This is a genomic window from Streptomyces sp. KMM 9044, assembly GCF_024701375.2.
Taxonomy (GTDB): Bacteria; Actinomycetota; Actinomycetes; order Streptomycetales; family Streptomycetaceae; genus Streptomyces.
Window position 1 is genome coordinate 6,775,331 of sequence record NZ_CP113910.1, and the last position, 54,944, is coordinate 6,830,274.

Consider the following 54,944-nt stretch of genomic DNA (forward strand, 5'->3'; position numbering starts at 1 on the left):
CCGGTCCACGTCCCACAGTCGCTGATCGCCGAGCGAGGGCACCCCGTACAGGTCGACGACCAGCGCGCCGTGCCGCCGGGCCAGCTCGTCGACACAGGTGAACAGCGCCTCCATGCGCGGCCGGAACCGCTCCTGCACGGGGCCCTGGCGGGCCGGGCTGCGCATCAGCACCAACTGCTTGCAGTGCGGGGCCAGCCGCTCCACCGCCTCGGTCAGCAGATCCCGCACCATGACCATGTCGCACTTGGGCCGCAGTGTGTCGTTCAGTCCGCCGACCAGGGTGACCACGTCGGCCCGCATGGCTGCCGCCGCGTCCACCTGCTCACCGACGATCTGCCGGATCAGCTTGCCGCGCACCGCGAGATTGGCGTACCGGAAGCCGGGCGCGACGGCCGCCATCCGCGCGGCGAGGAGGTCGGCCCACCCCCGGTACGTGCCGTCGGGCAGCAGGTCCGACATGCCCTCGGTGAAGGAGTCGCCGACCGCGACCAGGCTGGTGTGCGTGGGGTTCGTCTGCATGGCGCCAGAGATGATATCCCGTGCACATACCCGCCGGTCGGTCGGCTCCCTCCCTGCTCGGAGCCGTCCGGGCCCCGCTCAGGCACGCTGGCCGAACAACTCCTGCAGCACGTCCTCCATCGTCACCAGGCCCGCCAGCCGTCCGTCCGACCCGAGCACGGCCGCCAGATGCGTACGGCTGCCGCGCATCGCGGTGAGGACGTCGTCCATCGGCGTGCTCTCCCGCACCCGCGCGATGGAGCGCATGTCCCGCAGCAGGAACGGCATGTCGCGCGGTGAGGCGTCGAGGGCGTCCTTCACGTGCAGGTAGCCGACGATCCGCCGACCCTCGTCCACCACCGGGAAGCGGGAGTACCCGGACTCGGCCGAGAGCGCCTCCAACCCCTCGGGGGTGACGCCCACGCGTGCGTAGACCACGCTCTCCAGCGGCAGCACCACATCCCGTACCGGCCGGCGGCCGAGCTCCAGCACGTCGTTCAGACGCTCCTGCGCGCGGTCGTCGATCAGACCCGCCTCGCCGGAGTCCTTCACCATCTGCGCCAGTTCCGCGTCGGAGAAGGTCGCCACGACCTCGTCGCGCACCTCGACCCGCAGCAGCCGCAGCAGCGCGTTGGCGAAAGCGTTGATCGTGAAGATCACCGGGCGCAGCGCCCGGGACAGTGCCACCAGCGGCGGACCGAGCATCAGCGCGCTGCGCACGGGCTCCGCCAGTGCGATGTTCTTCGGCACCATCTCGCCCAGCAGCATGTGCAGATATGTCGCGAGCGACAGGGCGACCACGAAGGACACCGCGTGCCCCGCGCCGTCCGGCACGCCCATCGAGTGGAACGCCGGTTCCAGCAGATGCGCGATGGCGGGCTCCGCGACCACACCGAGGACCAGGGTGCACAGCGTGATGCCGAGTTGCGCGGCCGCCATCAGGGCGGATACGTGCTCGAGGCCCCACAGCACGTTCTTGGCGCGCCGGTCTCCCTGGTCGGCGTACGGCTCGATCTGGCTGCGGCGCACCGAGATCAGCGCGAACTCGGCACCCACGAAGAAGGCGTTGACGACCAGCGTAGCCAGACCGATCAGCAGCTGTACGGCGATCATCGCCGGACCCCCTTCTCACGCGTCGCGCCGTGTCGCTTGCCGTCCGTCCGGCCGTCCGGCCCGGTACCGGGCCGGACGGCCCCGCCTCCTGCGGGTGCGGGTCGGGGAGCGGGGCGTGCAGCAGTACGCGTGCCGCGCGACGGCCGGTCGCGTCCAGCACCTCCATCCGCCAGCCGACGACCTCCAGGGTGTCGCCGACGGCGGGGATCCGGCCCAGCTCGGTGGCCACGAGCCCGGCCAGGGTCTCGTACGGCCCGTCCGGCGCGCGCAGGCCGACCCGCGCGAGCTGGTCCACGCGCGCGGAGCCGTCGGCCGAGAACAGGTCGTGCCCGCCCTCGTCCGAACCCGTCCGGGCCAGGTCGGGGGTCTCGTGCGGATCATGTTCGTCGCGGACCTCGCCGACAACCTCCTCGACGATGTCCTCCAGCGTGGCCACGCCCGCCGTACCGCCGTACTCGTCGATCACCACGGCCATGGTGCGCCGGCCGGAGAGCCGGTCCAGCAGCCGGTCCACGGTGAGTGATTCCGGGACCAGGAGCGGTTCGCGCATCATTTCCGACACGGGAACCCGGGCCCGGCGCTCGGCGGGCACCGCCAGTACGTCCTTGACGTGCGCGGTGCCGACCACCGAGTCGAAGGTGCCGCGGTACACCGGGAACCGGGACAGCCCCGTCGCCCGGGTCGCGTTCGCCACGTCCTCGCAGGTCGCCTGGACCTCCAGCGCGACGACCTGGACACGTGGGGTCATCACGTTCTCCGCGGTGAGATCGGCGAGGTTCAGGGTGCGGACGAACAGCTCCGCGGTGTCGGCCTCCAGGGCGCCTTCCTTGGCGGAGTGCCGGGCCAGGGCCGCCAGTTCCTGGGGGCCGCGGGCGGAGGCCAGTTCCTCGGCGGGCTCCACACCGAAGCGGCGCACGATGCGGTTCGCCGTGTTGTTCAGGTGCGTGATGAAGGGGCGGAAAGCGGCACTGAACCAGCGCTGCGTGTTGCCCACGTTCTTCGCGACGGCCAGCGGCGACGAGATCGCCCAGTTCTTGGGCACGAGTTCGCCGACCACCATCAGGAAGACGGTCGACAGGGCCGTGCCGAGCACCAGCGCCAGGGAACTCGCCACCGACGCGGAGACGCCGACGGCCTCCAGGGGACCGGAGATCAGCACGGCGATCGACGGCTCGGCGAGCATGCCGACCACCAGATTGGTGACCGTGATGCCGAGTTGCGCCCCGGAGAGCTGGAAGGTCAGGTTCCGTACGGCCTTGAGGGCACCGGCGGCGCCCCGGTCACCGCGCTCCACGGCCCGCTCGAGGTCGGACCGCTCGACCGTGGTGAGGGAGAACTCGGCCGCGACGAACGCGCCGCACGCGAGGGAGAGCAGGATCGCCACCAGAAGAAGGAGCAGCTCGGTCATCGGGTCACCTCCGTCCCGCGGCCGGACGGGAAGCGAACGAGTGCACGGTGCGATGTGCGGCGACGTCGGGTACTGCGATGCCGCGTTCTACTGGGAGGCTCGCCCATGGACGGACGCACACAACCTTTCATGGAGGACCGAGTGACCCACCCAGAGTAAAGGACCGCCGAAGGTCACCGGCGAGGTCGTCCACCGCCCGCAGGCACGCTCAGAACCTGCCGTCCGGGGCGTTGCCCGGGAGCGGCTTGACCCAGCGACGCCAGTGTTCCCCGGGCACGTACCCGGCGGCGCCCCACGCGCGGTGCGCGGTCTCGTTGCGCCGCAGCACCATGGTGTCCGCGCGGCGGCCCCCGAGGCCGGCGAACCGCTCCTCGGCGGCGGCCAGCAGCGCGGAGGCGATGCCCTGTCTGCGGTGGTCCGGGTGCACCGCGAGCCGGTACAGATGGCAGCGCCAGCCGTCGAAGCCGGCGATCACGGTTGCGACCGGCTCCGCCCCCTTCTCGGCGAGGATCAGGGACTCGGGGTCGCAGGCGACCAGCCGCTCCATGCCCTCCCGGTCGTCGCTGATGCTCGTGCCCTCGGCCGCGGCCTTCCAGAAGGCCAGCACGGTGTCGAGATCCTCGGATGTCGCGGCCCGTATGCGCAGCTCGGTCATGCGCCGATCCCAGCACGCGGCCCGGCCCGCGACACGGAATTCCACGACCCGGACGCGCCGCACGTCCGCATGCCGGCCCCGCAGTCCACCAGCCCTGCACGCCACCGTCCACGCACGCCTCCGTCCCCACCCGCCCGGCGCGCCCGCACGCGCGGGTCACTCGTGCGCGATCGCCTCCAGGACGTTCATCCGCGACGCGCGCAGGGCCGGCAGCAGTGCCGCCGCGACGCCGGCCACCGCAGCACCGATGACGACGGCCACGATGGTGCTCCAGGGAATCGCGAGCGCGGTCATGCCCTGCAGCGCCAGCACCTGCTGTGCGCAGACGCCCCACACCAGCCCCAGTGCGAGACCCAGCACCGCGCCGAACACGGCGATCACCACCGACTCCAGCCGGATCATCCGCCGCAGTTGCCGGCGGCCCAGTCCGATGGCCCGCAGCAGCCCGATCTCCCGGGTGCGCTCCACCACCGACAGCGCCAGGGTATTGACCACGCCGAGCACGGCGATGACGATCGCCAGCCCCAGGAGGGCGTAGACGAGGTACAGCAGGACCGCGATCTGGTCGTGAACGAGGTCCTTGTAGTCGGCCTGGTCACGTGCCTGGACCTGTGGATACGGGCCGAGCGTCGTCGCCAGCCGGTCGCGGAGCTCATCCGCGCCCGTGTCGTCGGCGGCGTTCACGTACAGCGCTGAGTCCTGCCCGCCGGGCACGTACTTCTCGACCGTCGCGATGCCGAAGAACAGCCCGCCCTGGATGCCGAGGCCCTCGCCGCCCTCCATGTCGGTCAAGGCGCCCACGGTCAGCTCGGTGCGCCGCCCGCCAGGGAACTCGACCGGGATCACACTGCCCGTCCAGACGCCGTGGTCCGCGGCGAAGCCGGCGTCCATGGCGATGCCGCCGTCGGCCAGGGCAGCCGACGTGTCGCCGCTCGTGTACGTGACCCGGGCGACGTCGTCGACCCGCTCGTCGTACCCGGCGGCGGTCGTCTCGATCCGCTCCCCGTCCGGCAGCCGCACCGCCACCGGCGCGAACCGCTGCCGCACGACGACGCCCACCCCGTCCGTGTCCCGCACCCGGTCGGTGACCTCCTGGGGAAAGGGCAGGAAGTTGTCGTTCTGGATGACGAAGTCGGCGCCCAGCGTCCTGTCGATCTGCTCGTCGAAGGAGCGGGACATGGAGGCGCCGGCCACCGACATGCCGCCGACCAGGGCGAGCCCCACCATCAGCGCGGCGGCGGTGGCACCCGTACGGCGGGGATTGCGCAGGGCGTTGCGCTGGCTCATCCGGCCCACCGGCCCGTACAGGGCGGGGAAGGCCCCGCCCAGCACCCGGATCACCGGCCGCACCAGCAACGGACCGGCGACGACCATCGCGATCAGGGTGAGGACGACCCCGAGCCCCAGCAGGGACGCCGCCGGCACTGTTTCGGTGGAGACGGCACAGCCCACGAGGGCGGCTGCGCCGAGCACCCCGACCACGGAGCCCACCACCGCGCGGGTCCGCAGCGGCCTGCCCACCCCGGCGATCTCGGCATCGGCGAGGGCGGCCATGGGAGACACGCCCGCCGCGCGGCGGGCCGGCAGATACGCGGCCACGAAGGTGACCCCGACCCCGACCACGTACGCCGTGACGGGTGTGGCCCATCCGACGACCATCTCCGTGGTCTTCAGGTTCATGCCGAAGGCGCTCATCAGCCGGATCAGTCCGTAGGCGAGTGCGACGCCGGCCGCGAGGCCCAACGTCGAGCCGATCAGGCCGAGCAGCACCGCCTCGGTGAGCACCGAGCGGCGCACCTGACGCCGGTCGGCGCCGAGCGCCCGCAGCAGCCCGAGTTCGCGGGTGCGCTGCGCGATCAGCATCGAGAAGGTGTTGACGATCAGGAATATGCCGACGAGCACCGCGATCCCGGCGAAGCCGACCATCACGTACTTGATCACGTCGAGGAACCCGCCCAGCTCCTCGGCGGCCGTCGCGGCCTGTTCGTCGGCCGTCTCCACCTGGTAGGTGCCGGCGCCGAGCACCTCGGTGACCCGGCGCCCGAGTTCCTCGTCACTCACGCCCGGCGCTGCCTCGACCGCGATGCTCGTGGCCCGGTCCGCGGAGCCCAGCAACGCGGCGGCGGCGACCTCGGGATCGAGGAAGACGAGGGCCGTGCCGGGGTTCGTGGTGGTGAAGGTGGCGATTCCGACGATCTCGACGCGGAAGGTGCCCGGCTGCGCCTGCACCGACAGGGTGTCGCCGATCACCACGTCCTTGGCGTCGGCGGTGTCCGCGTCCAGTACGGCCTCCCCGGCACCGCGCGGGGCGCGGCCCGAGGCCAGCTCCACGACGCTGCGCTCGTGGGCGTACCAGTCCACCGCGAGGGTGGGCGCGCCGGTCGTCGGGCCCACCGGCTCGTTGTCGCTGTCGACGACCGTGATGTTCCCGGCCTCGACGTCCGGGCGGGCGGACTCGACCTCGTCGGTCCCGGCCAGCCGTTCGGCGAGGGAGGCGGGCACGGTCCGGACCTCGCCGGTGGGTACGGCCGCGTCCAGGTCGTCCGGGGGTGAGACCGTCACATCGGCGGAGGCGGAGGCGAAGAGCCGGTCGAAGGTACGGGAGACGGTGTCCGAGAAGATCAGGCTGCCCGCGACGAACGCCACGGACAGGACGACAGCCAGTGCGGACAGCAGCAGCCGTCCCCTGTGTGCGAGGAAGCTCCTGAGCGTCGCCTTCAGCACGGTCTCAGTCCTTGCCGTCCTTGCCGGGGGCCGGCTCGTCGGGTACGGCACCCTCGGTGGTGGAGGGGGCATCGGGCGCGGTGCCGGGGGCGCCGCCCGGTGCCGGTCCGCCGTCGCCGCCGGCCTGGGCGCGGACCACGTCGAACCGCTTCATCCGGTCGAGCACCGCCTGTGCCGTGGGCCGCTCCATCTCGTCGACGATCCGCCCGTCGGCCAGGAACAGCACCAGGTCGGAGTGGATGGCGGCACCCGGGTCGTGGGTGACCATCACGACGGTCTGGTTCAGCCGGTCCACGGCCTCGCGCAGGAACCCGAGCACCTCCAGTCCGGCACGCGAATCGAGATTGCCGGTCGGCTCGTCCGCGAAGATCAGCTCGGGCCGGGAGGCCAGCGCCCGCGCACAGGCCACGCGCTGCTGCTGGCCACCGGACAGCTGCGCCGGCCGGTGCCGCAGCCGGTCCCGCAGGCCCAGCGTGTCGATGACCTGGTCCAGCCACTTCTCGTCGGGCTTCCGGCCCGCGATGTCCATGGGGAGGGTGATGTTCTCCAACGCGTTCAGCGTCGGGATGAGGTTGAACGACTGGAACATGAACCCGATCCGGTCCCGGCGCAGACGTGTCAGCTCACGGTCCCTCAGCCCCGTGATCTCGGTGTCGCCGAGCCACACCTGTCCGGCCGAGACGGTGTCGAGCCCGGCCAGGCAGTGCATCAGCGTCGACTTCCCCGACCCCGACGGACCCATCACCGCCGTGAACCGGCCGCGCGCGACATCCACGTCCACCGCGTCCAGGGCGAGCACGGTCGTCTCGCCGGATCCGTACGCCTTCGTCAGGCCGCGGGCGCGGGCCGCGACCGAGCCGGCCGACGCGAGGCCGGGGGCATGTTCCGCAGCGGATGTGGACAAGACCGCCTCCTCCGTATGGACACCGGCCCGTGCCGGTCATGGTGGTCGTGCCCGAGGTTAGTGTGATGGAGCCCATGCCGGATATCCACCGTAGGTGCAGAACCGTGCCATTCCGATGTAAGGGGCATCTTTGCTGCCTCCGTCGCCCCCTGCCGGTGCTAGCGCCGGCGCGCTAGCTCCGTCCTCCGCGGGTCACTCTTTTGCACAGCCTCCGGGCTGGATCACGGTCCTGAAGCGATCGTGCTTCGGCGGGTTCTGCACCGCGGACCGCTGCGCTGATCGGTAGCTGACCAGCTGTGATCAGTTGATCTTCCCGAACGGGTGACCTGCGGAGGACGGGGCTAGCTTCAAGGTATGGCGAAGACCCAGCTGAACGTACGCGTGGAGGAGGGCACCGCCCGAGCGGCGCGGGAACGCGCCCCGGCCCGCGGGATGAGCGCCCACCGCTACATCGAGGAACCGGTCCGGCAGGACGCCGGTGAGGCCGGCCGCGCCTTCGTGGAGGCCGCCGCCGACTTCATGAAGCAGTACGAGACCGTCTTCGCCGAGCAGTCCGACGGAGGTGCGCCCGCCCGCGCCACGCCGCGGGCGGGGGAGGGCGGCGAAGGCCCGCGCGAAGGTCGCCGCTGATCCCTTGGACGACCTGCGCATCGACCTCGCCTGGCTGCTGATGCTTGCCGAGCGGCAGACTCCGGGGGGTCCCCAGGTCACCGACTGGGGAGCTCCCGTCGCCGCCGTCGCGCGTCATGAGGCCGAGATATTCGACGTCCCCGTCTACGGCAGCCCGCATGCCCGCGCCGCCGCCCTGCTCCAACTTCTGCTCCGCGTGCCCGCGCTGGAACGCTCCAACGCCCTGTTCGCCTCCGCCGTCGGGTTCGCCTCCCTCGTCGCCAGCGGGCTGAAGGTCGTCACCTCGCCGGAACAGGTCCGCGAGCTGGCCCGGCTGGTCAAGAGCGGCGAGGCCTCCGTGGACGACATCGCCGCCGAGCTGCACAGCTGGAGCGAGTGAGCGGCCGGAGCCCCGGAGCCGGTGATCAGCTCCTGCCCGTCGCCGCGTCGCCCGCCGGCCGCCAGGCGGTGCCCAGCACGCAGTACGACGTCGGCAGGGCGGGCCCGTCCTCCGGCATCAGCGTCCGCCGGTACGGGCCGAGCTCGAAGCCCGCCTCTCGCAGCGCGCCGACCGGCTCCCGCGCCACGTGGCAGCCGCCCGTCAGGGGCGGCCACACCGTCCGGTCCAGGGCGTGCTGGGTGAAGCGCATGACCCGGCCGCCGCCCCGTCCATGCTCGAAGAACCGCACCTCGCCGCCCGGCCGCAGCACTCTCCGGAGCTCCGCGAGCGCCCGCGGCACGTCCCGCACACTGCACAGCACCAGGGAGAGCACCGCCGCGTCGAACGCCCCGCTCCCGACCGGCAGTGCCTCCGCCGCACCCGGCGCGACATCCACCGGGACGGCGGCACGCAGGGCGGCCTCCACAGCGAGCCTGCGCAGCACCCGCTCCGGTTCGATGGCGACGACCTCCGAGACGGTGTCCGGATAGTGCGCGAAGGCGAGGCCGTTGCCCGCGCCGACCTCGATCACCCGCCCGGACAGCCCGCCGAGCAGCCGGCGACGGACCGAGGCCATGCCCGCGCGGGTTTCGGCGGCCTCACTGACCCGGGCGTAGCAACGGGCGAACAGCGGGTGGTGCACGGGATCCCGCGCCACTTTCGCGGAGCCGGCGGACATGGGCGCCTCCCTGTCTGGACGAACCCGGGAGCCGAGACGGGTCACGCGGGCCCCGCTTCCCGCAGGACGAGCCCCGGGCCGGCCGGGGCCCTACGGTGATTGTCCCCCGTGAATACCCCGCGCATCCCTCGCACCGTCGCCCGGAACACAGGGCCCGCGCGGGAGATCAGCCGGCCTCCCGCCCCCGGAACGCCGCCGTGTCCCACGTGCCGTCCAGCCGCGCCGCCAACCACTCGGGCGCCGACGTCCGGAAGCCGGCCGGGGCGAGGACCGCCGCGCCGGCCGGTACCGCTCCCAGCAACGGCACCCCTGTCACCTCCGGCAGGTCCCGCAGGTTGCAGTGCTCGGCCAGACCGGGCTCCGCGGGCCAGCTGCCGATCACCACGCCCGCGGGGGTGAGCCCGCGCGAGCGCAGTTCACGAGTCGTCAGCTCCGTGGCGTTCAGGGTGCCGAGACCCGCCGCCGCCACCACCAGCACCGGCGCCGACAGCAGCGCCGCCGCGTCCGCCAGAGTTCCGCCGTCCTCGTCGAACCGCACGAGCAGCCCGCCCGCGCCCTCCACCAGCACCAGATCGTGCTCGGTGGCCAGCTTGGCGGCGGTCTCGGCCACGTCGTGCGGGCGCACCGGCGCCCGGCCCGCCCGGCGGGCGGCGGTGGCGGGTGCCAGTGGGTCGGGATACCGGGCGAGTTCGGCGGCCGTGACGGCCCCGGCGAGCCGCGCGACCTCCTCGGCGTCCCCGGGTTCGTCCGGCCGCACCCCGGTCTGGGCCGCCTTCAGTACGGCCACCGACCGGCCGGCCCCGAGCGCAGCCGCAGCGACCGCGGCCGTCACCACCGTCTTCCCGACCTCGGTGCCCGTGCCCGTGATCACCAGTACCGGCATGTCATCCCTCCTCGGCCGCCGCGCACACCGCGTCCGCGATCCGGGCCACATCGGTGTCGCCGGTGACGTACGGAGGCATGGCGTAGATCAGATCCCGGAACGGCCGCAGCCACACGCCCCGGCGCACCGCCGCGCGCGTGGCTGCCTCCATGTCCACGGCGCGATCGAGCTGGACGACACCGATGGCGCCGAGGACCCGCACGTCCCGGACGCCCGGCAGACCGGTCGCCGGTGCCAGCCCGTTCCGCAGGCCCGACTCGATGCGCTTGACCTCAGCGAGCCAGTCCTGCCCGAGCAGCAGCTCGATCGAGGCGCAGGCCACGGCCGCCGCCAGCGGGTTGCCCATGAACGTCGGACCGTGCGCCAGCACCGGCACGTCGCCGCGCGAGATGCCGTCGGCCACCCGCGCGGTGCACAGCGTCGCTGCCATGGTCAGATAGCCGCCGGTCAGCGCCTTGCCCACGCACATCACGTCCGGCGTCACCGTCGCGTGCCCGGCCGCGAACAGCGCGCCCGTACGCCCGAACCCGGTCGCGATCTCGTCGAACACCAGCAGCACGTCGTGCGCGTCGCACGCCTCGCGCAGCACCCGCAGATACGCGGGGGAGTGGAAGCGCATGCCGCCCGCTCCCTGCACCACCGGCTCGACGATCACGGCCGCCAGTTCGCCGGCGTGCCGCCCGATCAGCTCCCACAGGTGCTCGGCGTACGACTCCTCGTACTCGGCGGGCGGGGCCTTCGCGAACACCTGTTCCGGGAGCACTCCGGTCCACAGCTCGTGCATCCCGCCCTCGGGATCGCAGACCGACATCGGCTGCCAGGTGTCGCCGTGGTAGCCGCCCCGCCAGGTCAGCAGCCGCCGCTTCTCGGGCCGCCCGAGCGAACGCCAGTACTGCAGGCACATCTTGACGGCCACCTCGACCGACACCGAGCCCGAGTCGGCGAGGAAGACATGCTCGAGTCCGTCGGGTGACATGTCGACAAGCAGCTTCGCCAGCCGGACGGCGGGCTCGTGCGTGAGTCCGCCGAACATCACGTGACTCATCCGCCCGAGCTGGTCGTGCACGGCCTCGTTCAGCACCGGGTGGCTGTAGCCGTGGATCGCCGACCACCAGGACGACATCCCGTCGACCAGTTCGCCCGAGCCGTCGGCGAGCCGCAGCCGCACCCCGCTCGCCGACTCCACGACGAGTGGTTCCCCGCTGCCGGGCATGGGCCCGTACGGATGCCAGACATGCCGCCGGTCCAGCTCGAGAAGCTCGGGTACGGACCGCTCAGGCATTGGGTGCCAGATCCGTTCCGGCACCTCGCCGACGGACGGCGACGAGATCGGTACGCGGCCCGCCGGACCGGCCCGTCCTCTCGCTCACCGCCCCCGGACCCGCGTCCGCCTCCGTATCCACGCACGCCCCGGTGCCGGAGGACGCGGACCCGCACCCGCCACCGCCCTCGTGCGGCCCGCACCCGCCACCCTCACCGGGTGACCCGCACCCGCTCGCACCCGCGCCCGCCCGGTGCTCGGGCAGTGTCACGCGGTCGGTGCCCTCCACCTCGAACCCGGCGTCCGCGATCATCTCCAGGTCGGCCCGGCCCGCCTGGCCCTCGCTGGTGAGGTAGTCACCGAGGAAGACCGAGTTGGCCAGGTGCAGCGCGAGCGGCTGCATCGTGCGCAGATGCACCTCCCGCCCGCCCGCGATCCGCACCTCGGCGTCCGGGCATACGAACCGCACCATCGCCAGGATCCTGAGGCACCGCTGCGGGGTGAGGTTCCACTCCTTCGCGAGTGGTGTCCCCTCGAACGGGATCAGGAAGTTCACCGGCACCGAGTCCGGGTCCAGTTCGCGCAGTGCGAAGACCACGTCGACCAGGTCCGCGTCGCTCTCGCCCATGCCGGCGATCAGCCCGGAGCAGGCGGACAGACCGGCGGCATGCGCCTTCTGTACGGTGTCCACGCGGTCGGCGTACGTGTGCGTGGTGGTGATGTCCCCGTAGGCGGACTCGGAGGTGTTGAGGTTGTGGTTGTAGGCGTCCGCGCCCGCCTCGCGCAGCCGCTCCGCCTGGCCCTCGGAAAGCAGTCCTAGGCAGGCGCACACCTCGACGCCCTCGTTGCCTTCCTTGATCGCCTTGATGGTGTCGGAGACACGGTCCACGTCGCGGTCGGTCGGACCACGGCCGCTGGCGACCAGGCACACCCGCTTGGCGCCGCCCGCCAGCCCAGCCGCGGCCGCGTCCGAGGCCTGCTCGGGTTTGAGCCAGGTGTACTTCAGGATGCCGGCCTTCGAGCCGAGCCGCTGGGAACAGTAGGAGCAGTCCTCCGGGCACAGGCCGGACTTGAGGTTGACCAGATAGTTGAGTTTCACCCGCCGCCCGAACCAGTGCCGCCGCACCTTCCCGGCCGCGGCCACCACGTCGAGCAGATCGTCGTCGGACGTCCCGAGGACGGCCAGCGCTTCCTCACGGGTCGGCGTCTCGCGCCGAAGCCCCTTGTCCACCAGCGTGTTCAGCAGGTCCATGGGAGCCGATCCTGTCCTATTCGGCCGCCCCGGCCAAGGAGGGTTCGCACAACAGAGGCGCTGACGGCTGTGGGCATGGCCACACAGTGGTCCGCCGGCCGTCCCGCTAATGTCTGTCCACTGACTCTGCTGCTCAATTCGAGGGATGGTCACGCACCGCATCCGGGAGGGGTCGGCCGGGGCGCCGGACCGCCTCCCCGCGAGGCCCGTTCCCTGCACCCCGTCGACAGGCCGGCGTCACTCTCCGCAATTGAGCAACAGAGTCTCCACTGCCCACAAAACCACCGGAGGAGCCATGGCGTTCGGCTGGATCGACGAGCAGGCAAAGCTGCGCCGCCGGGCCGGGCTCGTGCGGACCCTGCGCCCGCGCGCCGCAGACGCACCGCTCCTCGACCTGGCGAGCAACGACTACCTGGGTCTGGCCCGGCATCCGGAAGTGGCCGAGGGCGCGGCGCGGGCGGCGCGGATCTGGGGCGGCGGGGCCACCGGGTCCCGGCTCGTCACCGGTACCACCGAGTTGCACACCGAGTTGGAAGGCGAACTGGCCGACTTCTGCGGCTTCGAGGCGGCCCTCGTCCTCTCCTCCGGCTACGCGGCCAACCTCGCCGCCGTCACCGCGTTGGCCCCGAACGGCTCGCTGATCGTGTCCGACGCGGGCAACCACGCCTCGCTGATCGACGGCTGCCGACTGGCCCGGGGCAGGACGCAGGTCGTGGCGCACGCCGACCCCGACGCCGTGCGCAAGGCGCTGAGCGGACACGCCGGGGCCGCCGTCGCCGTGTCCGACACGGTCTTCTCGGTCGACGGGGACGCCGCCCCGCTCGCCGCGCTGGCCGGAGCGTGCCGTGAACACGGCGCGGGACTGGTGCTCGACGACGCCCACGGCCTCGGGGTACTCGGCGACGGCGGACGCGGCGCCCCGTACGCGGCGGGGCTCGCCGGCGCCGAGGACGTCGTGGTGACGCTCACGCTCTCCAAGTCGCTCGGCAGCCAGGGCGGAGCCGTGCTCGGCCCGGCACGGGTGGTCGAGCATCTGGTCAACACGGCTCGCACGTTCATCTTCGACACGGGTCTCGCCCCGGCGGCAGCGGGCGCCGCGCTCTCGGCCCTGCGGCTGTTGCGCCGTGAACCCGGGTGCGCGGCGCGGGCGAGCGCGGTGGCGCGCGATCTGCACCACCGGCTGACGGCCGCGGGCCTCGAAGCCGTACGCCCCGACGCCGCGGTCGTGTCCGTGCATGCCCCGTCCCCGGAGCAGGCCGTGCGATGGGCAGCCGACTGCCGGGCGGCCGGCCTGTCCGTGGGCTGCTTCCGTCCTCCTTCCGTGCCCGACGGCATCTCGCGGCTCAGACTGACCGCCCGCGCGGACCTGTCCGGGGCCGAGATCGAACGCGCTGTACAGGTGATCGGCGAGACGCGGCCATGAGTCGGCGAGGCACGGCCGCGAGTCGCCCGATGACGGGCGGTCGAGTACGAGCGGGTGCCGGAGGACCGGCAGGTCAGTGAACCGCGGCCACGAACTTCGCCCAGCTCCGGAGTGAGATGAGCAGCGCGGGTCCGTCCGGGGTCTTGGAGTCGCGCACGGCGAGCAGTCCGGCACCGGGGCCGGTGGCGGGCCGGGCCGTCTCGACACAGTTGTTCGCGCCCGTGCTGTAGCTGCTGCGCAGCCATCGCGCACCGCGCAGGTCGGTGCTGGAGGGAAGGGTCCGAGGCGGTGCGGGCATCGTGCCTCCTTACACGCCGGCAGCTGTCCCGGCGATGAAATCCAACGAGTCCTCGGGTGAAAGGGCGTGGATCGAAAGGGCGTCGAATGCCTCCGAGTACACCCGGAGGTCTTCTTTCCGCTCCAGATAGAGGCTACTCGTCAAGTGGTCGAGAACTACAACATCCAGATCAGAAGTGCGCGAAAATGAGAAGATTACGAAAGGGCCGGTGACGCCGATGTGCGCCCCGGCAGTGAACGGCAGTACCTGAAGCCGCACTCGGGGAAGGCGCGCCGCCTCCACGAGCCGTTCCAACTGGCAGGTCATGACGCCGGGGCCGCCGACCTGCCGGCGCAGCACCGCCTCGTCCAGGACCGCGCTGAACTCCAGCGGCGGGTCCGCCCGCAGGACGTCCTGCCGGGCCAGCCGCACCTCCACCAGCGTGTCCAGCCGCTCCTCCGGAGCGCCCTCCAGCGCCGCCGCCGTCACGGCCCGCGCGTACTCGGGCGTCTGCAGCAGCCCGGGAACCACGGTGGTCTCCAGCGTGCGCATCGCGTCGGCCTGGGACTCCAGACTGATGAAGTCCCGGTAGGCGGGCGGCAGTACGCCCCGGTACGCATGCCACCAGTGGTGCCGTCCACTGCTGTCGTCCGACCCCGCCAACACCAGTAGTATCTCCCGTAACTGAAGGTCGGTCAGGCCGTAGACATCGAGCAGTAACCGCACATCGGCCGGTCTCACCCCGCTCGTCCCCGTCTCGATCCGGCTCACCTTCGACTGGTGCCAGCCCACCAGCCGCGCTGCCTCACCACTGGTGAACCCCGCCGATGTGCGCAGTGAGCGCAGTTCGGCGCCCAGTTTCCGGCGGCGCACCGCGGGACCGTGCTGCATGGCTTCCCCCTTACTCCCTCCGGGCCACCCGCATACGGTCTCCCGTCGAAGAGTTCACCGCTTTGAGCGACAGATATATGCATATCTTGGCCGTATCGCCGCCGACGGTCCGTGGTGATGGCAGTCTGACGACGAAGCACCAGTGCGGGACCGTACTCGAATCAGCCGCTCCGTGTCGGACTGCGGTCCCGTGGAAAGGGACGACATCGCCATGGCAGGCCATCTGGAAGCATCTGTCACTCTGCCGAGCGATCCTGCCTCGGTCTCCGCGGCCCGCGCCCATGCGGTGGGCACGCTGGCGGAGTGGGGCGTGCCGGAGGACACGGAAGTGTCCGGCACCATCCGGCTGATCGTGTCCGAACTCGCGACCAACGCCGTGCAGCACACCCTGGGACGGTCACCCACGTTCACCGTGGACATCGGCCTCGACCGCGACGGCCAGCTGCGCATCGGGGTCACCGACAGCCATCCGGGGTTCCCCAAACGGCTCCCCGCCGCGGTCCAGCAGGACAACGGCCGGGGGCTGGTCATCATCCGCTGGCTGACCGTGGAGTGTGGGGGCAGGATGAGGGTCCGCCCCACCGGAGAGGGTGGAAAGACCGTCTCCGTCGTCCTTCCGTGGACCGTCCCCGCCGAGCCGGTCATGGTGGTCGAGGCGGCAGGACAGCAGGAACCGTAGGGGCCGCACGGCCGCACCGGTGTGCTGTCCGGGTGCCGTCCGGTGTGTCCGGCGGGGCGGCGGCAGGGAGGTACCGCCGCCCTCGCGGATCACTTCACCCGGCCGTACCAGACGCTGTGGGTCCAGATCTTCTGCAGGCGCACCACATCCCCGGTCTTCGGGGCGTGCCAGACCTTGCCCTGGCCCGCGTAGATGCCCACGTGGTAGACGTTCTGGCCCGAATGGAAGAAGACCAGATCCCCCGCCTTGCGGCTCGAGGCGGAGACGTGGCGGGTCTTGTTGTACTGCTGGGCTGCAGTACGGGGCAGTGTCGTGCCCGCCTTCTTGAACGAGTAGAGGGTCAGTCCGGAGCAGTCGAAGCGGCTCGGTCCGGTGGCGCCCCAGCGGTAGGGCGCGCCCTTCTTGGACGCCGCGACCTGGAGGGCCTTGGTGGCCGTCGTCGCGGCCGCCGCCTCCGGAGCGGTACCCGGGAGGACGATCGAGCCGCCCACGGCGGCGAGGGTGAGGGCCGAGGCCGTGCCGGCCCTGGCCATGAGAGACGGGACACGATTGAGCGCGGTCATGCGCAACCCTTCGTCAGCCGCCTGTGAAAGATGACCTGTCGGATTCGGGCTGGCGAAGTTGCCCGGCCGCACGAGTGCGGCTTCACCCCAAGGGCTGACCGGTACGGGATTCGAACTCCCCTTCCGGCGACCCGTCATGCTCGGGTCCTCCACTCCTGCCGATCCACTCCTGTCGACCGGTCATCCGGGCGGCGGCAGGACTCGGCGTCCGCCCGGATCGCCCCGCCGCGGTGGCGGGGTCTTGTCGTCAGTGAGCGATCTTGGCAACCGCCGGTCCGAAATCCCAACTGAACCGGGGGCTTGTGTTGTTACTCACCACTCATCCGTTCGGGTGGACAGCCCTGCATCCGGGCTGTCGTCCGGAGTGCCGAGGAGGCCCGGACCAGCGCCGGAGTGACCTGTTCCGGTATGTGGCCACGCGTGATGCGCAACCGTGACGGCCCGAAAAGAAGTGGTTCGTCTACGCCGGTTGGTGGTACCCCCTTTGGTCCGTTTCGGCTCAGGTGCGGACGTGTTGCCGACAACGGCCGCGGTTGAACCGGTACGTGCGTCAACTGCCCGAGCCCGGAGACAGCGTGACCCGGGCCGTGCGCCGGTCGCCGTCCAGTACCCGCAGGGCCCGGGCCGGCGTGGCGGCGTGCAGTTCGGTCTCGCCGTGCCGGTGCATGACGGTCAGCGCGTCGCGCAGCGCGACGGCCTTGCCGACCAGTGCCCGTGCTGCGCGCAGTCCACGGTAGGTGTCGCCGTCACGGGCGGGGTTGATCCGGCCCAGCAGGCCGACGGCCTCGAGGTACCGGTCGATCAGTCCGGCCTCGGCGCGGGTCAGTGCGGGCAGTGGTGGCAGTTCGGGTGGCAGCATCGGCGGCTCACCTCGCGCCGGATGGGGGGGGGAGGCGGCCCTCGCGTCCGGTCGGGATCCGGTCCGCGAGGCCGTACTCCACCGCCGCCCGCGCGTCGAGGACGGTGTCCCGCTCGATGTCCGACCGTGCCTGCTCCGGGGTGCGCCGGGTGTGCCGGACCAGAATCTCCTCGATCCGGCCACGGACCCGCGACAGTTCCTCCGCCTGGACGGCGAGATCGCCCGCGTCTCCCTCCGACGGCTCCGGCTGACGGAGCGCCAGTCGTGCCCACGGCAGGACGTACCGCTTCCCCGGTGTCCCAGCGGCCGGCAGCACGCGGCCGTCCCGTCGGCCCGGCCCAGGCAGACCGTCTCCACCTCGCAGGTGATGAAGGCCAGGGTGTCGTAGACCACCGACACGGCGTGGAAGGAGCCGCCGGGGGAGTTGACGTGGGGGGAGATGCCCCGGTCGGGGGCCCGGTGTTCCAGGTGCACGAACTGGGCGATCAGGTCGTTCGCGGAGGTCTCGTCGATCGGCGTCCCCAGGAGGACGATCCGCTCCTCCAACAGCTTCGCGTACGGATCCGTGGGCCGGTGCCAGGACGCCGTGTGGTCGGTGAACCCGGGCAGGACGTGGCGGGCGAGCGGCCGGGGCATGGGCCCCTCCTCATGGCGGCTCTCTGTAAAAAATGTACAGGACGTACGTGACGTTATGATGGGGGCATGGCCTACGAGATTCCGGTGACGCAAGCGAGGGCTGAGCTTGCCGGCCTGATCAACCGCGTGGTGTACGGCGGTGAGCGCGTCGTCGTGACCCGGCACGGAAAGCCCCTCGTCGCCCTCGTGCCCGCCGATGACCTGCGACGAATCGACCGGCTCCGGGAACTCGACGAGGGCCGGGAGTCCGCCGACGAGCAGGTGGTCAGCACGGTGGCCGGTGTCCACGGAGAGGCCGCGTCCGCTCCCCGCGAACAGCAGCACTTCGGCATCGCCGCGGAACACCGAGGCACAGCCACGTCGTAGGAGACCCCGAGATCTGGGGCCCGGCGGACGAACGGTGAGGGGCGGCCGGATGGCTCCGGCCGCCCCTCACCGTTCGTCCGCCGGGCGGTTCAGCTCCGCGGTAGCCGCGGGAGCCGGCGCTTCTCCTGTGCCTTGCGCTCCGCCTCCTCCGCCTTGGCGACGGCCGCGTACTGGTCGACGTATTCCTGCCCGGAGAGCGTCAGAATGGCGTACATGATCTCGTCGGTGATGGCACGCAGGACCGCCCGCTCGTCCTCCATGCCTTCGTAGCGGGAGAAGTCGAGGGGCTTGCCGAAGCGGATCACCACGGGATGGATATGGGGGACGACCTTGCCGGGCGGCTGGGCCTCGAAGGTGCCGATCATCGCGCAGGGAACCACCGGTACACCGGCCGTGAGGGCCATCTTCGCGACCCCGACCTTGCCCTTGTACAGGCGTCCGTCGTGCGACCGAGTGCCCTCTGGGTAGATGCCGAGCAACTCCCCCTTGCCCAGCACTCCGAGGCCCTCCCGGATCGCGGCCTGGCCTGCGTCCTTGCCGGAGCGGTCGACCGGGATCTGGCCCGCGCTGTGGAAGAAGAACGCCGTCAGCCGGCCCTTGATGCCCGGGCCGGTGAAGTACTCGGCCTTGGCGAGGAACGTGATGCGCCGTTTGAGGATCGCGGGCATCAGGAAGTGGTCCGAGAACGACAGATGGTTGCCGGCGACGATGCCGGCACCGGACGACGGCACATGTTCCAGGCCCTCTATTCGAGGCCGGAAGACCAGTCTCAGCAGCGGGCCCAGCAGTACATATTTCAGCAGGTAGTAGAACAAGGGGCGCGCTCCTCGACTCCGTCGGACGGGCCCAGCGGCGTGTTGCAGCAGGTCAACCGGCACGTCGTGGGGTTGCCAGTGTAGGTCGGGGCGGGTCCGTCCGGCACCACGTGCGACGGGTCCGGGGAAGCGGGCCGGGGAGCGGGCCGGACGGAGCCCGCAGGGCGGCTGAACGCCCTTCGGCGCACGGGCCGGTGGTCGTCGCCCCGGGCCTCGGTGCCGGTCCGGGGAGCGCGCCCACTGCGGGCCGGTGACGCACGGCGGCCCGATGGTGGCCCGTCTGCCGGGGACGGGCGGCATCGACTCCTGAAGCACGGTGCCACCTGCCGCTCCCGGGCGTGCGCCTGGCGCAGGCGGTGGTTGAGCTCCTGCAGTGCGCGGGCACGTGTGTACGGCTCGGCCCCCCAGGACCCGGCCCTGGTCGGTGCCGGCACGGTCGCGGACCCGCGTCAGCTTGGTGACCTCCTCGGTCCGGTGCACGACCAGGGCCACACCACCGCTGCCCAGCACCGGCGTGTCCACCGGGCTCCAGTAGCGCTCCTCCCACTCGCCGGAGCGCTCTCCCGGCCCTCGGCGTCGTAGCGCTGAAGGGCCGAGGCGTCGCGTTCGCCGGTGGCCACGACGCGCGGCAGCGAGGCGTGCAGGTTGCGCACGCCGGAGGGGCCGGGGCTGTCCGGGAAGACGTCGAACATGCAGCGGCCCAGCAGCTCCTCACGGGACCTCCCGGGACCTCCCGGTCCTTTCGGCGAAGGCCTCGTTGAACGTCCGCGTACACGAGACCCGGGGTGAGGATCGCCACCGTTCCGGGCAGAGCGGGGCGGTTGCTCGGGAGACGTGGGATGCCGGCGGGGTCAGTCGACGGGGAGGTCGTCCGGGCCGGTCAGCGACATCTCGGCCCAGATGACCTTCCCCTCGGGAACGAAACGGGTACCCCATCGCTGGGCGAGCTGCGAGACCAGCAGCAGCCCGCGCCCGCCCTCGTCCATGGCGCGGGGGTGACGCAGGTGGGGCGTGGTCGCCCCGCCGTCGAACACCTCGCAGACCAGCGCACGCTCCCGGATCAACCGCAGCCGGACGGGGCCGGCGGCGTGCCGGATGGCGTTGGTGACCAGTTCGCTGACCACCAGCTCCGCGGTGAAGACCAGCTCATCCAGGCCCCAGTGGCCCAGCTGCCGGGTGGCCGTTTTGCGGGCCTCGGCCACCACGGCTGGATCCGTCGGCAGGTCCCAGACCGCCACCTGGCCGGCGCCCAGGAGCCGGGTACGGGCCAGCAGCATGGCCACGTCGTCGTACGGGCGGGTGGGTACCAAAGCGTCCACCACCGCCCGGCACCACTGGTCCAGGGAATCCGGAGCCGCTTGCAGTGCCTGCCGCAGCCGCTCCCGGCCGGGGCCGGCGTCCCCGGTCCCGTCGGGGAGACCGGCCAGCAGACCGTCGGTGTGCAGGACGACCGTGCTGCCCTCGGTCAGGGTCAGCTCCACCGCCTCGAACGGTGGACCGCCCACACCGAGCGCAGGCCCCGCCGGCAGTTCGACGAAGTCCACCGAGCCGTCGGGCGCCACCAGGACGGGCGCGGGATGGCCCGCGGCGGCCATCGCGCACCGCCCGTCGATCGGGTCGTAGACGATGTACAGGCAACCGGACCCCACGGACCGGCCGTAGGCCGACGCAGGATCCCCCTCGCACGCCGACTGCGACACCAGGTCGTCCAGATGCCCCAGCACCTCCTCGGGGGGCAGATCCAGCGCGGCCAGGGTCCGCACGGCGGTCCGCAGCCGGCCCATCGCGGCTGCGGCGTCGATGCCGTGCCCGGGGACCTCGCCGACAACGAGGGCGACACGGGCACCCGACAGCGGGATCAGGTCGTACCAGTCGCCGCCCAGACCGGTCAGTTCATCGGCCGGGCGGTAGCACGCGGCCACCTCGACGGCGTCCTGCTCCGGGAGCCGGTGGGGCAACAGGCTGCGCTGCAGCACAAGCGCCGCGTTCCGCTCCCTGGTGTAGCGCCGGGCGTTGTCCACACAGACGGCGGCGCGCGAGACGAGGTCCTCGGCGAGGTTCGTGTCGTCCTCGCCGAAGGGGTCCCGGCGGCGCCGGAAGAACACGGTGACGCCCAGGGTGACACCCCGGGCGCGGATCGGCACGATCATCACACTCTGCAGCCCCAGCTCCAGGAACGTGGGTGCCCGGAGGCCGGGCCTGCTCTCGACCCACCCCGCGGCGAGCGGGTCGAGCTGCTCCTGACGCCAGGTCCTGCCCGAGGCCAGGCAGCGGAGCGGCGGTGTACCGGGCAGATAGGAGACCGACGTGCCGATGTCCCGGACCGTGCGCGGCAGATCCTCGTGCACGGACCGGTGGCCCGCGCGGAGCAGCGACACCCTGTCCGTCTCCGTGAGCGGCCCCGGCGGGAGCTCGGCGCCCCGCAGCACCGTCTCCAGAAGGTCCACGGTCACGAAGTCCGCGAGGTCCGGAACGGCGACGTCGGCCAGTTCCTGCGCGGTGTGCATGACGTCCAGGGTGCGGCCGATGTGCCGGCCGGCCCGGTCGAGCAGCGCGAGGCGCTGGCGCGCGCGGTGCCGGTCGGTGATGTCGACGACGCTGTAGTAGACGCCCATCGGGTGGCCCCGGTCGTCGTCGAGCCGGGTGAACGACAGCATGTGCGCGGTTTCCCGCAGCGGCGCCGAACGGGCCTGGCCGACGTGTTCGAAGTCGACCACCGACTCGCCGGTTTCCAGGACGTGGCGCATCCGCGCCTCGACGGGCCCGGCGTCCAGTCCGGGCTGGACATCGGCGAACCGCAGCCCCAGCCGCCGCTGCGCGGGACCGCCGCCGAACTGTTCGAGCGCGGTGTTCGACCACACGTACCGCAGGTCCGTATCCACGATCGCGAGCCCGATCGCCGATCCGGAGACCATCTGTTCCAGCATCGTGCGGCTCATGTCCCAGCCGGGGGCGCCGGCCAGCTCCGACAACAGCACCAGCAGGGACGAGCGGCCACGCGGTTCCACGGTCCGCAGCACCCTGACCATGACGGGGACCGCGTGTCCGTCCCGGTGCCGGGCCGTCATCAGGCCGGCCCAGCCGTCGTCGGCCCGGCGGCGCCAGACCAGGTCCGGCACCCGCTCGGCCTCCTCGGCGGTCAGCAGATCGGACAGCTTCCCGCCCACCGCCTCGGCCGCCGTGTACCCCAGCAGCCGCTCGGCCGGACCGGTCCAGTTCGTCACCACGACCTGCGGATCGAGCAGCAGGGGGGCGGCGTCGGCCACGTCGAACCCCTGCCGGGCAACGTCCTGCTCCCCGTGTCCACTCGCGTGTCCGCCCACGGCCGACCTCTCTGTCGCTGACAGTGGTCTACCACCTCTTGTCCCCATCTTCACCCGGGAACCGGCCAGCGGGCTTCCCGGGTGAGGCGGGGACCGGCGAAAACGGCCGGACGGCCGGACGGACGGGAACGGGCCGGCCGGGTCAGCCGCCCTGGCCCAGCACCTTCCCCAGCGTCCCCAGGGCATCCTGGAGTTCCTCGCCACGGACGGTGAGCGGCGGGGCCAGCCGGATGGTGGACCCGTGGGTGTCCTTGACCAGGATTCCCTCCCGCATCAGCCGCTCACTGACCTCACGGCCGGTGCCGAGCGCCGGGTCGACGTCGACACCCGCCCACAGCCCGCGCGAGCGGAAACCGACGACGCCCCGGCCGACCAGCGACTCCAGCCCGCCACGCAGTACCACGCCCAGTTCCGCCGCCCGGCGCTGGAACTCACCCGTCTCCAGCAGCTCCACCACCGCCGTGCCGACGGCCGCGGCCAGTGGACTGCCGCCGAACGTCGAGCCGTGCTCCCCGGGGTGCAGCACCCCGAGCACCTCACGCCGGGCCACCACCGCCGACACCGGGACGATGCCGCCGCCCAGCGCCTTGCCGAGCAGCACCATGTCCGGGACGACCGACTCGTGTTCCACGGCCAGGGTGTGCCCCGTACGGCCGAGTCCCGACTGGATCTCGTCCGCGACGAACAGGCACCCCGCGCGGCGCGTCAGCTCCCGTACACCCGTCAGATAGCCGTCGTCGGGGATGTTCACCCCCGCCTCGCCCTGGATCGGCTCGATCAGCACCGCGGCCGTCGTCTCGTCGACTGCCGCCTCCAGCGCCGCGAGATCGTTGTAGGGGACGACCCGGAAACCCGGGGTGAAGGGTCCGAAGCCGGCGCGGGCGGTCTCATCGGTCGAGAAGCTGACGATGGTCGTCGTCCGGCCGTGGAAGTTGTCCGCCGCGACCACGATCGTCGCCTCGCCGGCCGGGACGCCCTTCACGTCGTAGGCCCACTTGCGGGCCACCTTCACCGCGCTCTCCACCGCCTCTGCGCCGGTGTTCATGGGGAGCACCATGTCCAGCCCGGTCAGCGCGGCCAGCCGTTCGGCGAACGCGGCGAGTCGGTCGTTGTGGAAGGCGCGCGAGGTCAGCGTGAGCCGGTCCAGCTGGCGGTGCGCCGCCTCGGTCAGCGCGGGATGCCGGTGGCCGAAGTTGAGCGCCGAGTAGCCGGCCAGCATGTCGAGGTAGCGGCGGCCCTCCACGTCCTCCACCCACGCGCCCTGAGCGCGGGCGACGACCACGGGCAACGGATGGTAGTTGTGCGCGAGCACCGGCTCCTCCGCACCGATCAGCTCGGTGGACGAACGGGTACGGGCGACAGAGGTCATGAGCGGATCTCCTGAGTGCAGCACTTGATCCCGCCGCCTGCCTTGTGGAACTCGGACAGGTCGACGGGAACGGGAACGTAGCCGCGGTCGGCGAGCCGCGCGGCGAGGGCCGTCGCCCCCGGTGAGACGAACACATGGCGCCCGTCGGAGACGGAGTTCAGGCCGAAGGCCATCGCGTCCTCGCGGGTCGCGGTCACCGCGTTCGGATACAGCCGGGCCAGCACCTCGCGGCTCCCCGGCGAGAACGCCTCCGGGTAGTACGCGATGTTCTCCTCGTCCAGTGCGAACAGTGCCGTGTCCAGATGGTAGAAGTACGGATCGACCAGCGTCAGGCCGATCACGGGCACACCGAAGAACTCCTGCGCCTCGTGATGCGCCTGGCGGGTGGTGCGGAAACCGGTGCCGGCGAGGATCCAGCGCCCGGTGGGTACCAGGTCGCCCTCGCCCTCGCACACCGACTCGGGACGGTGGACGTCGAAGCCCTCCGCCTTGAACCAGGTCCCGTACGGCTCGGACTCGGGACGCCGCTCGGGTGACAGGAACAGGGAGCCGAGGACACGACCCCCGACGACGACCGCCGCGTTCGCGGCGAACACCATGTCGGGCAGTCCGGGTACCGGTTGCATGCTCTCCACGGTATGACCGTGGGCGCGGTAGACGTCGACCAGCGCGCGCCACTGCCGCCGGGCCAGGGCGAGGTCGACGGGACGGTCGGGACGCATCCAGGGGTTGATCGCGTACCGCACGGCGAAGTGTCCGGGGTCGCAGACGAGGTAGCGCCGTCGGGACGGCACACGGGTGTCGGTCACAGAGGGGTGCCTCCGCTTCCACGCGGTGTCCTTGGGGGTGTGTCCACGGTAGAAAGCGACCGGGCCGGGCGACAAGGAACATGAGGTGCGCGCTCACGCAGTAATGCTGCGTGTTTTCCCTGTTTTGCGCACGCCTGCTGCGCCTCGCGCGGGACCCGTGGGCGCTACGGAGCCGGCTGGCTCGCGCCCGCCTCCGGACTCTCCGGGATCAGATGGGACAGCACCATCACGCTGACCGTCTTGCGGATGAACGGCTCCGCACGGATCCGCTCCAGCACCTCCTCGAAGTGCTCCACGTCCCGTGCCCGCAGGTGCAGCAGCGCGTCGGCGCCCCCGGTCACCGTCATCGCCGCGGCGATCTCCGGATGGTTGCGCACCACCTCCGCCAGCCGCCGGGGCGGCGCCGCCCCCTCGCAGTACACCTCGACGTACGCCTCCGTGCGCCAGCCCAGCGCCGACGGTCGCACCGTCGCCGTGAACCCGGTGATCACCCCCGTCTCGCGCAGGCGGTCCACCCGGCGCTTGACCGCCGTCGACGACAGACCGACCGCCGCGCCGATCTCGGCGAAGGACGTCCGGGCATTCGCCATCAGCGCGGTGACGATCTGTCGGTCCAGCTCGTCGAACGGCGCCGGTCTGCTGCTCATACCCGCACTGTAACCAGCACCGGCAGGCCCCCGCCGTCCGCCGGGAAAGCCCACGTCCGAGCCATGTCCAGACGTGAAAATCCCCCCTAGACTCCACCTTCATGCTACGCGCCCTCGCCGTCGACGACGAACGCCCCTCGCTGGAGGAACTGCTCTACCTGCTGCACGCGGACCCCCGCATCGACAGTGCCGAGGGCGCCGGTGACGCGACCGAGGCGCTGCGTCGCATCAACCGCGCGCTGGAGTCGGGGCCCGACGGACCCGAGGCCATCGACGTCGTCTTCCTCGACATCCAGATGCCCGGCCTCGACGGACTCGACCTCGCCCGGCTGCTCGGCGGCTTCGCCCGGCCGCCCCTGGTCGTGTTCGTCACCGCGCACGAGGACTTCGCCGTGCAGGCGTTCGACCTCAAGGCCGTCGACTACGTCCTCAAGCCCGTCCGCACGGAGCGGCTGGCCGAAGCGGTCCGTCGCGTCGTCGAACTGCGCGCCGCCGAACAGCGCGACAGCACCCCGCGCATTCCCGTGCACGAACCCGACCCGGACCACATAGCCGTCGAGCTCGGCGGTGTGACCCGCTTCGTCGTGGTCGACGACATCACGCACGTGGAGGCCCGGGGCGACTACGCCCGCCTGCACACCGACCGCGGCAGCCATCTCGTCCGCATACCGCTGTCCACCCTGGAGGAGCGCTGGCGCCCACGCGGTTTCGTCCGCATCCACCGCCGCCATCTCGTCGCCCTGCGCCACATCGGGGAACTCCGCCTCGGCACGGGCACCGTGAGTGTCCTGATCGGCTCCGAGGAACTCCAGGTCAGCCGGCGGCACTCCCGTGAACTGCGGGACCTGCTGATGCGCCGGACCACGGGCTGAGGGGAGAGGGCATGCCCCAGGACCCGGCCGAACGACGGGTGGTCGTCACCGGCCCGCCCCGCCGCACCCGCCGCTCCTCCGGTTACTACCGCCCGCGCACCGAGATCGACGAGCAGACCACCCTCGGCCACACCTACGTCCGTTCCCTGATGCGCATCCAACTGCGCACCGGACTGACCGTGTTCGCGGTCCTCGTCCTGCTCGTCGGCCCGCTCCCGCTGGTCTTCGCGGCCGCCCCGGACGCCCGCCGGCTGGAGTGGGCGGTACTCGGCTTCGGGCTCTACCCGCCGCTGGTCCTGCTCGCCCGCTGGTACGTACACCGCGCCGAACGCAACGAACGAGACCTCGTGCGGCTCGTCGAGGACCGCTGAGGAAACGCAGGCGCCGTGAACTCCAGTTATGCCGTACCCGCCGTGGCCCTCGTCGTCCTGGCGACCATCCTCGTCGGCGCCTTCGGCCTGCGCATCTCCCGTACCACCTCCGATTTCTACGTCGCCTCCCGCACGGTCGGCCCCCGTCTGAACGCGGCCGCCATCAGCGGCGAGTACCTCTCCGCCGCGTCCTTCCTCGGTATCGCGGGCCTGGTCCTGGTCCAAGGCCCCGACATGCTCTGGTATCCGGTCGGCTACACCGCCGGTTATCTGGTCCTGCTGTTGTTCGTCGCCGCACCGCTGCGGCGCTCCGGCGCCTACACACTGCCCGACTTCGCCGAGGCCCGCCTCGCCTCGCACGCCGTGCGGCGGCTCGCGGGCGCCTTCGTCGTCGGCGTCGGCTGGCTGTACCTGCTGCCCCAGCTCCAGGGTGCGGGGCTCACCCTGACCGTGCTGACCGGCGCCCCCGACTGGCTCGGCGGAGTGATCGTCGCCGTCGTGGTCACCGTCATCGTCGCCGCCGGCGGCATGCGCAGCATCACCTTCGTGCAGGCCTTCCAGTACTGGCTCAAGCTCACCGCCCTGCTCGTGCCTGCCCTGTTTCTGGTCCTCGCCTGGCAGAGCGACGGGGCGCCCAGCCACGCCTTCGACGAACCCGCCACCTTTCGCGAACAGCATGCTGTCCGCGTGGACGACACCGTCGACCTGAGGATCGTCGACCCGCTGGCCGTCACCGTGGACGGCACCGTCGACGGCCGCGAACACGAGGGCACCGAGGTCCGCCTGAGCGCCGGCACTCATCGCATCGACGGCGGTACCCGGCTGACCTTTTCCGAAGGGGCCGAGGTCCCGGCCGCGGGGCGCGGCGCCGACGACGCGCTCTCGCCCTCACGTGCCGAGTCCCGCGAGGAACGCCCGCTGTACGCCACGTACGGGCTGATCCTCGCCACCTTCTTCGGCACGATGGGCCTGCCGCATGTGGTGGTCCGCTACTACACCAGCCCGCACGGCGTCGCCGCCCGTCGTACCACCGTCGCCGTTCTCGGCCTGATCGGCGCCTTCTACCTGCTGCCTCCGGTCTACGGAGCCCTCGGCCGCCTGTACGCACCCGAACTGACCCTCACCGGCGACGCGGACGCCGTCGTGCTCCTGCTGCCCGGCCGCATGTTCGGGGGAGTGGGCGGTGATCTGCTCGGCGCGCTGGTCGCCGGGGGAGCCTTCGCCGCGTTCCTGTCCACGGCCTCCGGGCTGACCATGGCCGTGGCCGGCGTGATCACCCAGGACGTCCTGCCCTCGCGCGGTGTACGGCACTTCAGGCTCGGCACGGTCCTCGCCATGGCCGTCCCGCTCCTGGCCAGCGTCCTGGTCGGCGGGCTGCCGGTGGCCGACGCCGTGGGGCTCGCCTTCGCCGTGTCGGCCTCCTCGTTCTGCCCGCTGCTCGTCCTCGGTATCTGGTGGCGCCGGCTCACGCCGCCCGGCGCGGCGGCCGGCATGCTGGTCGGCGGCGGCTCCGCCTTCCTCGCCGTCGCCGCGACCATGGCCGGCTATCCGGGCCGGGGTGCGTGGCACGCGCTGCTCGCCTGGCCCGCGCTGTGGTCGGTACCGGTGGGCTTCCTCACCATGATCCTGGTCTCCCTGGCCACGCCCGGCCGGGTACCGCCCGGCACGGCGGCGGTGCTCGCCCGGTTCCATCTGCCGGAAGAACTACGGACGGAGGTGTCCAAGTGAGCGGATTCCTGGCAGGCCTGTGCGTCGCCGTCCTGCCCCTGCTGGCCGCCGGCTTCTGGCTCGGCCGGCGCACCGCACGGGCACCCGGCCTCGCCGGCCTCGGAACCCCCGTCGAGCACGCCACCTTCGAGACCCTGCACACCGCATCCCTGGCCACGCCCCCGCTCCGCGCCGGACTGACCGAGGAGACCGCCGGCCGGTCCGCCCGCAAACTGCGCTCCCTGCTCGGCACCGACGCCCTGTGCCTCACCGACCGCGAACAGGTCCTCGTCTGGGACGGTGCCGGCGCCCATCACCGCACCGAGATCATGGAACGCCTGGCCGGCCCCCTCGAGTCCGGTCGCGGCGAGGCCTTCCCGCTCACCTGCGGCACCCCCGACTGCGCGGTGCGCTGGGCCGTCGTCGCCCCGCTCACCGTCGACGACCGGGTCCACGGCGCACTCGTCGCCTGCGCGCCCCGCGAGTCCGCGGTCCTGGTCCGGGCCGCCGCGGAGGTCGCCCGCTGGGTCTCCGTCCAGCTCGAACTCGCCGATCTCGACCAGTCCCGCACCCGCCTCATCGAGGCCGAGATCAGAGCGCTGCGGGCGCAGATATCCCCGCACTTCATTTTCAACTCACTCGCCGTGATTGCCTCGTTCGTGCGCACCGACCCCGAGCGGGCCCGCGAGCTGCTGCTGGAGTTCGCCGACTTCACCCGCTACTCGTTCCGCCGGCACGGCGACTTCACCACCCTCGCCGACGAACTCCACGCCATCGACCACTACCTGGCGCTGGTGCGGGCCCGCTTCGGTGACCGCCTCTCCGTCACCCTGCAGATCGCCCCCGAGGTGCTCCCGGTCGCCCTGCCCTTCCTCTGCCTGCAACCCCTGGTCGAGAACGCCGTCAAGCACGGCCTCGAGGGCAAGGCCGACAAGTGCCACATCCAGATCACCGCACAGGACACCGGCGCCGAAGCCCTCGTCATGATCGAGGACGACGGTGCAGGAATGGACCCCGGCCTGCTGCGCCGCATCCTCGCCCGCGAGGTAGACCACACGGGCGGTATCGGCCTGTCCAACGTCGACGACCGGCTCCGCCAGGTGTACGGCGACGACTACGGCCTCGTCATCGAGACCGCGGTCGGCGCGGGCATGAGAGTCACCGTCCGGCTGCCGAAGTACCAGCCGGGCGTGCACCTGGCGGGCCGGCTCACACCGAAGTGAGCCGGCCCGCCGGGCAGGGTCCTTCGTCCGGATCGGGCCGGATCAGGCACCGGGGCCCGCGAGCCCGGCCCGATCCGGACGAGAGGCCCTGGGTCCGGGGGAGGCTCGGCCAGTGCCTGTCCGGTAGCTCAGGCGCTGCGCGTGGCGACCATGGCGAGGGTGATCAGCCCCAGGACGACCCAGCCGAACCACAGCCATCCGTTGCTGCCGAGCGCCACCGTGTAGGCCGTCACGACGACGAGCCCGCCGACGGTGAGCACTCCCATGGTCTTCGTCGAGGTGGAACCGTTGCTGGAACCGGGCATCGCGACACCCTCCTCATGGTTCGGTTCTCTCCATGGTGCCCCCGTTCCGCCGCTTTACCGTGCATACGACGACATGCAGGCCCGTGTCCCAGGACAGCTCACCGGTCCACGCCCCGGCTTCGTGGACGGACGGGTCGAAGCCGTAGTCGCGCGGCGGCACGTCACGGGCGCAGGCCGTGTCCGACAGGGTACGCGCCTCGGTGAGCGTGACGTCCTCGCCCAGTCGGGTGAACCCGAGGACCTGTTCCTCGTACCGGCCACCGCACGGCACCAGCAGGGCCGGCGTCCCGGACGCGTGTCCAGACAGTCCCTGCGCTGCATCGGCACGGTGTCCGCGAACGCCGTGCCCCGAACGGGCGACGGTCGCCGAGCGGCCCGTACACGGGTCCCCGCGCCTCCAGGACCAGACAGGCGGTGTGCCGCCCGGTCTCCTCGAAACCCTCCGGGACGGGTACGACGGCGAGAGTGCGTACCGAGGCCATACGCACGCGGAACTCCCGCGTCGCCTCCGCGCACCGGGCCGGACCCAGCTCCCGCACTCCCTCGGCGGAGGCGGCCCCGACGCCCCCACGACCTCCCGGCCCGCCGCGCCCGCACAGGCCGGTTCGGCGCTGAGCCGCGGCACGCCGGCGAACCGGCGAACCGGCGAACCGGCGAACCGGCGAACCGGCGACCGCCGGGCCGGACGGCACGCACGCAGTCGCCCCGCTCGAGCGGCTCGGCGAGCCCCACGGCCTCCCCGTACGGCGCCGTCGCCAATCGCCGTCCCGCCGTTCGTCCGGTCGGCCAGCGCGTACCAGGCACCGCCCAGGGCCAGCACCGCGCCGAGCCCGACGGCGACAGCCGCCCGCAGGACGGGGTGGCACGGACGCTGGTGGGCGGGTGCGGGTGCCGGGCGTCCCGTTGGTCCAGCAGGTGCGGTACGTCCCGCAGGATCCACCCCCTCAGCGGCTTCCGTGGGGGCTGTGATGCCCGCGAGCAGGGCCGGTGCGGCCCAGGGCGGCTGGGAACCCAGGCCGGTGGGCGGCCGGGCGCACGACTCCGACTCGGGCGTGACGAGCCGCGACAGCTCCGCCTCCAGCACCCGTGCGGACGTCCGCCGCCGGGGGTCCTTCTCGAGCAGGCCCCGCAGCACCGGCTCCAGGGCACCCGCCCGCACCGGCCGGCGCGGCTCCTCCGTGACGACCGCATCGACCGACGCGAGCGGTGACTCCCGCTCGAAGGGGCCGCGCCCCTCGACGCCGTGGTACAGCGTGCAGCCCGGGGAGAACAGGTCGGCGGCCGGCGTCACCGGCCCCCGGTGGCGTGCTCAGGCGCCAGCCGGCCCGCGGTGCCGACCGTCCCGGACGCCGTGGTGTACCGCGTCCCACCGGTGTCCGGCCGCACGGAGATGCCGTAGTCGGTGAGCAGGACCCGTCCGTACGGCGCGCCGGTGCGGTCCGGGGCGAGCGGTGTTCGCCGGGTTCACGTCACGGTGCAGCACGCCCCGCTCGTGACCGGTGGCCAGCGCGTCCAGGACGGCCAGCCCGGTCCGGGCGCACTCGGCGGGAGCGAGCGCGCCCGGATCGGGCGACCAGCTCCCGCAGGTCGACGGCGCCCGCCACGTACTCCATGACGATCCACGGCAGGCCCTCGTGCTCCATGACGTCGTGCACGGTCACCACATGCGGGTGATCACGCAGACCGGCCGCGTGCCGGGCCTCCGCGCGGGCACGGGCGACCCTGGTCTCCCGCTCCCGGCCGGACTCGGCCGGATCGTGGAACACGATCCCCTTGAGGGCGACCCCACAGGTGAGTCTCTGGTCGTGGGCCAGCCGGTGCAGCAGCACACAACGGACGGCGACGCCCCGGCCTGCTCCCGACGACGACGCGCGCGGTGCCGTGACCGCTTCCCCCCGGCGGATCGCCCCTGGTGGCTCATGCTACTGAACGGTGGCACCTCTCCGGCGCATCAGGGAGAAAGCGAGCGGCAAGGAAGAAGAGGAGAGAAAGTGACTGAAAGGGGTTCATTTCCCGGTGGTGTGCAAGGAGGCCAGATAGGCGTTGTACGCCTCGAGTTCCTTGTCCCCGTCGCGGTCCGCAGCCCGGTCGGTGCGCTTGGCCTGCCGCTGGTCCGAGGCGTACCACTGGAACAGCAGCGCGATCAGCACCAGCACGGACGGGACCTCACTGAACGCCCAGGCGATACCGCCGGCCGCGTTCTGGTCGGACAGCGCGTCGATGCCCAGGGAGCCCGGAGGGTTCTGGAAGCTCGTCACCATCGGCGCGGACGCCATCATCAGCGCGATGCCGAAGAACGCGTGGAACGGCATGCCCGCGAACAGCTCCAGCATCCGCATCAGATGGCCCGGCCGGTGCGGGCCCGGGTCCACGCCCATGATCGGCCAGAAGAACACCAGGCCGACCGCGAGGAAGTGCACCATCATCGCGATGTGCCCCACCCGGGAGCCCATCAGGAAGTCGAACAGCGGGGTGAAGTACAGCCCGTACAGGCTCGCGATGAACATCGGGATGGTGAACACCGGGTGGGTGACGACCCGCATGTAGCGGCTGTGCAGCAGCATCAGCAGCAGTTCGCGCGGCCCCTTGCTGCCGCGGGCGGCGGGCGGCAGGGCACGCAGCGCCAGGGTGATCGGGGCGCCGAGCAGGAGCAGGATGGGCGACACCATGCTGATGACCATGTGCTGCACCATGTGCACGCTGAACATGACCATGCCGTAGTCGTTCAGTCCGGTGCACATCATGAGGCCGATGCTCAGCACGCCGAGGACGAACGACACGGTCCGCCCCACCGGCCACTTGTCGCCACGCCGCGTCAGGCGCACGACCGCCCAGCCGTACAGCGCCAGTCCCAGCAGGCAGGCGACGAGGAAGAAGGGGTCCGCCGACCAGGCGAGCCCTCGCCCCAGCGTGAACGGCGGCAGATCCATGGTCATGCCGTGCCCGCTGTGATCCATCCGCCGGCTCCGTTTCGTGGGGGTTGTGCGCCGTCTGTCCGCACCAGACTAGAACCGCCCCCGGCCGCGGCTGCGACCGGGGGCGGCTTCGCTCGACGGCTTCCGGTACGCCGACGGGCGGCAGGTGCTACAGGACACACTCCGACTCGGCGTAGCGGTCCTCGGGCACCGTCTTCAGCGTCTCGACGGCCTCGGCCAGCGGCACTGTCACGATGTCCGTCCCGCGCAGCGCGGTCATTTGTCCGAACTCCCCGCGGTGCACGGCCTGAACGGCGTGCCAGCCGAACCGGGTGGCCAGCACCCTGTCGTACGCGGTCGGGGTCCCGCCGCGCTGGGTGTGTCCGAGGATCACCGGACGTGCCTCCTTGCCGAGCCGTGCCTCCAGTTCGACGGAGAGCTGCCGCGCGATCCCGGCGAACCGCTCATGGCCGTAGACGTCCTTGCCGCCCTCGTCGAAGTCCATGCCTCCGGCCCGCGGCTTGGCGCCCTCCGCGGCGACCACGATGGCGAACCGCTTGCCCGCCGAGAACCGCGCGCCGACCTTCGCGGTCAGCTCCTCGATGTCGAAGGGCCGCTCCGGTACGACGATCGCGTGCGCGCCGGCCGCCATGCCGGAGTGCAGGGCGATCCAGCCGGTGTGACGGCCCATGACCTCCACGATGAGCACCCGCTGGTGCGACTCGGCGGTCGTCTTCAGCCGGTCCAGCGCCTCGGTCGCCACGCCGACGGCCGTGTCGAAACCGAAGGTGACGTCGGTGACGGCGATGTCGTTGTCGATGGTCTTCGGCACGCCCACTATCGGCAGGCTGTTGTCCGACAGCAGCCGGGCCGCCTTCAGGGTGCCCTCACCACCGATCGGGATGATCGCGTCGAGGCCGAGCTCCTGGACGTGGCCCTTGGCCCGTGCCACCCCGTCCCTCAGATGCTCGGGACGTACCCGCGAGGAGCCGAGGATGGTGCCGCCGAGGGAGAGGATGCCGCCCACCGCGTCGAGGTCGAGCTTGAGGTAGTCGCCCTCCAGGAGGCCCTTCCAGCCGTCCCGGAAGCCGATGACCTCGTCGCCGTGGTCGACGACGGCACGGTGCACGACGGAGCGGATGACGGCGTTCAGACCGGGGCAGTCGCCGCCGGATGTGAGGACACCAATACGCATAGCCCGAAACAACCTTCTAGCCGTGGGCCGGGACCGGACCGCGTCGTCCGGCTCGATCCCCGCCACCCTAGCGGCACCGGAGGCCGGGACCGAAGAACGCGTCCGCCTGCTGGACGACTGCGCTCACCTGTGCGGACCAGCCGTCAGACGGGCCGGGGCGCCGGCCCGTCCGACGGGGGCACAGGGGGCCGCAGGGCCTACGCGGGCTGCTGCGAGGCCGAGATGCGCTCGCCCCGCAGTGCCTCGTACCAGTGGTCGTCGGTCGGCGGCAGCGCGTTGACGTCGAGCGCCAGCTTCAGCATCAGGTCCGCGATCTGCGGGTTGCGGGCCAGCACCGGGCCGTGCATGTACGTGCCGAACACGGTGTCGTTGTAGGCACCCTCGGTGCCGTCCCCCGTGCCGTTGCCGTTGCCGAGATGCACCCGGGCGAGCGGGCGGGCCGTCGGACCGAGGTGGGTGACACCCTGGTGGTTCTCGAAACCGGTCAGCGGCGGCAGTCCCAGCGGCGGGTCGATGTCGCCCAGCACGTCACCGACGCACCGTGCGCCCTCGCCGCGCACCGAGACGACGTCGAGCAGGCCGAGGCCGGGCTCCCGCTGGCCGAGGTCGTTGATGAACTCGTGGCCGAGGATCTGGTAGCCGGCGCACACGGAGAACACGATCGCGCCGTTCCCCACCGCCCGGTGCAGGCCGCCGTCCCGGCGCAGCCGCTCGGCCGCGAGCCGCTGCGGACGGTCCTCACCGCCGCCGATCAGGTAGATGTCGCCGGACGTCGGGATCGGCTGGTCGCTGCGCACGTCGAGCCGGGACACGTCGAGGCCGCGCTGCCGGGCCCGGCGTTCCACGACGAGCACATTGCCCTGGTCACCGTAGGTGCTCAGCAGGTCGGGGTAGATCCATACGATCCGCAGACCGTTGTCGCTCATGAGGTCACTGTCCTTGTGAGTACGTCGCGATGCGTCGCCGGCGTCAGTTGCCGACGCGGCGGCGCAGGTCCTGGAACGCGGTGTAGTTGGCGATGACCTCGATCCGGCCGGGCGGGCACTGCTGGAGCGCCTGGTCGAGGTCCTCGCAGACCTGGAACTGCTGGTTCGCCACCTCGAGCCGCACCGCGAGGTCCAGCTTCCGGTCGCCGAGGACGACGATCGGGTGGCCGGTCAGCCGGGTGTAGTCGACGTCCCACAGCCAGGAGGTATCGGTGCCGTCGGCGGAACGCGCGTTCACCGACAGGATCACCGGGGTGGGCGGCGGGTCGATGAGAGAGAAGGTCTCCAGCCAGCCCGCGGGGTTCTTGGCGAGCAGCAGCCGCAGGTCACGGCCCTGGTGCTGGACGACGTCGTACCGGCCGGCGACGGCCTGCACCTGGTACATGCGCTCCAGGGCGACTTGCGGGGGCACCCCGAACACCGCGGCGACGGCCGCGGAACTCGCGGCATTCGCCTTGTTGGCGCGGCCCGGCAGCTGGAGGTGGATCGGCCAGGCGGAGCCGTGCGGGTCGAGGACGTGGTCGCCGGAGAGCGCCCAGCTCGGGGTGGGCCGGCGGAAGCCGCACTCGCCGCAGAACCAGTCGTCGCCGGGTCGCTGCATCACGCCGCCACAGGACGGGCAGGACCAGGCGTCGTCCTTCCACATCTGGCCCGCGGCGACCCAGATCACGTTGGGGGAGGAGGACGCGGCCCACACGACCAGCGGGTCGTCGCAGTTGGCGACGACGACCGCCTTGGAGCCGGCCAGGCCCTCGCGCCAGTTCTCCGCGAGCATCCGGGTCTCGCCGGCCCGGTCGAGCTGGTCGCGGGAGAGGTTGAGCAGGGCGATGCACTTGGGGTCGGTGTCGCGGGCGACTCCGGCGAGGTACTTCTCGTCGACCTCGATGACGCCGAACTTCGACTCCGAGCCGCCCGCGAGCGCCGAGGTGATGCCCGCGGGCATGTTGGCGCCGAGGGCGTTGGACACGACCGGCCCGGCGGCCCGCAGGGCCTCCGCGATGAGCCGGGTGGTGGTGGTCTTGCCGTTGGTCGCCGACACCAGGATGCAGTCCAGGTTCTGGGCGAGCCGGACCAGGAGATCGGGGTCGAGTTTGAGCGCGACCCGGCCGCCGATCACCGAACCGCTGCCGCGTCCCGCGGCGCGTGATGCCGCTGCGACCGCCTTGCCGGCGGTCACGGCCAGCTTGGCCCGCGGCGTGAGCGGGTCCGAGTTGCCTGCCATCAAGTCTCGATCCTCCTTGCGTACGCGCCGCGCCTGTGGCTGACGGCCACGTGGTGTGAACCTCAGCCTATCGAGATCCATTCGCACTCCAGAACCACGTCACCACCCATGAGACGGGAGTTGCTGTCAGGACCGTACTCTGACCGCCATGCGAGACGGTTCCATCCCCGGTGTCCACGGTCGTGTCCGGCCCCTCACGCTGCTCGGCGACCCGGTGTTGCACGCGTCCTGCGAGGAGGTGACCGAGTTCGGCCCGGAACTGGCCCGCCTCGTGGAGGACTTGTTCGCGACGATGTACGCCGCGCAGGGCGTGGGCCTGGCCGCCAACCAGGTGGGTGTGCCGCTGCGGGTGTTCGTGTACGACTGCCCGGACGACGAGGACGTCCGCCATCTGGGACATGTGGTCAATCCACGGCTGGTCGAGACGGACGGCGTGGTGGTGCGCGGCCCGGAGGGCTGTCTGTCGCTGCCGGGCCTGGAAGCCGGGACGGAACGTCACGACCACGCGGTCGTCGAGGGCCGCACGGTGACCGGGGAGCCGGTCACCGTGCACGGCACGGGTTTCTTCGCCCGGTGCCTGCAGCACGAGTGCGACCACCTGGAGGGCCGCGTTTACGCCGATCGCCTCACCGGCTGGCGCCGGCGCAGACTCACCTGCCAGGTGCGGCGGGCCTCCTGGAGCGGGCGGGAGCAAGGGAAACGAGCAGAGCAAGCGGAGCAGGCGGAAAGAGAGGGGTGAGGGGGCGGACCCTCCGGAGCGGGCGGCAGGGCCGGGGCTCAGAACCCGGGCCCGTCGACCCGGTCGCCCGCCGCCGCCAGCCGGCCCCACAGCAGGTCGGCCAGGCTGCGCACCAACTCGGCCCGGGAGCAAGGACGTTCGCCGAGCCACCAGTCGCCGGCCGCGTGCATCATGCCGACGATCCCGTGCCCCCACACGCGGGCCAGTTGCTGGCTGTCGGGACCGAGGTCCAGTCGCTCCTCGACGACCTGGGCCAGCTCCTCGCCCATGCGCCGCAGCAGCGGCGCCGAGTGCCTGCCGACGTCGAAGCCCTGGTCGCCGGGCGAACCCTCCGCCGGGTGCATCAGGAACCGGTACACCTGGGGGCGCAGCTCGATCGCCGCGAGATAGGTGTCCAGGGTGTTCTCGACCCGTTCCCGCCGGTCCGCCGGGGCGTCCAGGGCTGCCCGCAGCGAGGCCAGCAGGGCGTCGGTGTGCCGCTGGGCGAGGGCGGCGTACAGTCCTCCCTTGTCGCCGAAGTGCCGGTAGAGGATCGGTTTGGTGATGCCCGCCTCGGCGGCGATCGCGTTCATCGAGGCGTGCGGGCCGTCGCGCAGCACCACCCGGTCGGCGGCCTCCAGCAGCTCGCGCCGGCGGCGGTCGGCGGACCTCTGCTGATCGGTCCGCTGTGTGGTGTCCATGGTCTCTCCCCACCCCTGCTGATTCGGTGACGCCTGCGCAAACTAACACTGACGGTGTGACCTGCGGCGGACGGGATGTCGGGAGGGTCGGAGGAGTTGACTTTTCCTACTTGCCGGTAACAGACTCTTGTTACCGTAAGTAACATGCACGCGCGTCGCCGCTGGAGGGGACATGGCCGAGTTCACCATGGAGCTCAACGATGAACAGAAGGAAGTCCGGGACTGGCTCCACGGCTTCGCTGCCGATGTGATCCGCCCCGCGGCCGCCGAGTGGGACGAGCGCGAGGAGACTCCCTGGCCGGTCATCCAGGAGGCGGCCAAGGTCGGCATCTACTCGCTCGACTTCTACGCCCAGCAGTACTTCGACGCCACCGGCCTCGGCATCCCCACGGCGATGGAGGAACTGTTCTGGGGTGACGCGGGCATCGCCCTGTCCATCGTCGGCACCGGCCTCGCGGCTGTGGGCGTCCTCGCCAACGGCACCGAGGAACAGATCGGCACCTGGATTCCCCAGATGTACGGTGACGCCAATGACGTCAAGGTCGCCGCCTTCTGCTCCTCCGAGCCCGACGCCGGCTCCGACGTCGCCTCCCTGCGTACACGTGCCGTGTACGACGAGGCCGGCGACGAATGGGTGATCAACGGCACCAAGACCTGGGCGACCAACGGCGGCATCGCCAACGTCCACGTCGTCGTCGCGGTCGTCGACCCGGAGCTCGGCTCCAAGGGCCACGCCTCGTTCATCATTCCGCCGAACACCCCCGGCTGCTCCCAGGGCCAGAAGTTCAAGAAGCACGGCATCCGCGCCTCGCACACCGCCGAGGTGATCCTGGACAACGTCCGCGTGCCCGGCTCCTGCCTGCTCGGCGGCAAGGAGAAGCTCGACGAGCGGCTCGCCCGCGTCCGGGAGCGCGTCAGGCAGGGGGGCGAGCGGGTGAAGAACGCCGCGATGGCCACCTTCGAGGCGTCCCGCCCGGCGGTCGGCGCCATGGCGGTCGGCACCGCCCGCGCCGCCTACGAGGTCGCCCTGGAGTACGCGCAGACCCGTGAGCAGTTCGGCCGTCCGATCATCGACAACCAGGGCGTCGCCTTCCAACTGGCCGACATGCGCACCCAGATCGACGCCGCCCGCCTCCTGGTGTGGCGTGCCTCCTGGATGGCCGTGAACGGCAAGCCGTTCACGGCGGCCGAGGGCTCGATGTCCAAGCTGTACGCCAGCGAGACCGCCAAGACGGTCACCGCCCAGGCGATACAGATCCTCGGCGGCAACGGCTACACGCGTGAGTACCCGGTGGAGCGCATGCACCGCGACGCCGCGATCTACACGATCTTCGAAGGCACGAGCGAGATCCAGCGCCTGGTCATCGCCCGCACCCTGTCGGGCATGCCCATCCGTTAGGTACGGACGCGAGCGGCCGGGGGCGGGGGAGCGAGGCCGGCCCGGCGGCCTGGCTTCACGTCCAGGGTCGCCGGGGCCCGGACCGTCGAGCGCCGTGTCGTTTCGGGTGACGTCCGCCCGGTTCCCGGGGGACCATGGTGGGGGAGCCGGCCGCCCCACGGGCCGGCCGACCGACGCGACGGAGACCGCGATGACGCGCACGGCCAGGGAACTGATGGAGACGATCACGCGGGAACTGGCCCCGGACCCCCGGTCCAACCCGCTCGTACCGCTGATCGCCCGCGGTGAGGCCGGCCGGGACACCCTGGCCGTGCTCGCCCTGGAGCAGAGCCGGGTGATCCCCGCCGACCGCCGTGCCTTCCAGTACCTGGCGGACCGGTCCACGGACCAGTCGGGGGCCGCCGCGTACTTCACGGCCCTCGCCGGGGGCGAGGACCTGGCGGCGGCCCGGCTGGACGCCTTCGCCGCCGCCTGCGGCGTGGACCGGGAGCGTGCGGCGGCGTACGATCCCCTGCCCGGCTGCCAGGCCTATCCCGCCTACGTCGCCTGGCTGGCCCTCAACGCGGCACCGGCCGACGCCGTCCTCTCCGTGACCGCCAACTTCTCGGCCTGGGGAGGCTACTGCGCCACCATCGCCCGGGCGCTGCGTACGCACTACGGCTTCACCGACGAAGCCTGCGCGTTCTTCGACCTCTTCGCCGAACCGGCCCCCGACCTGGACCGGACGGCGGCGGAAGCGGTCCAGGACGGCCTGGACACGGGCCGCCTCGACGAGAGCCTGGCGCGGCGGTACGGCCACCTGCTGCAGAGCTACGAGTCGCTGTTCTGGAGGACGCTGCTCCGGCCGGTCTGAACACATGACCGGCGACCGTCGGCCGCACCCTAGGCCCTGCCCCCGCTGCTGTGCGCGATGCACGCCACGTCGATCCGGTCGGCCAGCTTCGCCAGTTCGATGGTGAGCGCGGCGACCGTGTCCTCGTCGAGCCGGTCGTCGCCCGACTCCACGAGGTGCAGCCACCGGCCGCCCACCGTGCGCAGCAATTTGCTCACGTCCGCCGCGGAGACCTGCAAGGTACCGCGGTGGTCGACGATCAGAGGCAGAGTCACTTCGCGGTTCACAGACCGGATCGTAGCCGCGTGAGCGTCACGCACCGTGCCAAACCGTGGTGATGTTGCAGAACTCGCGGATTCCGTGCCCGGACAGCTCACGCCCGTACCCGGACCGCTTGACCCCGCCGAACGGGAACGCCGGATGGGACGCCGTCATCCCGTTCACGAAGACGCCGCCCGCCTCCAGATCGCGGACGAAACGGTCGACCTCGGTCTCGTCACGCGTCCAGACGTTGGAACTCAGTCCGAACGGGGAGTCGTTGGCGATCAGCACCGCCTCGTCCAGGTCCGCCGCCCGGTACAGCGTGGCGACCGGACCGAAGGCCTCTTCCCGGTGGACGCGCATGTCGCGGGTGATCCCGGCCAGGACGGTCGGCGGGTAGTACCAGCCGGGCCCGTCCGGGAGTTCACCGCCGCACAGCACACGGGCCCCGGACCGTACGGCGTCCTCGACCAGCTCCGCCAGATCCTTTCGGCCCTGCTCGCTGGAGAGGGGGCCGACGTCCGTCGCCTCGTCCATGGGATCGCCGGTCTTCAGCGCCCGCATGCCCCGGGTGAAGCGCTCGGCGAAGGCGTCGTAGACGTCGGTGTGCACGATGAAGCGTTTGGCGGCGATGCAGGACTGCCCGTTGTTCTGCACCCGCGCGGTGACCGCGACCTCGGCGGCCCGGTCCAGGTCGGCGGACGGCATCACGACGAACGGGTCGCTGCCGCCCAGTTCCAGCACCGTCTTCTTGATCATCTCCCCGGCGGTGGCGGCCACCGCGCGTCCGGCGGGCTCACTGCCGGTGAGGGTGGCCGCCCTGACGCGTTCGTCCCGCAGGATCGCGTCGACGGCGGCGGAGCCGATGAGCAGGGTCTGGAAGCAGCCCTCGGGGAAGCCCGCCCGGTGGAACAGGTCCTCCAGGTACAGGGCGGTCTGCGGCACATTCGAGGCGTGCTTGAGCAGGCCCACGTTGCCGGCCATCAGCGCGGGCGCGGCGAACCGTACGACCTGCCACAGCGGGAAGTTCCACGGCATCACGGCGAGCACCGGGCCGAGCGGCCGGTAACGCACCAGAGCCCGGGAGCCGCCGGAGTCCTTCACGTCGGACGCGTCGGGCTCCTCGTCGGTGAGAAGGCCAGCGGCGTGGTCGGCGTACCAGCGCATCGCCTTGGCGCACTTCGCGGCCTCCGCGCGGGACTGCCCGACCGGCTTGCCCATCTCGGTGGTCATCACCCCGGCGATGCTGTGCCGGTCCTCGTCGAGGAGATCGGCGGCCCGGTGCAGCAGGAGGGCACGCTCCTCGAACGTCGTCGTCCGGTACGTGCGGAACGTGGCCTCTGCGAGTTGGAGCCGACGCTCGGTCTCCTCCTCGCCCATGGCCTCGTACGTCCTGAGCGTCTCACCGTTCGTCGGATTCACCGTTGCGATGGGCATGGCTGGCCTCCCTGGGGACGGGGCGTGCATGTCGACCCTCCCGCGCGGCGGTAGGCGTCGCAACGCGGGAGGGTTCCTCAGGGCGAGTGCTCCGCCAAGCGGTCGAGAAACGCAGCCTGGGCGGAGACGACCAGCCCCCGTGCCCGGTCCGGGGGAGCCACTCCACCCGGTCCGGCTCCGGGAACTCCCGCATCCGCCCCGACCTCGGAGGCCACTCCATGCCGGGCGTCGACCGCGCGCACCGTCGGGGTCGGCCGGTCCGCCGGGGCGACCGGCCGGCTCAGCGTCTTCCAGCCCACGCCGATCCGCCCCTGCGGCAGCCGGCCCGCCAGACACGGGATGACGACGGGCACGTCGTCCGCCTCCGCGTCCCGGAACAGCTCGGCGAGCAGTGCGACCTTCCGGGACCGCGCCGAGGTGGGGGCGGCCTCCTGCGACACGTGGGCCAGCCGGGACGGCAGCATGCAGCCATGGTGCTACGGAGCCCGGCGTTCCCCACCCGGGCCGCCGCGGATCACCCGGTCACCGCGGCGTCCAGATCCGACATCAGCAGATTTCCGACGATCGCGGCCGCCGCGCGGTATCCGCCGCTCGCCGCGTGGACGACCTGTTCGGCGAAGCCGACCGCGTTGCCCGCCGCCCAGACGCCCGGCACGGAGGTCAGCCCCGTCGGGTCCACCACCGGGTACGCGCCGTACGGGGTTTCGGACAGCTCGGCGCCGAGCCGCTCCAGCAGGCTCGTCTGCGGCACGGGACGTGGCCCGACGTACAGCACGGAGCGGGCGTGGACGGAGCCGTCGGCGAGGCGGACGCCGGTGAGCCGGTCGTCCTCGACCACCAGCCCGGCGACCTCGCCGGGCACGACGTCGACGCCGGCCGCGGCCAGCCGGCGCAGGTCCTGGTCGGACAGCTCCTCCTCGGCGACCGTGTGCAGGAAGAAGGTGACGTCCTTGGACCACTGGGACACCATCAGTGCCTGGTGCACACCCATGGCGCTCGATGCGAGCACCCCGAACGGCTGGTCGCGGACCTCCCAGCCGTGGCAGAACGGGCAGTGCAGCACGTCCCGCCCGAACCGTTCGGCGACACCGGGGACCGCGGGCAGTTCGTCCTTCAGCCCGGTGGCGACGACCAGGCGCCGGGCACGCACGCTCCGGCCGCCGTCCAGCAGCACGGTGAGGTCCCCGCCGCCACTGGTGCCGGGCCGGGTGCCGCCGCCGGTGCGGGTCACGTCCGTCACCCGGCCCGCGAGCAGTTCGACACCGTAGCCCGCGATCTCCTCCCGGCCGGCGGCCAGGAACGCGGCCGGTGACATCCCGTCCCGCGACAGGTAACCCTGCATGTGGGGCGACGGCGCGTTGCGCGGCTCGCCCGCGTCGACGAGCAGGGCCCGCAGCCGGGCCCGGCCGAGCACCAACGCGGCGGACAGTCCGGCCGCACCGCCTCCGACGACCACCACATCGTAGTCGGCACCGGCACCGGCACCGGCACCGGTGCCGTCCGTCCCTCCGGTCCCGTGAGCGAATCCGTCGCGGGGCTTGCCCCTCTTCTCGGTCATGCTGACCACCTCCACGTCGACCGTCGCCCGAGTACTACCGGATTGACAAATGTCTTTGCCGATCCTGCAATATCCGTATGACTACCGACGACGTTCTCGCGGATGTGGGCCCCCGGCTGCGGCGGATCAGGAAGGAGCGGGAGGTGACGCTCGCGGTGCTGTCCGAGGCGACCGGCATTTCCGTGAGCACCCTCTCGCGGCTCGAGTCCGGACTCCGCAAGCCCAGCCTCGAACTGCTGCTGCCGATCGCGCAGGCCCATCAGGTGCCGCTGGACGAACTGGTCGGCGCGCCGCCGGTCGGCGATCCGCGCATCCGCGCCAAGCCGTTCCAGCAGGGCGGTCGCACCCACTGGCCGCTCACCCGCCAGCCCGGTGGGCTCCAGGCGTACAAGGTGCTCGAACCACAGCGCACGTTCGAGCCCGAACCCCGTACGCACGAGGGCTACGAGTGGTTGTACGTGCTGTCCGGCAAGCTGCGCCTCGTGCTGGGCGAGCACGACGTGGTGCTGACGGCGGGGGAGGCCGCGGAGTTCGACACGCGCGTGCCGCACGCCTTCGGGTCGACGGGGGAGGGGCCGGTGGAGTTCCTCAGCCTGTTCGGCCCACAGGGGGAACGCATGCACGTGCGGGCACGTCCCAAGCGGTCCTGACGGACGAGTCCCCCGGCGGACGTGGGCGAGGGGGGAGAGACCGTGACGTGCGAGATGGTTCCCTGAAGGCAAGCGACCGCTTAGTATGCAGTGGACCCGGTCAGGCGAACACGACGTTCACAGTCCCGTGGAGGCTCCGCATGCAGGCATGGCAGGTGCACGAGACCGGCGAGCCGGGCGAGGTGATGCGCCTCGCGGACGTGGAGCGGCCGGCACCCGGTGAGGGTCAGGTCCTGTTGAAGGTGCGCGCCGCGAACATCAACTTCCCGGACGCGCTGATGTGCCGGGGCCAGTACCAGGTCAGGCCGCCGCTGCCGTTCACCCCGGGCGTGGAGATCTGCGGCGAGACCGAGGACGGACGCCGGGTGCTCGCCAGCCCCGCGCTGCCGTACGGGGGCTTCGCCGAGTACGCCGTCGCGGACGCCGCCGTACTGCGCTCCGCGCCGGACGTGCTGGACGACGCCGAGGCCGCAGCCCTCCACGTCGGCTACCAGACCGGCTGGTTCGGGCTGCACCGCCGGGCCGGTCTCGAGGCCGGCGAGACCCTGCTCGTGCATGCCGCCGCGGGAGGCGTCGGCAGCGCGGCCGTGCAGCTCGGAAAGGACGCCGGCGCCACCGTCATCGGCGTGGTCGGCGGAGCCGCCAAGGTGTCCGTCGCCCGCGAACTGGGCTGCGACGTGGTGATCGACCGGCACGAGCAGGACGTCATCACCGCGGTGAAGGAGGCCACCGGAGGTCGCGGCGCCGATGTGATCTACGACCCGGTCGGCGGGGACGCCTACACCCAGTCCACCAAGGTCGTCGCGTTCGAGGGCCGGATCGTGGTCGTCGGCTTCGCGAGCGGCACGATTCCCAGCGCGGCGCTGAACCACGCCCTGGTGAAGAACTACTCGATCCTCGGCCTGCACTGGGGTCTCTACAACACCAGGAACCCGAAACTCGTCCAGCACTGCCACGAACGGCTCCTGGAGCTGGCCGCCCGGGGTGTTGTCAAGCCGCTGGTGGGCGAGCGCGTGCCGCTGTCCGGCGCCGCCGACGCCGTGCAGCGGGTCGCGGACGGCGTCACCACCGGACGGGTCGTCGTGCTGCCCGCGGCGAAGAACGGAGCCACCGCATGACCGACGCAGCCGAACTGAGGCGGCGCACCCAGGAGCTGCTGGCCGCACAGCCACCCGCCACCACCGACCGCCTCGACTTCCTGCGGGCCCGCTTCGACGCAGGACTCGCCTGGGTGCACTACCCCGAGGGACTCGGCGGGCTCGGCGCCCCACGGTCTCTCCAGGCCATCGTGGACGCCGAGCTGGAGGCCGCGGGGGCGCCCGACAACGATCCGCGGCGCATCGGCATCGGCCTCGGCATGGCCGCACCGACAATTCTGCGGTTCGGCACGGAGGAGCAGCAGCGCCACTTCCTGCGGCCGCTGTGGACCGGTGAGGAGGTCTGGTGCCAGCTGTTCAGCGAGCCGGGTGCCGGGTCGGACCTGGCCGCCCTCGGGACCCGCGCGGTCCGCGTGGACGGGGGCGGCTGGGTGGTCGACGGGCAGAAGGTGTGGACCTCCAGCGCCCATGCCGCCCGCTGGGCCATCCTCATCGCCCGTACCGACCCGGACGTGCCCAAGCACCGGGGTATCACCTACTTCGTCTGCGACATGACCGACCCCGGCGTCGAGGTGCGGCCGCTGCGCCAGATCACCGGTGAGGCCGAGTTCAACGAGGTCTTCCTCACCGGTGTCCGCATCCCCGACTCCTGCCGGCTCGGCGAGGTCGGTGACGGCTGGCGGGTCGCGCAGACCACCCTCAACAACGAGCGCGTGGCCATCGGCGGCATGCGGCTGCCCCGTGAGGGCGGCATGATCGGCCCGGTCTCGAGGACCTGGCGCGAACGTCCCGACCTGCGCACCCACGACCTGCACCAGCGTCTGCTGGGGCTCTGGGTGGAGGCCGAGGTCGCCCGGCTCACCGGCGAACGCCTGCGCCAGCAGCTCGTCGCCGGCCAGCCCGGCCCGGAGGGCGCAGGCATGAAGCTGGGCTTCGCCCGCCTCAACCAGCAGATCAGCGGCCTGGAAGTGGAACTCCTCGGAGCGGAGGGCCTGCTGTACGACGACTGGACCATGCGCCGCCCCGAACTGGTCGACTTCACCGGCCGCGAGGCCGGTTACCGCTACCTCCGCTCCAAGGGCAACAGCATCGAGGGCGGGACCAGCGAGGTCCTGCTGAACATCGTCGCCGAGCGCGTCCTGGGCCTTCCGGCCGAGCCGCGCACCGACAAGGACGTCGCTTGGAAGGAGCTGGCCCGATGAGCCCGACGAGCCCGACGAGCCCGACGAGGACCGGCCCGGCGGGTCCGGCGAATCCGGAGAGCAGACAGCCCGCTCTCCTGTACTCGGAGGAGGAAGAGGCGCTGCGCGCCGCCGTCCGGGACCTGCTCACCGACCACTGCGACGCGGCCCGGGTGATCTCCCGTACCGAGTCGGACGCCCCGCACGACCTGTCCCTGTGGAAGGCGCTCGCCGACGGCATGGGCCTCGCCGGGCTGCTGGTACCCGAGGACCGCGGAGGCCAGGGCGCCACGCACCGGGAAGCCGCGGTCGTTCTGGAGGAGCTGGGCCGGGCCGTCGCCCCCGTGCCCTATCTGACCAGCGCCGTCGTAGCCACCGAGGCGCTGCTGGCCTGTGCCGGCGGGGGCGAGGTGCTCGCCTCGCTGGCGTCCGCGCGCAGGATCGGCGCCCTCGCCGTCCCTCTGCACACCGCCCCCGGCGCGCTCTTCCCCGCCGTCCGCGCGGCGGATGGCGTCCTGCGCGGAGAACTGGCCGGGATCGCGGACGCGGACGCGGCCGATGTGCTGCTCGTCCCGGCGGACGACGGCTGGCTGTACGCCGTCGAGACGGACGCCACCGGCGTCACCGTCACCGGGCAGACGTCCCTGGATCTGACCCGTCCCCTCGCCCGCGTCGTCCTGGACGGCGCCCCGGGACAGCGGGTCGGCGACGCAGGGCCCGCTGTGCGGCGGGCCCTGAACGCGGGTGCCGGACTGCTGGCCTCAGAACAACTCGGACTCACCGAATGGTCGTTGACGGAGACCGTCCGCTACCTGAAGGACCGCAGGCAGTTCAACCGGCAGGTGGGCGGTTTCCAGGCGCTCAAGCACCGGCTCGCCCGGCTGTGGCTCGAGGCCGTCAACCTCCGCGCTGCGGCCCGCAACGCGGCGGACACACTGGCTGCCGGCGCGACGGCTGCGGGTGACGACGCCGATGCGGCCGTCGCCGTCGCGCAGGCCTACGCGGGCCAGGTCGCCGTCCGTGCCGCCGAGGAGGCGCTGCAACTGCACGGCGGCATCGGGATGACCTGGGAGCATCCGGTCCACCTGTACCTGAAGCGGGCCAAGGCCGACTCGATCGCCTACGGCACGGCGGGCGCCCACCGCGAGGCACTGGCCGAACTCGTCGACCTGCGGGCACCCTGACGTAACATCACGTACCCGGCCATACCGCCGAATCCCACGGGAGAGCCCACCCTCAGGCGGGCTCTCCCGTGCGTCCGTGTGCCCGTGGGTTCGGCGGTTCCCGGAGGTGAACGTGTGACGGCGGATCGGCCAACTCGCTTCATGGCAATGCTCATCGGGTCCGTGCAGGCCTCATACTCCAGAGGTCCCCGTACGCCGTTCCAGGGAGGCGGAGCATGGCCCTCACCACTCGTCGCGGAGCCCTCACCACCCTCGGTACCGCCCTCGCGGCCTCGATCGCCCTGCCGGCCACCCAGGCGCTGGCCGGTGAACACAGGCACCGGCCGCGTCCGTTGTGGCGGGCCCACGCCCACAACGACTACGAGCACCCGCGTCCCCTCCTCGACGCCCTCGGCCACCGCTTCGGCAGCGTCGAGGCCGACATCCACCTCGTGGGAGACCGACTCCTCGTCGGCCACGACCCCGAGGACCTCGACCCGTCCCGCACCCTCGAGTCCCTCTACCTCGACCCCCTCGCCGCCCGCGTGCGGGCCCACCACGGGTCGGTGTACCGAGGGCACCGCAAGCCGCTCCAACTGCTCATCGACATCAAGACCGAGGGCGCGTCCACCTACCTCGAGCTCCATCGCCATCTCCGGCGGTACCGGCACCTGTTCACCACCTGTGCGGGCGGCCGGGTGCTGCCCGGACCGGTCACCGCCGTCATCTCGGGCCACCGTGCCGCCCGCGCACCCATGGAGGCCCAGCGGGTGCGGCACGCCTTCTACGACGGCCGGCTGGCCGACCTCGGCGGCCCGGCCGGCTCCTCCCTGGTTCCGCTGATCAGCGACAACTGGACGCTCCACTTCACCTGGCGGGGCGTCGGCGTCTTCCCCGACGCCGAGCGCCGCAAGCTGCACGACATCGTGGGTGCCGCGCACGGGCACGGCCGGACGGTACGGTTCTGGGCCACCCCCGACCTGCCGGGCCCCGCCCGGGACGCCCTGTGGGGCGAACTGGTCGCCGCGGACGTCGACCACCTCAACACCGACGACCTCGCAGGGTTGGAATCCTTCCTCGACGCGTACCGCCCACGGTAGGACGCTCACCTCCCGCCGCAGGGCGAGTGCCGACCGCGGTACGTCGTGGACACCACACGTTCGGAGGACAGGCCGGCCGCCCGGACGAACCCTCCACTACGCCACACTTGCGGCCGAACGCCGCGAAGCGGACGTGGCGGAGGAGGTTGACGATGGCCATTTCCATCTCTGTGGTGCTGCTGCTCGCGATCCTGGCGGTGATCTTCCTGCGCAACGGCGGGTTGAAGCTCTCCCACGGGATCGTCTGCCTGCTGCTCGGGTTCTGTCTGGCCGGCTCGGACATCGCTCCCGCCATCCACAGCGGCCTGACCGCGACGGCGGACATCGTCAGCGGTCTGCGGCCGTGAGGCCCGGCGCCGTGGGCGGGTGAGGGCCCCTGACCCGCCCACGGCGGGGAGCGGGCGTCCTCTCAGTGTTCGGTCACCGGGTCGCGCGGCAGCACCGTGACCCGGTGGAAGTTGCACCCGGTGGCCGTCGGCACGGGAGAGGGGAGCGGGATGGACTGGTGAGCCTTGAGGGCGACGCTCACCAGGGTCAGCAGCAGGTCGACGTCGGTGTCACAGTCCAGATGCACCGTCACCCAGTTCGACCCCGGCACCAGCTGGATCGCGGTCGAGGCGCTGAGGTCGTAGCGGAAGCGCTGGATGGCGCGACGGGTGAGGTGGAGGTCGACATCCCGTCCCGAGTGGAAGTGGACGACCTCGTCACGGGCGGAACGGAGAGCCTGTCCGGTACCGCACCCTGCTTTGCAGACGGTGAGGTCGGGCCAGGCCCGGAGTCGCTCCATGGCTCGCTGCGCCGGTGTCATGGCCTCATAGTGACTCGCTCACCGTGCAGTAACCAGTAGTTGGGCGTTTCGTAATCGATCAGTGAGGCGACGCACTCCCTCACGTGCGATCAATCATGACAGACAGTCACCTCGCGGCCGTGCGCGGAGTCTCCGCTCTCCTGTGCGACAAGGACGGGACGAAACCGGGCGGCGGTGAGACCGCTCTCGATCTGATCGGTGATGCCCTGGGGCGTCAGGCGGACACGGTGGCCGTCCCGGTCGAGCGAGTGGCGGACGACTTCTTCTCCCTGCGCTCGGGTGTCGTCTGCGACGTGGTGCAGAAGTTCGTCGACTACCGCCTCCGCCCGGCGGTCATCGGCGGCATCGCCTCCCACGTGGCCGGCAGCGATGCCCTCCGCGACTTCGTGCGCGAGCGGACCGCGGCAACCAGCTCTGGTTCGGCTCCGACCGCGCGGAACTCGAGCGGCGGCTGGGGTGAGGACCGGGTGAGGACACCGACTGGAGGCCCTCCGGGCTCTCCTCGGGGCCGGTCACGAGGGGCATGCAGGGCATCAGGCACACTTTGCGTGTCGTAGTCCGCCTTGACGAAGGATGACCCACCCATGATCACGCTCACGAAGGAAGACGGCCCGGCAGACCTGGACGGAGTGACCCATCTGTCCATCGGGGTCTCCTGGGACCCGACCGCCGGCAGCAGCGGCGGTGTGATGGGCAAGCTGCGCCGTAAGGCCGGCACGGACCTCGACCTGATCGCCGTTGCCCTGCAGGGCGGGGACCCGGTGCGCCTCGCGGGTCTCGACTCGCTCGACCCCCTGGGCAACGGCGCGCTGGTTCACAGCGGCGACAACCAGACCGGCCACGGCGACGGGGACGACGAGACGGTGACCGTCGAGTTCGCCCGGGTCCCGCCCAACATCACGTCGATCGTGTTCGTCGCCGCCGCGTACAAGAAGGGTTCCTCCTTCCAGAAGGCGCGCAACATCAGCTTCAAGGTCTATGACGCGAGCGGGGGCAGCACGCAGCAGGTCGCCGACATCTGGCCGAGCCTGCTCACCCAGGACAACGGCTGCGCCGTGGCCAGGGCGATCCGGGTCGGTGGCACGTGGAAGCTCGAAGTGATCAACACGACCGGGAAGGTCAAGCAGGGCGACGAGCACGCCCTGATGCGCTTCGCCGTCAGCAACTAGCTGCCGGCGACCGACGGGGGCGGTCCGGGCTCCGCCGAGCCCACCGCGCGGGCATGGGGGGGGGCGGGGATTGTGGTGAGCCGGATGCTCTACGGGGAGCAGTCGTGGAATCCGCTGGCGCGGACCGTGGAGTTTTCCGGGGACCGGCTGCGCAGGGGCGGCAGGAGCACGCCGTTGAGCGAGCTGAACCTCCACGCCATGGCCGAGGCGTTCCAGTGAGGGGACTGGCTTGGGGGCGGCGGGGCGGAACGCCTGCTGACGTGGCTGCCGGCCGGGGCCGGGGCGGTTCCGGTGACCCGTGTCACCGGAACGAGCGCGCCGGTGAAGGTACGACAGGCCGCGGAGTTCGCCCGCACGCTGGGGAACTGGCGGTCCGGCAGTGCTGTACTGACCCGTGAGGTTGGGGACGCGGCTGGCGGGTGGCCCAGCGCTGGGCGGTCGTGGGTGAGACCTGGAAGCGTTCGGCGGCCCGGCGCAGGATCCAGCCGTCGTCGACGACGCAGCGGGCCAGACGCAGGCGTCCGGTCTCGGTCAGGGGTGCATTACGGTGGGGCATGAGGGCCTTCCGGTCGTTCGATGGTGATGTCGCAATCCACACCGAACCCGGAGGGCCCTCACTCATTCAAGATCATCCCACCGTGAAACCTGTCACCAACCTCCGTGGACAGAACAACTTAGGGCCTGTCCGGTGGGTCGAGTCGGAGGTGACCGGCGGCGTCCGTCCAGCTGGGTCGAGGGGGGCTGGTGCGTTCGGCTGCAGGGTGGAGGAGGGTGTCGGCGCGATGGGGGTGCCCGCGCTCGAGCGCAGCCGGGAGCGGGGGAGCCGGCAACCGACGACAACGCCGATGGGGGCGCCCCCTGCTCGAAGGGCCCGGGGGAGGGCGTGCCGGGCCTCGCGTCTTCGGCATGATCCGCCGGACAGGCCCCAGGCGTACCGACCCGCGACAACCACCTTCACGGTGACCTCACCGGCACCGTGCGCCCAGGAGCGGACTCAAGCCCGTTCGGCGACGGACGCGGGGTCGTCCAGGACGCCCCGGATCACCGAGTGCGCCGCGCCCAGGAGAGAGCCCTCCGGGCCCAGGGCGGACACCGAGACGGGGCAGGCCGGGCCCGCCGTGCGCCGGGCCAGCTCGGAGCGGAGCGAGGGCAGCAGCCAGGGGGCGAGCCCGGACAGCGCGCCGCCCAGGACCACACTCTCGGGGTCCAGGAGGTTGACCGCCCCGGTCAGTGCGATGCCCAGCGCCGTTCCCGCGTCGTGCAGCGCACGTCGTACGGCGGGGTCGCCCTGCTCGGCGCGGCCCGCGAGCAGGCCCACGCGGTCCTCGCCGGGCGTCAGGCCGGCGGCGCGCAGCACGGCCTCCTCGCCGGCGTACTGCTCCAGGCAGCCACGGCCGCCGCACGCGCACTCCGGGCCGTCGGGCCAGACCGGCACATGACCCAGCTCGCCCGCGAAGCCCCGCTTCCCGAGCAGCAGTTTCCCGTCCACGACCACCGCGGCGCCGATGCCGATCTCGGCCGACACATGGAGGAAGTCGCGCGGGGTCTGCTGGCCGAGCCAGAGCTCGGCCAGCGCGCCGCAGTCGGCCTCGTTGGCCACGGTCAGCGGGAACCGTGCCGGGAGCAGGGCACCGAGGTCGGTGTCGTGCCAGCCGAGGTTCGGCGCGCGGACGACGGTCCGCGCGCCGCGTGCCACCAGGCCCGGTACGGCCACGGTCAGCCCGGCCGGCCACAGACCCTCGTCCTCGATCGCGGCGACGACGCGGAGCAGCAGTGCGGTCAGCTCCCCGGTCACCGTCCGGGGAGAACGACCGCGGTTCGGGACGTGCCGCACGGCCCGTGCCCGGACCTCCCCACGCAGGTCGACCGCGCAGACCGCGAGGTGGTCGACGCCGATCTCGGCGCCGACCCCGGACGGACCGCGTCCGCTGACGGCGAGGGCCGAGCCCGGCCGGCCCACGCGTCCGGGCCGTTCGGGGCCCAGCTCCTCCAGCAGGCCCGAGCGGATCAGCTCGTCGACCAGGGTGGAGACCGCCGCCCTGGTCAGGCCGATGCGCGAGGCGACGGCAGCCCGGGACAGGGGTCCCTCCGCGCTGACGGTGTGCATGACCCGTGAGAGGTTGCGGCGGCGCATGCCCTGCTGGGTGTCGGGCAGGGCGCGCTCCGGACCGGCCGAGGGCAGCACCCGCCCCGGAGCAGCCGGCCGGGCCTCGTGCAGCGGTGCGCTCATGCCTCCGTCAGTCCTCGGTCGGTCAGGGGAGCGCTCGGTCGTTCCCGGTCGGTGGCGCGCTCCGGACCGGCCGAGGGCAGCACCCGCCCCGGAGCAGCCGGCCGGGCCTCGTGCAGCGGTGCGCTCATGCCTCCGTCAGTCCTCGGTCGGTCAGGGGAGCGCTCGGTCGTTCCCGGTCGGTCGTGAGTGGGGCCTGGCCCGGTCCTGAACCGTCCCCGGCCGTCAGGCGGCGTCCGTGCCGCGTTCCAGAAGCGGGGCCGCGTCGGAGAGTACCCCGGCGATCCCGGCCAGCGTCTCCTCGTCCCGCTCCACCGCCTCCAGCACCGGTCCCGCCGTCGTGTCCCAGCGGCGGGCGACCGCGGCCGGGTCCTCGCCGGTGAGCAGACCGGCCGCCTGTGCCGCCGCTCCCAGCGCGACCAGCTCCCGTGCCTCGGGCACCTGCACGGGCCGCCCCGACAGTCGCCGTACGGTCCGCTGCCAGGCGGTGCCCCGCGCGCCACCGCCGATCAGCAGCAGGGGCGCCGACGGGTCCGCGTCCTCGTCGACCACGCGGTCCAGCGCGCCCAGCAGTGAGTGCACGGCACCGTCGTAGGCGGCCTGGAGCAGCTGGCCGCCGGTCGTGTCGTGGCGCAGCCCGTGCAGCAGACCGGACGCGTTCGGCAGGTTCGGGGTGCGCTCGCCGTCGAGGAAGGGCAGGAGCGTGACGCCGTGGCCCGGCTCGACGGCCTCGCGGTCCAGTCCCAGCAGTGTCGCGACCCGGTCCACGGCGAGGGTGCAGTTGAGAGTGCAGGCGAGCGGCAGCCAGTCGCCGCGCGCGTCGGCGAAGCCCGCCACTGTGCCGGTCGGGTCGGCGGGCCGCCGCCGCGACACCGCGTACACCGTGCCCGAGGTGCCGAGGCTCATCACCGGCGTGCCGGGCCGTACGCCGAGGCCCAGCGCGGCGGCCGCGTTGTCCCCGGTGCCGCACGCCACCAGGGTGCCCTTGGAGAACGGCAGGCCATGGCCCTCGCGCACGGTCCCGGCCACCTCGCCGGGGCGTACGACACGGGGCAGCAGCGCCGGATCCAGTCCCACGTGCGCGAGGATCTCCTCGTCGTACGCCTCGCTCCCGGAGGCCCACCAGCCGGTGCCGGAGGCGTCGCCGCGGTCGGTCGTGCCCTGCCCGGTGAGCCGCTCGGTCAGATAGTCGTGGGGGAGGCGGACGGCCCTGGTGGCACGGACCGCCTCCGGCTCGTGCTCCGCCAGCCAGGCCCACTTGGTGACCGTGAAGGAGGCGGCCGGCACACTTCCGGTGTGCTCGGCCCAGAACTTCGCGCCGCCCAGCTCCTCGGTCAGCCGGTGGCTCTGGGGCGCGGAGCGCACATCGTTCCACAACAGCGCCGGACGCACCGGCTCGCCCCGCGCGTCCAGGGTGACCAGCCCGTGCTGCTGGCCGCCGATCGACACCGCGGCGGCCTCGTGCGCCGCCTGGCCGCACTGGCGCAGTGCCTGAGTCAGGGCGTCCCACCACTGACGCGGATCGCTTTCCCGGCCCGCCCCCGAGGTCACGGTGTGCGGTGCCTGGCCGCTCGCGACGACCCGTCCGGTGGCCACGTCGACGACCAGCGCCTTGGTGGACTGGGTGGACGTGTCCACGCCGACGACAAGCGGACCCTCGGCTGCTGACATCGGTTTCTCCCTCTTGCGCGGCTCGGTGGGCTGACCATCTTCCCAGAGATGGTGCTGCATACTAATTTGTAAATCGCCATGACGAAATAGTCTCAGCGAGCAAGGAGCCGCGGCATGAACTACCAGCCCACCCCCGAGGACAGGTTCACCTTCGGCCTGTGGACCGTCGGCTGGCAGGGACGGGACCCGTTCGGTGACGCCACCCGACGTGCCCTCGACCCGGTCGAGTCAGTGCAGCGACTGTCCGAGCTGGGCGCCCACGGCGTCACCTTCCACGACGACGACCTGATCCCGTTCGGCTCGAGCGACAGCGAGCGCGAGGGACACATCAAGCGCTTCAGGCAGGCGCTGGACTCCACCGGCATGAAGGTGCCGATGGCGACGACCAACCTGTTCACCCACCCGGTGTTCAAGGACGGCGCGTTCACCGCCAACGACCGGGACGTGCGCCGCTACGCGCTGCGCAAGACCATCCGCAACATCGACCTCGCGGTCGAGCTCGGCGCCGGGGTGTATGTGGCCTGGGGCGGCCGTGAGGGCGCCGAGTCCGGTGCCGCCAAGGACGTACGGGTCGCCCTGGACCGGATGAAGGAGGCCTTCGACCTGCTCGGCGAGTACGTCACCGCCCAGGGCTACGACCTCCGCTTCGCCATCGAGCCCAAGCCGAACGAGCCGCGCGGAGACATTCTGCTGCCCACCGTCGGTCACGCCCTGGCGTTCATCGAGCGCCTGGAGCGGCCCGAGCTCTACGGCGTCAACCCCGAGGTCGGCCACGAGCAGATGGCCGGGCTGAACTTCCCGCACGGCATCGCGCAGGCACTGTGGGCCGGCAAGCTGTTCCACATCGACCTCAACGGCCAGTCCGGCATCAAGTACGACCAGGACCTCCGGTTCGGCGCCGGCGACCTGCGCGCCGCGTTCTGGCTGGTGGACCTGCTGGAATCGGCCGGCTACAGCGGACCGAAGCACTTCGACTTCAAGCCGCCGCGGACCGAGGACCTCGACGGCGTGTGGGCCTCGGCGGCCGGTTGCATGCGCAACTACCTGATCCTCAAGGACCGCGCGGCAGCCTTCCGTTCCGACCCCGAGGTGCA

At 71.9% G+C, this 54,944-nt stretch carries 55 protein-coding genes and 5 pseudogenes (2 of these 60 running past the window's edge); 22 read left to right on the forward strand and 38 right to left on the reverse strand.

From position 1 onward, the window contains the following. The 6 genes and pseudogenes from HUV60_RS30260 to HUV60_RS30285 all read right to left on the reverse strand — a co-directional run. Positions 1–519 carry the 5' portion of an SGNH/GDSL hydrolase family protein gene (locus HUV60_RS30260; RefSeq protein WP_257851278.1) on the reverse strand. 258 nt of this gene lie to the left of the window's left edge, so 519 of the gene's 777 nt are visible here — the first part of the coding sequence; it begins with the start codon at positions 517–519; its stop codon lies off the left edge, out of view. 78 nt (positions 520–597) lie between these two features. After that, on the reverse strand, positions 598–1,611 hold the full coding sequence (locus HUV60_RS30265; protein ID WP_257851277.1) for a hemolysin family protein: 1,014 nt from the start codon (positions 1,609–1,611) through the stop codon (positions 598–600). 85 nt (positions 1,612–1,696) lie between these two features. Further along, positions 1,697–3,019, reverse strand: a pseudogene (locus HUV60_RS30270) (hemolysin family protein); the annotation flags it as partial. A gap of 208 nt (positions 3,020–3,227) precedes the next feature. Beyond that, positions 3,228–3,674: a GNAT family N-acetyltransferase gene (locus tag HUV60_RS30275; RefSeq protein WP_257848266.1), complete on the reverse strand. Its 447-nt coding sequence runs from the start codon at positions 3,672–3,674 to the stop codon at positions 3,228–3,230. A gap of 156 nt (positions 3,675–3,830) precedes the next feature. Further along, on the reverse strand, positions 3,831–6,398 hold the full coding sequence (locus HUV60_RS30280) for an ABC transporter permease (RefSeq protein ID WP_257848265.1): 2,568 nt from the start codon (positions 6,396–6,398) through the stop codon (positions 3,831–3,833). Between the two features lie 4 nt (positions 6,399–6,402). Further along, on the reverse strand, positions 6,403–7,302 hold the full coding sequence (locus tag HUV60_RS30285; protein WP_257848264.1) for an ABC transporter ATP-binding protein: 900 nt from the start codon (positions 7,300–7,302) through the stop codon (positions 6,403–6,405). 354 nt (positions 7,303–7,656) lie between these two features. On the opposite strand from HUV60_RS30285, the gene HUV60_RS30290 reads away from it, so the two are divergent. Both HUV60_RS30290 and HUV60_RS30295 read left to right on the forward strand, forming a co-directional pair. Further along, complete coding sequence (locus HUV60_RS30290; protein WP_257848263.1) at positions 7,657–7,932, forward strand: toxin-antitoxin system HicB family antitoxin; 276 nt, start codon at positions 7,657–7,659, stop codon at positions 7,930–7,932. 4 nt (positions 7,933–7,936) lie between these two features. Continuing rightward, positions 7,937–8,311 carry a fic family toxin-antitoxin system, toxin component gene (locus HUV60_RS30295; RefSeq protein WP_257848262.1) on the forward strand — a complete coding sequence of 125 codons (375 nt, stop codon included), beginning with the start codon at positions 7,937–7,939 and terminating at the stop codon, positions 8,309–8,311. A gap of 25 nt (positions 8,312–8,336) precedes the next feature. On the opposite strand, the gene HUV60_RS30300 is transcribed toward HUV60_RS30295, so the two are convergent. The 4 genes from HUV60_RS30300 to bioB all read right to left on the reverse strand — a co-directional run bounded on the left by HUV60_RS30300 (position 8,337) and on the right by bioB (position 12,425). Continuing rightward, entirely contained in the window at positions 8,337–9,029 is a 693-nt protein-coding gene (locus HUV60_RS30300; protein WP_257848260.1) for a class I SAM-dependent methyltransferase, read from the reverse strand. A gap of 166 nt (positions 9,030–9,195) precedes the next feature. Then, complete coding sequence (bioD, locus tag HUV60_RS30305) at positions 9,196–9,912, reverse strand: dethiobiotin synthase (protein WP_257848259.1); 717 nt, start codon at positions 9,910–9,912, stop codon at positions 9,196–9,198. A 1-nt stretch (position 9,913) separates the two neighbouring features. Further along, positions 9,914–11,194 (reverse strand): adenosylmethionine--8-amino-7-oxononanoate transaminase, encoded by a 1,281-nt coding sequence (locus HUV60_RS30310; protein ID WP_257848258.1) that lies wholly within the window; start codon positions 11,192–11,194, stop codon positions 9,914–9,916. After that, positions 11,187–12,425, reverse strand: coding sequence for a biotin synthase BioB (bioB, locus tag HUV60_RS30315; protein WP_257848257.1), 1,239 nt, complete (start codon positions 12,423–12,425; stop codon positions 11,187–11,189). The genes HUV60_RS30310 and bioB overlap by 8 nt, the downstream gene beginning before the upstream one ends. A 295-nt stretch (positions 12,426–12,720) precedes the next feature. Here bioB and HUV60_RS30320 point away from each other — a divergent pair, with 295 nt between their 5' ends. Then, positions 12,721–13,848: an 8-amino-7-oxononanoate synthase gene (locus HUV60_RS30320; protein ID WP_257850136.1), complete on the forward strand. Its 1,128-nt coding sequence runs from the start codon at positions 12,721–12,723 to the stop codon at positions 13,846–13,848. A gap of 73 nt (positions 13,849–13,921) precedes the next feature. Here the strand turns inward: HUV60_RS30320 and HUV60_RS30325 are convergent, their stop codons facing one another. Further along, the gene (locus HUV60_RS30325) at positions 13,922–14,146 is read right to left on the reverse strand and encodes a DUF397 domain-containing protein (RefSeq protein WP_257848256.1); all 225 of its coding nucleotides are present in this window, start codon (positions 14,144–14,146) and stop codon (positions 13,922–13,924) included. Positions 14,147–14,155: 9 nt separating this feature from the next. Further along, positions 14,156–15,016 (reverse strand): helix-turn-helix domain-containing protein, encoded by an 861-nt coding sequence (locus tag HUV60_RS30330; protein ID WP_257848255.1) that lies wholly within the window; start codon positions 15,014–15,016, stop codon positions 14,156–14,158. Between the two features lie 211 nt (positions 15,017–15,227). Here HUV60_RS30330 and HUV60_RS30335 point away from each other — a divergent pair, with 211 nt between their 5' ends. Next, a complete protein-coding gene (locus HUV60_RS30335; protein ID WP_257850135.1) occupies positions 15,228–15,695 on the forward strand; it encodes an ATP-binding protein in 468 nt (155 codons plus the stop codon). An 89-nt stretch (positions 15,696–15,784) separates the two neighbouring features. Here HUV60_RS30335 and HUV60_RS30340 read toward each other — a convergent pair whose 3' ends face one another. The 3 genes and pseudogenes from HUV60_RS30340 to HUV60_RS30350 form a co-directional block, all read right to left on the reverse strand. Next, positions 15,785–16,258, reverse strand: coding sequence for a C40 family peptidase (locus HUV60_RS30340; protein ID WP_257848254.1), 474 nt, complete (start codon positions 16,256–16,258; stop codon positions 15,785–15,787). A gap of 550 nt (positions 16,259–16,808) precedes the next feature. After that, positions 16,809–17,117, reverse strand: a complete 309-nt coding sequence (locus tag HUV60_RS30345; protein WP_257848253.1) for a hypothetical protein — start codon at positions 17,115–17,117, stop codon at positions 16,809–16,811. A gap of 7 nt (positions 17,118–17,124) precedes the next feature. Further along, a pseudogene (locus HUV60_RS30350) lies at positions 17,125–17,753 on the reverse strand (ATP-dependent Clp protease proteolytic subunit). 66 nt (positions 17,754–17,819) lie between these two features. On the opposite strand from HUV60_RS30350, the gene HUV60_RS30355 reads away from it, so the two are divergent. After that, complete coding sequence (locus tag HUV60_RS30355) at positions 17,820–18,119, forward strand: type II toxin-antitoxin system Phd/YefM family antitoxin (RefSeq protein WP_257848252.1); 300 nt, start codon at positions 17,820–17,822, stop codon at positions 18,117–18,119. An 89-nt stretch (positions 18,120–18,208) separates the two neighbouring features. On the opposite strand, the gene HUV60_RS30360 is transcribed toward HUV60_RS30355, so the two are convergent. From HUV60_RS30360 to HUV60_RS30385, 5 genes are all read right to left on the reverse strand, one after another. Next, on the reverse strand, positions 18,209–18,934 hold the full coding sequence (locus tag HUV60_RS30360) for a lysophospholipid acyltransferase family protein (RefSeq protein ID WP_257853225.1): 726 nt from the start codon (positions 18,932–18,934) through the stop codon (positions 18,209–18,211). An 851-nt stretch (positions 18,935–19,785) separates the two neighbouring features. Next, positions 19,786–22,257: a SpoIIE family protein phosphatase gene (locus HUV60_RS30370; protein ID WP_257853226.1), complete on the reverse strand. Its 2,472-nt coding sequence runs from the start codon at positions 22,255–22,257 to the stop codon at positions 19,786–19,788. A gap of 142 nt (positions 22,258–22,399) precedes the next feature. Continuing rightward, entirely contained in the window at positions 22,400–23,626 is a 1,227-nt protein-coding gene (gene rocD / locus HUV60_RS30375) for an ornithine--oxo-acid transaminase (protein ID WP_257853228.1), read from the reverse strand. Beyond that, positions 23,623–24,435: a dimethylargininase gene (gene ddaH, locus HUV60_RS30380; RefSeq protein WP_257853229.1), complete on the reverse strand. Its 813-nt coding sequence runs from the start codon at positions 24,433–24,435 to the stop codon at positions 23,623–23,625. The genes rocD and ddaH overlap by 4 nt, the downstream gene beginning before the upstream one ends. A gap of 164 nt (positions 24,436–24,599) precedes the next feature. After that, a complete protein-coding gene (locus HUV60_RS30385) occupies positions 24,600–25,082 on the reverse strand; it encodes an Lrp/AsnC family transcriptional regulator (protein WP_257853230.1) in 483 nt (160 codons plus the stop codon). Between the two features lie 101 nt (positions 25,083–25,183). On the opposite strand from HUV60_RS30385, the gene HUV60_RS30390 reads away from it, so the two are divergent. The 4 genes from HUV60_RS30390 to HUV60_RS30405 are packed head-to-tail and all read left to right on the forward strand — an operon-like array spanning position 25,184 to position 29,255. Beyond that, positions 25,184–25,954, forward strand: coding sequence for a LytR/AlgR family response regulator transcription factor (locus HUV60_RS30390; RefSeq protein ID WP_257853231.1), 771 nt, complete (start codon positions 25,184–25,186; stop codon positions 25,952–25,954). Positions 25,955–25,965: 11 nt separating this feature from the next. After that, positions 25,966–26,325, forward strand: a complete 360-nt coding sequence (locus HUV60_RS30395) for a hypothetical protein (protein ID WP_257853232.1) — start codon at positions 25,966–25,968, stop codon at positions 26,323–26,325. A 15-nt stretch (positions 26,326–26,340) separates the two neighbouring features. Then, a complete protein-coding gene (locus HUV60_RS30400) occupies positions 26,341–28,053 on the forward strand; it encodes a sodium/solute symporter (RefSeq protein WP_257853234.1) in 1,713 nt (570 codons plus the stop codon). Then, entirely contained in the window at positions 28,050–29,255 is a 1,206-nt protein-coding gene (locus HUV60_RS30405) for a sensor histidine kinase (RefSeq protein WP_257853236.1), read from the forward strand. The genes HUV60_RS30400 and HUV60_RS30405 overlap by 4 nt, the downstream gene beginning before the upstream one ends. Positions 29,256–29,383: 128 nt before the next feature. On the opposite strand, the gene HUV60_RS30410 is transcribed toward HUV60_RS30405, so the two are convergent. From HUV60_RS30410 to HUV60_RS30435, 7 genes are all read right to left on the reverse strand, one after another. Further along, positions 29,384–29,560 (reverse strand): hypothetical protein, encoded by a 177-nt coding sequence (locus tag HUV60_RS30410; RefSeq protein WP_257853238.1) that lies wholly within the window; start codon positions 29,558–29,560, stop codon positions 29,384–29,386. Positions 29,561–29,573: 13 nt separating this feature from the next. Then, on the reverse strand, positions 29,574–29,831 hold the full coding sequence (locus HUV60_RS33685) for a hypothetical protein (RefSeq protein ID WP_331462029.1): 258 nt from the start codon (positions 29,829–29,831) through the stop codon (positions 29,574–29,576). A gap of 1,198 nt (positions 29,832–31,029) precedes the next feature. Then, entirely contained in the window at positions 31,030–31,389 is a 360-nt protein-coding gene (locus tag HUV60_RS33690) for a hypothetical protein (RefSeq protein ID WP_331462030.1), read from the reverse strand. Positions 31,390–31,566: 177 nt separating this feature from the next. Continuing rightward, positions 31,567–32,517 (reverse strand): cytochrome c oxidase assembly protein, encoded by a 951-nt coding sequence (locus HUV60_RS30420; RefSeq protein ID WP_257853240.1) that lies wholly within the window; start codon positions 32,515–32,517, stop codon positions 31,567–31,569. A 127-nt stretch (positions 32,518–32,644) separates the two neighbouring features. Next, positions 32,645–33,670, reverse strand: coding sequence for a 6-phosphofructokinase (locus tag HUV60_RS30425; protein ID WP_257853241.1), 1,026 nt, complete (start codon positions 33,668–33,670; stop codon positions 32,645–32,647). A 197-nt stretch (positions 33,671–33,867) separates the two neighbouring features. Further along, positions 33,868–34,596: a type 1 glutamine amidotransferase gene (locus HUV60_RS30430; RefSeq protein WP_257853242.1), complete on the reverse strand. Its 729-nt coding sequence runs from the start codon at positions 34,594–34,596 to the stop codon at positions 33,868–33,870. Positions 34,597–34,639: 43 nt separating this feature from the next. Further along, the gene (locus HUV60_RS30435) at positions 34,640–35,878 is read right to left on the reverse strand and encodes a Mur ligase family protein (protein ID WP_257853243.1); all 1,239 of its coding nucleotides are present in this window, start codon (positions 35,876–35,878) and stop codon (positions 34,640–34,642) included. Positions 35,879–36,026: 148 nt separating this feature from the next. On the opposite strand from HUV60_RS30435, the gene def reads away from it, so the two are divergent. Continuing rightward, a complete protein-coding gene (def, locus tag HUV60_RS30440) occupies positions 36,027–36,617 on the forward strand; it encodes a peptide deformylase (RefSeq protein WP_257853244.1) in 591 nt (196 codons plus the stop codon). 38 nt (positions 36,618–36,655) lie between these two features. Here the strand turns inward: def and HUV60_RS30445 are convergent, their stop codons facing one another. Continuing rightward, the gene (locus HUV60_RS30445) at positions 36,656–37,297 is read right to left on the reverse strand and encodes a TetR/AcrR family transcriptional regulator (protein WP_257853246.1); all 642 of its coding nucleotides are present in this window, start codon (positions 37,295–37,297) and stop codon (positions 36,656–36,658) included. Positions 37,298–37,469: 172 nt separating this feature from the next. Here HUV60_RS30445 and HUV60_RS30450 point away from each other — a divergent pair, with 172 nt between their 5' ends. Beyond that, positions 37,470–38,696 (forward strand): acyl-CoA dehydrogenase family protein, encoded by a 1,227-nt coding sequence (locus tag HUV60_RS30450; protein WP_257853247.1) that lies wholly within the window; start codon positions 37,470–37,472, stop codon positions 38,694–38,696. Between the two features lie 190 nt (positions 38,697–38,886). Continuing rightward, entirely contained in the window at positions 38,887–39,549 is a 663-nt protein-coding gene (locus tag HUV60_RS30455) for a transcriptional regulator (RefSeq protein WP_257853248.1), read from the forward strand. Positions 39,550–39,578: 29 nt separating this feature from the next. Here the strand turns inward: HUV60_RS30455 and HUV60_RS30460 are convergent, their stop codons facing one another. From HUV60_RS30460 to HUV60_RS30480, 5 genes and pseudogenes are all read right to left on the reverse strand, one after another. Beyond that, positions 39,579–39,815 (reverse strand): DUF6213 family protein, encoded by a 237-nt coding sequence (locus HUV60_RS30460; RefSeq protein WP_042169596.1) that lies wholly within the window; start codon positions 39,813–39,815, stop codon positions 39,579–39,581. 25 nt (positions 39,816–39,840) lie between these two features. Then, on the reverse strand, positions 39,841–41,226 hold the full coding sequence (locus HUV60_RS30465; protein ID WP_257853728.1) for an NADP-dependent succinic semialdehyde dehydrogenase: 1,386 nt from the start codon (positions 41,224–41,226) through the stop codon (positions 39,841–39,843). A 77-nt stretch (positions 41,227–41,303) separates the two neighbouring features. Beyond that, positions 41,304–41,455, reverse strand: a pseudogene (locus HUV60_RS30470) (DNA mismatch repair protein MutT); the annotation flags it as partial. After that, positions 41,415–41,690: pseudogene (locus tag HUV60_RS30475) on the reverse strand (ATP-dependent DNA ligase); the annotation flags it as partial. The pseudogenes HUV60_RS30475 and HUV60_RS30470, both read right to left, overlap by 41 nt. Before the next feature lie 50 nt (positions 41,691–41,740). Continuing rightward, positions 41,741–42,784 (reverse strand): NAD(P)/FAD-dependent oxidoreductase, encoded by a 1,044-nt coding sequence (locus tag HUV60_RS30480; RefSeq protein ID WP_257853249.1) that lies wholly within the window; start codon positions 42,782–42,784, stop codon positions 41,741–41,743. Positions 42,785–42,861: 77 nt separating this feature from the next. Here HUV60_RS30480 and HUV60_RS30485 point away from each other — a divergent pair, with 77 nt between their 5' ends. The 6 genes from HUV60_RS30485 (at position 42,862) to HUV60_RS30510 (ending at position 48,322) form a co-directional block, all read left to right on the forward strand. Further along, a complete protein-coding gene (locus HUV60_RS30485) occupies positions 42,862–43,434 on the forward strand; it encodes a helix-turn-helix domain-containing protein (protein WP_257853250.1) in 573 nt (190 codons plus the stop codon). Positions 43,435–43,574: 140 nt separating this feature from the next. Then, the gene (locus HUV60_RS30490; RefSeq protein ID WP_257853251.1) at positions 43,575–44,552 is read left to right on the forward strand and encodes an NADPH:quinone oxidoreductase family protein; all 978 of its coding nucleotides are present in this window, start codon (positions 43,575–43,577) and stop codon (positions 44,550–44,552) included. Beyond that, on the forward strand, positions 44,549–45,733 hold the full coding sequence (locus HUV60_RS30495; protein ID WP_257853252.1) for an acyl-CoA dehydrogenase family protein: 1,185 nt from the start codon (positions 44,549–44,551) through the stop codon (positions 45,731–45,733). Before HUV60_RS30490 ends, HUV60_RS30495 begins: the two co-directional genes overlap by 4 nt. Next, positions 45,730–46,896 carry an acyl-CoA dehydrogenase family protein gene (locus HUV60_RS30500; protein ID WP_257853254.1) on the forward strand — a complete coding sequence of 389 codons (1,167 nt, stop codon included), beginning with the start codon at positions 45,730–45,732 and terminating at the stop codon, positions 46,894–46,896. The genes HUV60_RS30495 and HUV60_RS30500 overlap by 4 nt, the downstream gene beginning before the upstream one ends. A 215-nt stretch (positions 46,897–47,111) precedes the next feature. Continuing rightward, the gene (locus HUV60_RS30505) at positions 47,112–47,975 is read left to right on the forward strand and encodes a phosphatidylinositol-specific phospholipase C/glycerophosphodiester phosphodiesterase family protein (RefSeq protein WP_257853255.1); all 864 of its coding nucleotides are present in this window, start codon (positions 47,112–47,114) and stop codon (positions 47,973–47,975) included. 152 nt (positions 47,976–48,127) lie between these two features. Then, a complete protein-coding gene (locus HUV60_RS30510; RefSeq protein ID WP_257853257.1) occupies positions 48,128–48,322 on the forward strand; it encodes a hypothetical protein in 195 nt (64 codons plus the stop codon). Positions 48,323–48,384: 62 nt separating this feature from the next. On the opposite strand, the gene HUV60_RS30515 is transcribed toward HUV60_RS30510, so the two are convergent. Next, positions 48,385–48,783, reverse strand: coding sequence for a luciferase domain-containing protein (locus HUV60_RS30515; protein ID WP_257853258.1), 399 nt, complete (start codon positions 48,781–48,783; stop codon positions 48,385–48,387). Between the two features lie 95 nt (positions 48,784–48,878). On the opposite strand from HUV60_RS30515, the gene HUV60_RS30520 reads away from it, so the two are divergent. The 3 genes from HUV60_RS30520 to HUV60_RS30530 all read left to right on the forward strand — a co-directional run bounded on the left by HUV60_RS30520 (position 48,879) and on the right by HUV60_RS30530 (position 50,171). Continuing rightward, positions 48,879–49,340 carry a DUF4180 domain-containing protein gene (locus HUV60_RS30520; RefSeq protein ID WP_257853260.1) on the forward strand — a complete coding sequence of 154 codons (462 nt, stop codon included), beginning with the start codon at positions 48,879–48,881 and terminating at the stop codon, positions 49,338–49,340. A 27-nt stretch (positions 49,341–49,367) separates the two neighbouring features. Beyond that, positions 49,368–49,952 carry a TerD family protein gene (locus HUV60_RS30525; protein WP_257853261.1) on the forward strand — a complete coding sequence of 195 codons (585 nt, stop codon included), beginning with the start codon at positions 49,368–49,370 and terminating at the stop codon, positions 49,950–49,952. A 75-nt stretch (positions 49,953–50,027) separates the two neighbouring features. Beyond that, positions 50,028–50,171, forward strand: a complete 144-nt coding sequence (locus HUV60_RS30530) for a hypothetical protein (protein ID WP_257853263.1) — start codon at positions 50,028–50,030, stop codon at positions 50,169–50,171. Positions 50,172–50,367: 196 nt separating this feature from the next. Here HUV60_RS30530 and HUV60_RS30535 read toward each other — a convergent pair. The 4 genes and pseudogenes from HUV60_RS30535 to xylB form a co-directional block, all read right to left on the reverse strand. Then, positions 50,368–50,508: pseudogene (locus HUV60_RS30535) on the reverse strand (IS481 family transposase); the annotation flags it as partial. A 438-nt stretch (positions 50,509–50,946) separates the two neighbouring features. Further along, positions 50,947–52,182 carry an ROK family transcriptional regulator gene (locus HUV60_RS30540; RefSeq protein WP_257853264.1) on the reverse strand — a complete coding sequence of 412 codons (1,236 nt, stop codon included), beginning with the start codon at positions 52,180–52,182 and terminating at the stop codon, positions 50,947–50,949. Then, complete coding sequence (locus HUV60_RS30545) at positions 52,179–52,310, reverse strand: hypothetical protein (protein ID WP_257853265.1); 132 nt, start codon at positions 52,308–52,310, stop codon at positions 52,179–52,181. The genes HUV60_RS30540 and HUV60_RS30545 overlap by 4 nt, the downstream gene beginning before the upstream one ends. Positions 52,311–52,404: 94 nt before the next feature. After that, complete coding sequence (gene xylB, locus HUV60_RS30550) at positions 52,405–53,850, reverse strand: xylulokinase (protein ID WP_257853266.1); 1,446 nt, start codon at positions 53,848–53,850, stop codon at positions 52,405–52,407. A 114-nt stretch (positions 53,851–53,964) separates the two neighbouring features. Here xylB and xylA point away from each other — a divergent pair, with 114 nt between their 5' ends. Further along, positions 53,965–54,944, forward strand: the 5' portion of a protein-coding gene (xylA, locus tag HUV60_RS30555; RefSeq protein WP_257853267.1) for a xylose isomerase. 187 nt of this gene lie beyond the right edge of the window; only the first 980 of its 1,167 coding nucleotides appear in the window; it begins with the start codon at positions 53,965–53,967; the stop codon falls past the right edge of the window.

Excerpts from the sequence above, each read along its gene's own strand:
- HUV60_RS30330 (WP_257848255.1), bottom strand. The coding sequence starts at position 15,016 with ATGCAGCACGGTCCCGCGGTGCGCCGCCGGAAACTGGGCGCCGAACTG.
- HUV60_RS30310 (WP_257848258.1), bottom strand. The coding sequence starts at position 11,194 with ATGCCTGAGCGGTCCGTACCCGAGCTTCTCGAGCTGGACCGGCGGCAT.
- HUV60_RS30395 (WP_257853232.1), top strand. The coding sequence starts at position 25,966 with ATGCCCCAGGACCCGGCCGAACGACGGGTGGTCGTCACCGGCCCGCCC.
- def (WP_257853244.1), top strand. The coding sequence starts at position 36,027 with ATGCGAGACGGTTCCATCCCCGGTGTCCACGGTCGTGTCCGGCCCCTC.
- HUV60_RS30425 (WP_257853241.1), bottom strand. The coding sequence starts at position 33,670 with ATGCGTATTGGTGTCCTCACATCCGGCGGCGACTGCCCCGGTCTGAAC.
- HUV60_RS30485 (WP_257853250.1), top strand. The coding sequence starts at position 42,862 with ATGACTACCGACGACGTTCTCGCGGATGTGGGCCCCCGGCTGCGGCGG.
- xylB (WP_257853266.1), bottom strand. The coding sequence starts at position 53,850 with ATGTCAGCAGCCGAGGGTCCGCTTGTCGTCGGCGTGGACACGTCCACC.
- HUV60_RS30335 (WP_257850135.1), top strand. The coding sequence starts at position 15,228 with ATGGCAGGCCATCTGGAAGCATCTGTCACTCTGCCGAGCGATCCTGCC.
- HUV60_RS30420 (WP_257853240.1), bottom strand. The coding sequence starts at position 32,517 with ATGGATCACAGCGGGCACGGCATGACCATGGATCTGCCGCCGTTCACG.
- HUV60_RS30540 (WP_257853264.1), bottom strand. The coding sequence starts at position 52,182 with ATGAGCGCACCGCTGCACGAGGCCCGGCCGGCTGCTCCGGGGCGGGTG.
- HUV60_RS30545 (WP_257853265.1), bottom strand. The coding sequence starts at position 52,310 with ATGAGCGCACCGCTGCACGAGGCCCGGCCGGCTGCTCCGGGGCGGGTG.
- HUV60_RS30300 (WP_257848260.1), bottom strand. The coding sequence starts at position 9,029 with ATGTCCGCCGGCTCCGCGAAAGTGGCGCGGGATCCCGTGCACCACCCG.
- HUV60_RS30325 (WP_257848256.1), bottom strand. The coding sequence starts at position 14,146 with ATGCCCGCACCGCCTCGGACCCTTCCCTCCAGCACCGACCTGCGCGGT.
- HUV60_RS30480 (WP_257853249.1), bottom strand. The coding sequence starts at position 42,784 with ATGACCGAGAAGAGGGGCAAGCCCCGCGACGGATTCGCTCACGGGACC.
- HUV60_RS30445 (WP_257853246.1), bottom strand. The coding sequence starts at position 37,297 with ATGGACACCACACAGCGGACCGATCAGCAGAGGTCCGCCGACCGCCGC.
- HUV60_RS30455 (WP_257853248.1), top strand. The coding sequence starts at position 38,887 with ATGACGCGCACGGCCAGGGAACTGATGGAGACGATCACGCGGGAACTG.
- HUV60_RS30500 (WP_257853254.1), top strand. The coding sequence starts at position 45,730 with ATGAGCCCGACGAGCCCGACGAGCCCGACGAGGACCGGCCCGGCGGGT.
- HUV60_RS30510 (WP_257853257.1), top strand. The coding sequence starts at position 48,128 with ATGGCCATTTCCATCTCTGTGGTGCTGCTGCTCGCGATCCTGGCGGTG.
- bioD (WP_257848259.1), bottom strand. The coding sequence starts at position 9,912 with ATGCCGGTACTGGTGATCACGGGCACGGGCACCGAGGTCGGGAAGACG.
- HUV60_RS30465 (WP_257853728.1), bottom strand. The coding sequence starts at position 41,226 with ATGCCCATCGCAACGGTGAATCCGACGAACGGTGAGACGCTCAGGACG.
- HUV60_RS30505 (WP_257853255.1), top strand. The coding sequence starts at position 47,112 with ATGGCCCTCACCACTCGTCGCGGAGCCCTCACCACCCTCGGTACCGCC.
- HUV60_RS30430 (WP_257853242.1), bottom strand. The coding sequence starts at position 34,596 with ATGAGCGACAACGGTCTGCGGATCGTATGGATCTACCCCGACCTGCTG.
- HUV60_RS30355 (WP_257848252.1), top strand. The coding sequence starts at position 17,820 with ATGGCCTACGAGATTCCGGTGACGCAAGCGAGGGCTGAGCTTGCCGGC.
- HUV60_RS30340 (WP_257848254.1), bottom strand. The coding sequence starts at position 16,258 with ATGACCGCGCTCAATCGTGTCCCGTCTCTCATGGCCAGGGCCGGCACG.
- HUV60_RS30290 (WP_257848263.1), top strand. The coding sequence starts at position 7,657 with ATGGCGAAGACCCAGCTGAACGTACGCGTGGAGGAGGGCACCGCCCGA.
- HUV60_RS30525 (WP_257853261.1), top strand. The coding sequence starts at position 49,368 with ATGATCACGCTCACGAAGGAAGACGGCCCGGCAGACCTGGACGGAGTG.
- HUV60_RS30495 (WP_257853252.1), top strand. The coding sequence starts at position 44,549 with ATGACCGACGCAGCCGAACTGAGGCGGCGCACCCAGGAGCTGCTGGCC.
- HUV60_RS30345 (WP_257848253.1), bottom strand. The coding sequence starts at position 17,117 with ATGCTGCCACCCGAACTGCCACCACTGCCCGCACTGACCCGCGCCGAG.
- bioB (WP_257848257.1), bottom strand. The coding sequence starts at position 12,425 with ATGGACCTGCTGAACACGCTGGTGGACAAGGGGCTTCGGCGCGAGACG.
- HUV60_RS30275 (WP_257848266.1), bottom strand. The coding sequence starts at position 3,674 with ATGACCGAGCTGCGCATACGGGCCGCGACATCCGAGGATCTCGACACC.
- HUV60_RS30265 (WP_257851277.1), bottom strand. The coding sequence starts at position 1,611 with ATGATCGCCGTACAGCTGCTGATCGGTCTGGCTACGCTGGTCGTCAAC.
- HUV60_RS30490 (WP_257853251.1), top strand. The coding sequence starts at position 43,575 with ATGCAGGCATGGCAGGTGCACGAGACCGGCGAGCCGGGCGAGGTGATG.
- HUV60_RS30450 (WP_257853247.1), top strand. The coding sequence starts at position 37,470 with ATGGCCGAGTTCACCATGGAGCTCAACGATGAACAGAAGGAAGTCCGG.
- HUV60_RS30390 (WP_257853231.1), top strand. The coding sequence starts at position 25,184 with ATGCTACGCGCCCTCGCCGTCGACGACGAACGCCCCTCGCTGGAGGAA.
- HUV60_RS30385 (WP_257853230.1), bottom strand. The coding sequence starts at position 25,082 with ATGAGCAGCAGACCGGCGCCGTTCGACGAGCTGGACCGACAGATCGTC.
- HUV60_RS30520 (WP_257853260.1), top strand. The coding sequence starts at position 48,879 with ATGACAGACAGTCACCTCGCGGCCGTGCGCGGAGTCTCCGCTCTCCTG.
- HUV60_RS30435 (WP_257853243.1), bottom strand. The coding sequence starts at position 35,878 with ATGGCAGGCAACTCGGACCCGCTCACGCCGCGGGCCAAGCTGGCCGTG.
- HUV60_RS30320 (WP_257850136.1), top strand. The coding sequence starts at position 12,721 with ATGGCGTTCGGCTGGATCGACGAGCAGGCAAAGCTGCGCCGCCGGGCC.
- HUV60_RS30410 (WP_257853238.1), bottom strand. The coding sequence starts at position 29,560 with ATGCCCGGTTCCAGCAACGGTTCCACCTCGACGAAGACCATGGGAGTG.
- rocD (WP_257853228.1), bottom strand. The coding sequence starts at position 23,626 with ATGACCTCTGTCGCCCGTACCCGTTCGTCCACCGAGCTGATCGGTGCG.
- HUV60_RS30515 (WP_257853258.1), bottom strand. The coding sequence starts at position 48,783 with ATGACACCGGCGCAGCGAGCCATGGAGCGACTCCGGGCCTGGCCCGAC.